The sequence below is a fragment of the Brucella daejeonensis genome, from assembly GCF_014199265.1.
GTDB classification, from domain to species: domain Bacteria; phylum Pseudomonadota; class Alphaproteobacteria; order Rhizobiales; family Rhizobiaceae; genus Brucella; species Brucella daejeonensis.
Genome location: NZ_JACIJG010000011.1, coordinates 56,803 through 112,012 on the forward strand (window position 1 = coordinate 56,803; position 55,210 = coordinate 112,012).

Consider the following 55,210-nt stretch of genomic DNA (forward strand, 5'->3'; position numbering starts at 1 on the left):
GCCAGTTCCGGCAAGCGTTCATAGTCCATTGCAATGAGCGCTTCTTTCTTTGCCCGCGACCATCCCTTGATCTGTCGTTCGCGCGCTATGGCATCGACGATCCGGTCATAGGTTTCCGTAAAAACAAGTTCGACCGGTCGTCGCATCTTCGTATAACTTTCATAAATACCCTCATTGTGTTCCCACAACCGGGCTTCAATGTCCTGTTTGGTAAGGCCGGTATAATATGAACCGTCTGCACAACGCAGAATATAAACTGTGATTTCCATGACTGCCCCCGCTTGCCAGTAGAAATTTGAAAATGCGATAGACTTGACGGCCTCACAAGTCGGTGTTTATCGCCGGATCGTTAGTATCGAGAAGGATCGTCCTTGTGTCTGCACATCCCCGTATCTCCATCACCTACTGCACGCAATGCAACTGGATGCTGAGGGCGGCGTGGATGGCGCAGGAACTGTTGCAGACTTTCGGGCAGGATCTGGCCGAAGTGGCGCTTCGACCCGGAACGGGCGGGGTGTTTGAAATCTGCGTCCATATGCCGGATGGTCGCGAAGAGCTTATCTGGGAACGCAAGCGCGATGGTGGTTTTCCAGAAGCGAAGGTGCTGAAACAGCGCGTGCGTGATCTTGTCTGGCCGGAACGTGATCTGGGGCATTCGGACAATAAGTCGAAACCCGAATAGCGGGTCTGCAAATTCGCTGACCCGCATGGAAAGCGGTTAGTCCTCGTCCACAACGCGTAGGCGTAGTTGTCCCGGTTCGCTTGATCTGGCCTGTGGGCGCGAAGGTTCCTCGTCGGGCTTTGCGCCAAATTCCAGCGCTTCGATCTTTGCTCCGCGCTTGGTGACCTTGCTGGAAGACACGAGAATATCGTCAATATCCTTGTTGGCCTGCGCGAAGTGGGTTTGCAATTTGCGCACGCGCTCGTCGAGACGGCCGACATCTTCCATCAGGCGGATGACTTCGCCCTGAATGACATGCGCCTGTTCGCGCATGCGGGCATCTTTCAAAATCGCCTGAATGACCTGAATGGACAGCATCAGCAGCGACGGCGAGACGATGACGATCCGCGCCCGGTGCGCGCGCTGGATGAGCGCTTCGAAATGCTCGTGAATATCGGCAAAGATCGATTCCGATGGAACGAACAGGAAAGCCGTGTCCTGCGTTTCGCCGGGGATGAGATATTTGTCGGACACGTCCTTGATATGAACTTCCATGTCGCGGCGGAATTGCGCAACTGCGAGTTTTCGCGCTTCCGGTTGTTCCGTTTCGCGCATGGCGTTCCATGCTTCGAGCGGAAATTTAGCGTCGATGACCAGCGACGGCGCATTGTTGGGCATACGCACCAGACAGTCGGGGCGAGTGCTGTTGGTGAGTGTCGCCTGAAACTCGTAAGCCCCCTGCGGCAGACCGTCGGCAATGATTGCCTCCATCCGCGACTGGCCGAATGCGCCGCGCGTCTGCTTGTTGGCAAGGATCGCCTGCAACTGCACTACCTGTCCGGCCAGCGATTGAATATTGTTCTGCGCCGTGTCGATGACCGCCAGACGCTCCTGCAATTTGGCAAGGTTCTCATGCGTCGAGCGGGTTTGTTCAGTCATGGTCTGGCCGATGCGGTGCGTCATGCCGTCGAGCCGTTCGCGGATCGACTGGTTGAGTTCCGCCTGCCGTGAGCCGAACACTTCGGCCATGGTCTGCATCCGGCCCTGCATTTCTCCTTGCGCTTTCAGGATTTCCGCCATGCGATATTCCGCGTCGCGGGCGCGGTCTTCGGCCTGTGCTTCGGCAACCGCGCGAAGACGCGCGGAACGCGTTGCGGCGATGAGAAAAACAATGAGGCAAAGCACGACGACGACAATGCCTGCCAGCAGGATATTGCCGAGCGTGATGGAGGTTGCGCCGAGCTGCAAAACGGGTTCGTTCAGGAGGTTCTGGTTTTCCATAAAACAAGCTTAGCTGATTCGTATCGTCTTGATGAGATCAAAACAGGAACATTTTGCAAAGTGCAATTGACGATTTCGCCGCGAGCGATTACGTGAAGCGCATGTCTATAAAACCGCTTGTCATCCTTCCCGATCCGCTTTTGCGCGAGCTTTCCAAGCCTGTGGAACGCTTCGACGGCCAATTGCGCAAATTTGCCGACGATATGCTCGACACCATGTATGATGCGCCGGGCATTGGCCTTGCCGCCATTCAGGTCGGTGAGCCGATCCGACTGCTGGTTATCGATCTTGCCAAGGAAGGCGAGGAAAAAGCGCCGCATGTCTTCGTCAATCCGACAATTGTCGCTTCGTCGGACGAGCGCAGCGTCTATGAGGAAGGCTGTCTGTCCATCCCCGATTACTATGCGGAAGTGGAACGGCCCGCGAGCGTGAAAGTCGAGTATTTCGATGCCGAGGGCAAGCCGCAGGCGATAGAAGCCGACGGGCTGATGGCGACCTGCCTCCAGCATGAGATCGACCATCTCAACGGTGTGCTTTTCATCGATCATATTTCCAAGCTCAAGCGCGATATGGTCATCAAGAAATTCAGGAAGCTCGCCAGCCAGCGCGCATCGAAGAAGGTGCTTTGATGCGTATCGTCTTCATGGGCACGCCGGATTTTTCGGTACCGATCCTCACCGCCATCATCGGCCATGGTTATGAGGTTGTGGCTGTTTATTCGCAGCCACCGCGTCCGGCTGGACGCCGGGGGCTGGAACTGACCAAATCGCCGGTGCAAGAAAAGGCCGAACAGTTCGGCATTCCGGTCTTCACGCCGAAAAGCCTTAAAAGCGCGGAAGAGCAGGAAAAATTCGCGAACCTCGAAGCCGATGTCGCTATCGTCGTCGCCTATGGACTTTTGCTGCCCAAACCCATTCTCGATGCGCCGCGTCTGGGTTGCTATAACGGCCATGCCTCGCTTTTGCCGCGCTGGCGCGGGGCCGCTCCGATCCAGCGAGCCATCATGGCGGGCGATGCCGAAACCGGCATGATGATCATGAAGATGGACGAGGGGCTGGACACCGGCCCCGTCGCCATGGTCGAAAAAATTGCGATCACGCCGGACATGACGGCGGGCGAATTGCATGACCGTCTGAGCATGGCTGGCGCCGATCTGATGATCCGGGCGCTGGGTGCTCTGGAGCGCGAAAGTCTGGCACTCCAGCCACAGGCTGAAGAAGGCGTCACCTATGCCGCCAAGATCGACAAGGCCGAAGCACGTATCGACTGGTCGAAGCCGGCGAAAGAGGTGCACAATGCCATTCGCGGCCTGTCGCCCTTTCCGGGCGCGTGGTGCGAGATGGAAATCAATGGTGCTGTCGAGCGCGTGAAATTGCAGCGCTCGACGCTTGGGCAAGGCGCAGGCGCACCCGGTACGGTTCTGGACGACCAACTGACCATTGCCTGTGGCGACGGTGCGGTGCGGCTGGTGACCTTGCAGCGCTCCGGCGGCAAGGCATTGCCCGCACGGGATTTCCTGCGCGGCGCAACCGTCACGAAGGTTTTGTAAGCCGGTGCCGCGCTACAGGCTTCTGGTCGAATATGACGGCACGCCCTATGCGGGCTGGCAGCGTCAGGAAAACGGCCACACGGTTCAGGCGGCTATCGAACAGGCGTTCAAAAAGTTCTGCGGCGAAGATCTGACGTTAAGCGCGGCGGGGCGCACCGATGCGGGCGTTCATGCCACCGCGCAGGTCGCCCATGTCGATCTGACGAAAGACTGGGGCGCGGGCAAGGTGCGCGATGCGGTCAATGCGCATCTGGTCATGGCCGATGAGCGCGTCAGCATTTTGAATGTCGAGAAAACCACCGATGCATTCGATGCTCGTTTTTCAGCGCGTGGCCGGCATTATCTCTATCGGATTCACAATCGTCGGGCACCATTGGCGGTCGATTATCGGCGCGCATGGTGGGTGCAGAAGCGTCTCGATCATGAGGCGATGCACGAGGCGGCGCAGCGCCTTCTGGGCGAACACGATTTCACGACCTTTCGCGCCACGCAATGTCAGGCGAAAAGCCCGGTCAAGACGCTCGACCGGCTGGATGTGACGCGCAATGGCGAGATTATCGAGATGCGCGTTTCGGCCCGTTCGTTCCTGCACAATCAGGTGCGTTCCTTCGCGGGCAGCCTGATGGAAGTGGGCGTCGGACGCTGGACGGCGGATGATTTGCAGGCGGCCCTTGAAGCCCGCGACCGCAAGGCTTGCGGTCAGGTCGCACCACCCTATGGGCTTTACCTCATCGGCGTCGATTACGCTTTTCCATTTTAATAGGCGTGCGGGTCGAAGCCGATGCCGAAAACCTGCTGAAGCAGGACGGTGAGGAACACCGAGCCGAAGAAGACGCAGGCGAAGAACGGTGCCGCAAAACTATGCGGGCGTTGCAGTGCAACGAATGTCAGCCGGTAGCTCAACAGGATCGACAGGCTGAACATGATCAGCGCAAACAGCGTCGCCACATCGAACCGTCCGGGAAAGAAGAGCTGCAACAGCGTTATAGGCGCGAATATCCACGCGAGCAGGGCGCTGCCCCAGTTGGTGGCGATCACAAAGGCCGCATAGCGTGTGACGATGCCGATGCGTTTGGCCAGCAAGCCGATAATGACGAGCGGGATTACCCAGGCGGCGAAATCGACAAAAGCGGCGCGGGTGACGATGGCAAGGCGCAGGCCCGCTTCCTCACGCCCCGCCGTCAGGTCCGCCGCATAGGCAACCCAGCTTGCGAAGAGCGGCGGCAGTGCCACCGCTATCGCAAAGAAGGACGACCAGAAACCCTCGGCGGATATGTCGAGATAATCCAGCCCGTCCTTGCGGCCGAGCATCATTTTCCAGACGCCCCAGAAATATCTGAAAATATCGTCCAGGCTTGGCATGAAGAACCTTATTTACCCAAAGAAATCAGCGATAAAGCGTTCATAAATCTGTGTCAGTCCTTCCAGATCGGCAAGGGCCACGCGTTCATCGACCATATGCATGGTCTGGCCGACGAGGCCGAATTCGACCACGGGGCAATAATCCTTGATGAAACGCGCATCGGATGTGCCGCCGGACGTGGAGAGTTCGGGGCGCTTGCCGGTAACCGCTTCGACGGAGGCGCTCAGCGTGCCGATCAGCTTTTCGTCGCGTGTGAGGAAGACATGGCTCGGATGTTCGCGCCAGACGAGTTCGTAGTCGATCGGCGTTTCGCGGCCCGGACGCAGGCGCGTGTCGCGGGCGGCCCTTTCGAGACGGGCCACGATTTCGGCCTGCAGGCTCTCCGCCGTCCATGTGTCGTTGAAGCGGATGTTGAACGAGGCGGTCGCCTTGTTCGGGATGACATTGGTCGCTTTGTTGCCGACATCGACGGTGGTGACTTCCAGATTGCTGGCCTGAAAGTCCGCCGTGCCTTCATCGAATGCGGGAAAGAGCAGGCTGTCGACGAGGGTGGTGATGCCGCGCACCGGATTTTCGGCCAGATGCGGGTAGGCGGCATGGCCCTGCACGCCGCGCACGGTGATCGTGCCGGAAAGCGAGCCGCGACGGCCGATCTTGATCATGTCGCCAAGCGCGTTCGGATTGGTCGGCTCGCCGACGATGGATGCATCCCAGCTTTCGCCGCGCTTTTTCGCCCAGTCGAGCAGCTTCACCGTGCCGTTGATGGCGGGGCCTTCCTCGTCGCCGGTGACGAGGAAGGAGATGCTGCCTTTCAGGCTGCCATGCCTTTCGATATGGCGCGCAACGGCGGCCACGAAACATGCTACGCCGCCCTTCATATCGACCGCGCCGCGCCCGTACATCACGCCGTCTTCGATCGCCGCCGAGAAGGGCGGGTGCTTCCAGTCGCCTTCATTGCCGGGGGGCACGACATCGGTATGACCGGCAAACATCAGATGCGGGCCATTGCCGGACTTGCGCGCGTAGAGATTTTCGATGTCCGGCGTGCCCTCATCGGTGAAGACCGGGCGCTCCACGGTAAAGCCCATCGGCTCCAGCATGGCTTCGAGCGCCGTCAGTGCGCCGCCTTCGGCGGGCGTGACGGACGGGCAGCGGATCAGGGCGGCAAGATTGTCGGCGGGATTGATAGCTGAATTCATAAGACCGGGACTTCTGAAAAGGGAATCGTCTGACGTCGAGATTAGATCGGGACCTCGCCGGATGAAACAATAATTCGGCGGTTGCGCGCAGGGCGCATTTTTCGCCTTTCACGCGCTTTTCTCAACCCGTTTCAATTTGGGAACGAAATTTTCTTGACCGAAGGGACCCTGTCATCGTTAGTTGAAAGACAGTTGATAACGAGACCCGCAAAGGGCCGGTCAACGGGAACTCTTTTAAAAATGGGAAAGTGCGTATGCGTTTTGTCTCTTCTGCCCTGGCAGGTTTAATGGTGTTCTTCGGAGCGGCGACAATACCGGCCAAGGCCGCGCAGTGGAGTGAAGCAGGCGGGCTGACGAGTATTCCATACGGGCACAAGAACTATTGCGGCCGCAATCCGCGCGATTGCGGGGCGCATCGCGTATTGCCGCCGATGAAGCTCACGCCAAAGCGCATGAAGCTGCTGCAATCGGTCAGCAGTTCCGTCAATCGCCGCGTCAGGCCGGTTTCCGATCGGGATAATTACGACAAGCGCGATTATTGGGCCATCCCCGCCAATGGCAGGGGTGACTGCGAGGATTATGTGCTGATGAAGCGCGCGCGGCTGATGGCGCGGGGCATCGGCCCGTCACAGCTTCTCATCACGATGGTTCAGGGCAGCGAGCCGCACGTCGTCCTGACGGTGCGCACCGACCATGGCGACTATATTCTCGACAATCTGCGCGACGAAGTGCTGCCGGTCGGGAAGACGCCCTATCGCTATATCAAGATGCAATCGCCAGCCAATTCCGGCCAATGGGTCTCCATCGCCGGACGCTCGGTCGCTGTCGCGAATAACTGAACAAAGCGCCGTCGGTTTCCGCACACCGGTCGGGCAGGCTGCGAACCGTGATCAAGCCGCATTCGATGCGGCTTTTTCTTTTGGAACAGTCTCTCGATACGACCGCCCCATTTCGCAACGCTGCTGTTTCTGGGCTGCTGTTTCCGGGAAAACGGCGTCATTGTTCACTCACATTGGACAATATATTCGTACAGAGTGTTCGCGCATCTTGAACAAAAACCGCTTTGTAACAGTTGCGTGAAGCCTGGTATATCAGATAACTAATTGTAATTATTCATATTATTCCGTTCATTTTTTGAAGTCGCAAGAAATTGGCCGCACGAATGTGTGATTGGGCAAACATTTTCGTGACTGGAAATCCTGCACATTGTCGCCCATCTGAGGTGCATCGGAACGACGAGCAAAACGCCGCTCCACATTCCAAGGAGATAGGAAAATGAAAAAGATTGTTCTTGCTGCCGCTGCCTTCGCCCTTAGCGCCGGTGCTGCCTTTGCCGAGAATCCGCATGTCGGTGAGCCTGCCGATCTTTATGCAAACGACCGCACCCCGGTTGCTTCCCAGAAGATCGACTACACCGCTCCTGCCTCGATCAGCAAGGAAACGGTCTATCAGGATGGTTCGGCTCATCGCTTCGGTGATGCATCGCCTTCTTCCTACCAGAAGTAAAAGTCCGGCCGGACTTCCGACCTTTCCGGTCCCGATGGGCCGGGCATGAATGAAATATCCACATTGCACGTATTCCCGAAGGTGTCGGGGCATTTCCTCCCAGATGTGCCTGACACCGCAGGGAGAGCCACGAAGGCTCAGCTAGTGGTCTGATTCCGACATTTGCATCCCTCTGATACAGGCGCCGAGCAAATGTCGGAATCAGACCACTAGTAAGTTTATGTATCTAGTGGATTTTTCGAATTTGACGTTTGAAACGGCATCTCATTCAGTCGGGAATCAAACGTCAAATTCAATCCACTAGAGCGCATCCCGAAAAGTGTGAAACGGTTTTCGGAAAAGATGCGCGATAAAACAAAAAGTTAGAGCGCCGATCTGATTCAACAGAAAAGAAACGCGCTCTAAAAGTCTCCTGCGGTTTGAAGGTCTGAAGACCTCGCCGGCACGATGCCGAAGCCGATGCCGAAGTCAGGGGACGCATGGAAAGGAACAAGAAGATGAAGACGCTCGCTCTCGCCGCTCTTGCCGTCGCTCTCAGCGCCGGTGCTGCCTTTGCCGAAAATCCGTTCGTCGGCGAACCTGAAGCCCTGGCTGCCCAGGACAGGGCCTTCACTTTGCCGGGTGAGACTCCGGTCGTTTCGACCCGCGACAATGTCGACTACACGGCCCCGGCCTCCATTCGCCAGTCCGCGCCGGTCTATCAGGACGGCTCGGCAAATCGCTTCGGCGACGCTTCCCCGTCCAGCTACCAGAACTAATTCGTTCCGATAGCTGGAATCCCCAGGACATCCCATGCGTTTCTCCCCCTCACGTGTGGGATGTCCGGGAGGAACTATCCGAGAGGCCGGCAAGGCCGGATATCGAGAATCTCCCCGGAGGATGGCGTCAGAGCTTCCCCGGATCGCCCGGACAGAGGCGAAGCGCCATCCGAAGGGGCGGCACATTATACCAGAACTCAAGGAAAAGGGCGGAGCCGGTGGCTTCGCCCTTTTCCGTTTCCAGAATTGCGATGAAGATCAGTCGCGCAGCAGATCGTTGATGGATGTCTTCGACCGGGTCTTTTCATCGACGCGCTTGACGATGACGGCGCAATAAAGGCTCGGGCCCCAGTTTTCGCCGGGAACGTTCTTGCCGGGCATGGTGCCCGCGACGACGACCGAATAGGGCGGTACTTCGCCATAGAAGACTTCGCCAGTGGCGCGATCCACGATCTTGGTCGATTTGCCGATGAAGACGCCCATGCCGAGCACGGAGCCTTCGCGCACGATGCAGCCTTCCACGACTTCCGAGCGCGCGCCGATGAAGCAATTGTCCTCGATGATGGTCGGGCCTGCCTGCATGGGTTCCAGCACGCCCCCGATGCCGACGCCGCCGGAAAGGTGGACGTTCTTGCCGATCTGCGCGCAGGAGCCGACGGTCGCCCAGGTATCGACCATCGCGCCTTCATCGACATAGGCGCCCAGATTGACGAAGGACGGCATGAGGATGGCGTTCGGCGCGATATAGGCCGAGTGGCGTACGACGCAGTTCGGCACGGCGCGGAAGCCCGCCTTTTCGAATTCATTGGCCGTCCAGCCGTCGAACTTCGAGGGGACCTTGTCCCACCATGAGGACTGGCCGGGGCCGCCCTTGATGACTTCCATCGGGTTGAGGCGGAAAGAGAGCAGAACCGCTTTCTTCAGCCATTGGTTGACATGCCAGTTGCCGTCCGCCTGTTTTTCTGCGACACGGGCTTCGCCGCGATCGAGCAGAATGAGCGACTGTTCGACGGCTTCGCGCACTTCGCCGCGCGTTGCCGTGCTGATGCCGTCGCGCTCGTCGAAAGCCTTGTCTATTGTCTTCTCGAGGGAGGCGAGGTCTGGCTTGGTCATAGGGTGCGATCTCCATGGATGGGCGGGCGGATGGCGGGCGCGGCCCGCTGTCGGGAAATTGATTAAGCGAAGGCGCCATATGGGTCAATCTCGTTCGTGATCCGATTTCGGTGCCACGTTTGAGACAGATTAAGCATTTAGCGCCAGAATGGATGTCGAATTCGTTGCATGGCAGGAATGAAGGAGCAGGTGAGAAGAATGAACCCGATGGAGAAGTCCGGCTGGACGCCGTTCCCGAATTCAGAGGAAGCTATCAAGCAGGCGCGGACCGTACCGCAGACGCCCCAGACCGAGGCTCCGGCCTATCGCCTTGCATTTACCGATGACGATTTCATGACCCGGCGCGACCTGCGCCCGGTGCGTCTGCAACTTGAGCTTCTGAAGCCGGAAATGATTCTGGCCGACCGGGGCATCAAGTCCACCGTCGTCATGTTCGGCGGCGCGCGTATTCCCGAACCGGGCGGCGAGGCATGGGCGGCCAAGAACGAGGTCCAGAAGAAGAACCTTCAGGCCAATTCGCATTATTACGAGGAAGCGCGCAAATTCGCGCGGCTATGCTCGGAATATTCCGCCACGTCCTATTATCGCGAATTCATCGTGGTGACGGGCGGTGGACCCGGTGTCATGGAAGCAGGCAATCGCGGTGCCGCCGATGTCGGCGCGCCGACCATCGGCCTCAATATCGTGCTGCCGCACGAACAGGCGCCCAATGCCTATGTCACGCCGGATCTTTGCTTCAATTTCCATTATTTCGCGATCCGCAAGATGCATTTTCTGATGCGGGCCAAGGCGGTCTGCGTGTTCCCCGGCGGTTTCGGCACGATGGACGAGCTTTTCGAGGCGATGACGCTGATCCAGACCAATCGCATGGAGCGTATGCCGCTGATCCTGTTCGGCAGGGAGTTCTGGACCAAGGCGATCAATATCGAATTTCTGGCCGAGCAGGGCACGATTTCGCCGGCCGATATCGAACTGCTGAACTTCGTGGAAACCGCCGACGAAGCCTGGGGGCTCATCAAGGGTTTCTACAAGCTCTGACTGTTTTGGGCGGACCGGCGACGCGGCAGCTTGTCGATCCGCCTTTCAAGGCCGGTAAAGTGTCTACCGGGCCGCACGGATCTGTTCCAGAAACCCGGTCAGGTTGTCCGTCACATAATCCACCTGATCGGTGAATTCGGGGTCGCTTTCCCATATTTCCGAGAAGGTCGGCTCGAAATTGTTCGGCACGACCAGCACCGTCTTCATGCCGAGGGTCTTGGGCACGACCAGATTGCGCGCCAGGTCCTCGAACATGACCGCCTTTTGCGCATCGACGCCGAAGGCGCCGAGGAAACGGTCATAGGTGGCCCGTTCCGGCTTGGGCGTCAGGCCCGCCGCCACGATGTCGAAAATATCGTCGAAATCGTCGAGAATGCCGAGTTGGCGCGCTGCGCGTTCGGCATGGCCGCGATCGCCGTTCGTGAAGATGAAGCGGCGCCCCGGCAGCGCCTTGATCGCCTGTCCGAGCGCCGGATCGGGCTTCAGCCACGAATAATCGATGTCATGGACCTTTTGCAGAAAATCGTCCGGGTCGATCTGGTGGCATTCCATCAGGCCTTTAAGCGTCGTGCCATATTCCAGATAGAACTGTTTCTGAATCCGGCGTGCTTCCTCGCGCGGTAGTTTCAGGAGATTCTCGACATAGCTCGTCATGCGCACGTCGATCTGCGAGAACAGATCGGCGGCGTGCGGATAGAGCGTGTTATCGAGGTCGAACACCCAGTCGGTGACGTGAGCGAACGCGGCTCTATCCGGAATATCGGTCATGGTCGATCCCTTGCGGCACGACAAGCGTACTTCGTTTCGTTACGGCACGATAAGCGTACTTTGTCTTGTTACGGCACGATAAGCGTGCCGGCCCCATGTTCGGTGAAAAGCTCCAGCAGGACCGAATGCGGCGTCTTGCCGTTGAGAATCACGACGCCTTCCACGCCCCGGCGGATTGCGTCGATGCAGGTTTCGACCTTGGGGATCATGCCGCCGGAAATCGTGCCATCCCTGATGAGCGCCTGCGCGTCGGCGACGGAGAGTTCCTTGATGAGGTTCTTGTCCTTGTCGAGCACGCCCGGAACGTCGGTGAGGAACAGGAGGCGCGTTGCGGCCAGCGCGCCCGCAATGGCGCCCGCAAAAGTATCGGCATTGATGTTGTAGGTGTGGCCGTCGCGGCCCGGTGCGACCGGCGCGATGACCGGGATCATCTCGGAGCGGGCGAGCAGGTCGAGCAGGGTGCGATCCACTTCCGCCGGTTCGCCGACGAAGCCGAGGTCCAGCACTTTCTCGATATTGGAGTCAGGATCGATGACGGTCTTGTGCGCCTTCTGCGCGAAGACCATGTTACCGTCCTTGCCGCAAAGCCCGATGGCCCATTCGCCTTCGGCGTTGATGAGGGCGACGATTTCCTTGTTGATGGAACCGGCCAGAACCATTTCCACCACTTCGACTGTCTTTTCGTCGGTGACGCGCAAGCCGCCCTCGAAGCGCGATTCGATGCCGAGCTTGGTCAGCATGGCCTGAATCTGCGGGCCGCCGCCATGCACGACGATAGGATTGATACCGGACTGTTTCAGAAGCGCGATGTCGCGTGCGAATGCCTTGCCCAATTCGGGGTTGCCCATGGCGTGGCCGCCATATTTCACGACGACATGCTTGTTTTCGTAGCGCTGCATATAGGGCAGGGCCGCGGACAGGAGTTGCGCTTGCATTTCAGGATTTTCAAGTGTCGTCATCGCGGGCTCCATGGCTGGCGACAGGGCAAAAAGAGCTGGGCTTTTTTAGGCAAGATGGCGAGCGGTGTAAAACGGTTTTCTATTTACGGGGGCGTGATTTGCCGAATTCCAGGGCTGGCAGCGGAGTGCGAGGCAATTGCGTCGGTTGAAACCGGAGCCATTGTTTGGACTTTTTTCGACGCAATCCTCAGTTTTTAATCGGATACAGATTGATGAGAAGATTGCGTTCAATATTGAATTTTATGTCGTGGGTTTCAGCCATTTTGCCCATTATCGGCATGATGGGGCTCTATGTTGGAGATCGCTATTTCACGACGATGGGCGCGGATGGCGCTATTCACGAACCGTGGATGATATTGGGGCCGTCTGTCTGGGTGCTTTTGGGGGGCATTACGGGAACGGTCATCACCAAGATTGCGATATCGGTAATCGACCGCATGGACCGTCGTGGCGCTCGCGAAGGCGTATAACCTTCGCGATTCCATCGATAAACGCGATGCTTGCTCCGGTCAGTATTCCTTGAGAAGCAGCGCGATGGCCGCGCGCAGATCGTCGAGGCCGACGCCCTTTTCCGAAGAAGTGGCGATGATGCCGGGAAAACAGGCGGCGCGCTTGTAGGTGAGCTTGTGCGTCTCTTCCAAGAGGCGCGGCACGCCCGCGGGCTTGATCTTGTCGATCTTGGTCAGCACGATCTGATAGGACACGGCGGCCTTGTCGAGAAGGTCGAGCACTTCGGCGTCGTTCTTCTTGATGCCGTGGCGCGCATCGATCAGCACATAGACGCGCTTCAGCGTGGTGCGACCGCGCAAGTAATCGAAGACGAGGCGGGTCCATGCATCGACCTGCGCTTTCGGGGCCTCGGCAAAGCCATAGCCCGGCATGTCGACGAGCGCCAGCGGCGGCAGGTCGCCTTTTTCGCCCGAATAGCCGTCCGGCACGAAATAGTTCAGTTCCTGCGTGCGGCCCGGCGTGTTGGAGGTGCGCGCAAGACCCTTCTTGTTGACCAGGGAATTGATCAGCGACGATTTGCCGACATTGGAGCGCCCGGCAAAGGCGATTTCCACCGGGCCTTCCGGTGGCAGGAATTTCATCGACGGTACGCCGCGAATGAATATCCACGATTTCTTGAAGAGCAGGCGTCCTTCCTCGGCCAGCGCCGCCTGGGCTTCCCGGACCGCATCCGCCGCCGACTGAGCGGCCCTGATCGCCGCCTGCTTCTTATCCTGCTCGCTCAATGTTCTTATCCTGGCCGCATCATTCTTAGAATGACACGCATCAATGGTATAGGCCACATTGTCAATGCCAGCGATAAGGGTTTTTATTTTTGAGGGCAGTTCGCCATCAGGTATCTATGAGCTTGGATCATCGGTTTGCTCTTAACCATTCCAACGCCGTTATTGTGTCACTGCTAATGTCTAACTTCTGGCGAAATCTGCCTGTTGTAACAGTGCGATATAATGCATCTAGATTTTTGATTTCCTTGTTATAGTACCTATCTTTATACTCATGAAGTCTAAATGTTGTGTGATAGCCTTTTCTGTCGTGATATATAGATATATGAGCCCTGCTGTCTCCAATTAATATTCTGTTATATCTAAGATAATTAACAGAATAATGCCATTTGTTCTCGGAGCGAAAGCTTTTGCTTTCAAGAATTCCGCTGATTTCTTCAAATAATGGGTTTGCCATATGTGATCCTCTATCAATATAGAGATTATATACACCACAAAAACAAAAAAAAAGCCCCACATTTGTGGGGCTTTTTCCTTCCTTATTTCTTCGCCTCTTTCGGCTTTCGCCTGAAGAGGCCCCTGAGATTGTCCCAAAGCTCGATCTTCACGCCCTGGCGCTTCATGATGATGCCCTGCTGGGTGATGGAGAGCAGGTTGTTCCATGCCCAGTAGATCACCAGACCGGCAGGGAAGGAAGCCAGCATGAAGGTGAAGATCACCGGCATCCAGGTGAAGATCGCGGCCTGCGTCGGATCGGGCGGCGTCGGGTTCATGCGCATTTGCAGGAACATGGTGATGCCCATCAGGAGCGGCCAGACGCCGATCATCAGGAAGGCCGGCACGCCGAAGGGCAGGAGGCCGAACAGGTTGAAGATCGAGGTCGGATCGGGTGCCGCAAGGTCCTGAATCCAGCCGAAGAACGGCGCGTGGCGCATTTCGATGGTGACGTAGAGCACCTTGTAGAGCGCGAAGAACACCGGAATCTGCACCAGCACCGGCCAGCAGCCTGCCAGCGGGTTGATCTTCTCGTCCTTGTAAAGCTGCATCATGGCCTGCTGCTGCTTCATCTTGTCATCCGCATATTTCTCGCGGATTTCCGTCAGCTTCGGCTGCACCAGCTTCATGCGCGCCATCGACTTGTACGACTTGTTGGCAAGCGGGAAGAACAGGCCCTTGAGCAGAACGGTGACGACCAGAATGGCGACGCCGAAATTGCCGGAGAACTTGTAGATCCAGTCGATGAGGTAGAACATCGGCTTGGTGATGAAGTAGAACCAGCCCCAGTCGATCAGCAGTTCGAACTGCTTGATGCCGAGCTTTTCCTCGTAGTTCTTGATGTTGGTAACGACTTTCGCACCGGCGAAGATGTGGTTCTTCAGCGTCTGCGACTGGCCGGGTGCAATGGTCATCGGCGCGCCGAGAAAATCGGACTGGTAGCGCGGACGGTCATTGGTGAAGTGCGAGAAGCGCGCGGTGAACTTTTCGTCCTGTGGCGGAACCAGCGTTGCCGCCCAGTATTTGTCGGTGATGCCGACCCAGCCGCCAGCGACGTCCTTGAACGAAATGTCCTTGTCGTCCTCGATCTTGGAATATTTGATTTCCTGCAGGCCGTCCTGACCCATGACGCCGATCAGGCCTTCATGCAGGACATAGGTGGCGCTTGCGTGTTCGGGCTGGTTGAAGCGGGTCACGCGGCCATAGGAGGCAAGCGAGATCGCAGCGCCGGTATTGTTGGCGATGGTGTCGTCAACCGAGAACATATAGGCGTCGTCAACCGAGATGACGCGCTTGAAGGTGATGTTCTTCTCGTTGGTATAGGTCAGCGTGACGGGCGTCGCCGGCGTCAGCTTGTTGTTGCCTTCCACGGTCCAGACCGTGTTCGGACCCGGCACGGGACCGGTCGTGTCGTTGCCGGTGAAGCCCAGTTCGACGAAATAGCCCTGCTTCAGCGCCGACGGCGCGAGCAGTTCGATTTCCGGCGAGCTGTCGTCCACCGTCTCGTGATATTTCTTCAGATAAAGGTCGTCGAGACGCGCGCCGGTCAGGTTGATCGAGCCGCGCAGGGAAGGCGTGTCGATATCGATGCGCTGCGTCTGGGCGACGGCTGCCTCGCGGGTGAGTGTGCCGCCAGCGGCCGCGACATCGCCATGGCCGGGGATCGCGCCGGGCGTGGCGGGCGTTTGCGGCGTGTCGCCACCAGTCTGTCCAGTAGCCTGCCCCGTCTGGGCCTGCTGCTGCGCTGCCTGCTGCTCCTCAATGCGTGCCTGCTCCCGCTGGGCTTCCGTTTTCGGACCCAGATAAAACACTTGCCACAGCGTCAGCACGAGGATGGACAGGGCAATGGTGATGAAGAAATTGCGATTATTTTCCATTGACGGGTCCTGATTCCGGTCTTTCCGTTCGGCGTTTCCCATCGCCCCGCCGCTCACCCTGTTGCCCGGCCTTGACCTTGAGGCGGCGGGAGAGTTCTTCGGTCAGTCGCGAAAAGGGCGCGGTGAGAGCTTGCTCGCGCGCTACGATCACATAGTCGGTCGAAGGCGCCATGTCACGCCCCGCGTGACAACGAACCGCTTCTCTCAGTCTGCGGCGGATGCGGTTGCGTTTGACCGCATTGCCGTTTTTCTTGGTGACGGTGAAACCTGCACGGGGCTTTTCGCCGATTTTCGCCGTCGCCGATTCCTCTTCCGTCCGCTCGCGGACTTCAAGAAGAAACAGCGGCCCACGGCGCTTTTCACCGTTCCTCACAGCCAAAAACTCCGCTCTCTTGCGAAGGCGGAGTATTTGTTTCGGCTTTTTCATATCTTCATTCACCGCGCCAGCCAGAATCTCAATGGACCCACGTTGCGCGGGAAAAGATTAAGCGGAGAGCCGCTTACGGCCGCGCGAACGGCGAGCGGCGAGAACCTTGCGGCCGCCGGTGGTTGCCATGCGTGCACGGAAACCGTGGCGACGCTTACGGACGATCTTGGATGGCTGATAAGTGCGCTTCATTTATTTAATACCGCGGTGTGCGGCCCTTCTTGATTCTGTTTTTCTCTTGAACACGATCTGGTCCGAAAACCGGTTTTCGCTTTTCGGGATCATGCTCTATTGAACAGGAGCTGGTTCTTATCCCTCGCAGTGGACAGCACAACGCCATCCGCAGACCCGCAAGGGTGAACGTGACGCGCCTTATAGGGGGAGGGGGGCGAAGAGTCAATCCGCGCTACGCACGGCGAGGCATGAGCGCGGCGCGGCCTTCCACCGGAAATTTATCGTTTCCGTTTGGACGCATTGAGAGCAATGGCGGCCCTCACCAGCGCCTTGAAAGCCTCCGCGTCGATCTCTTCGCCTTCGCGCATGTCGATGGCGCGTCTGGTATTGCCTTCAAGGCTCGCATTGAACAGGCCGGCAGGGTCTTCCAGCGAAGCCCCTTTGGCAAAGGTCGCCTTGACCACGCTTTTGTATGTTTCGCCGGTGCATATGATGCCGTCATGCGACCAGACCGGAACGCCGCGCCATTTCCATTCCTCGATCACATGCGGATCGGCGTCCCTGATCAGCGCCCTGATGCGGGCAAGCGTCTGGCCGCGCCAGTCGCGCAGTTCCGCGATGCGTCCGTCGATCAGCGCGGAAGCCGTGTCTTCGCCTGCCGTTTCGGGTGAAGTTGAATTCGTCATTTTCGGTTTGTTCCTCCGGTTCACATTTTTTCGCCGGGCAGACGGCTTGCCTGTTTCATCCAGTCGGTGAACAGGGCCTCGTCGAACGGGCCTTCCTCGAATATATGCAGGTAGCGGGTGCGCGGACTGCGGGATTCCACCGGCGGCAGGGGATGCAGCGACTGTCCGTTGAAGAAGGCGAGCTTTATGTATTTCGCATAGCAGTGAATGCCGAGAAACCAGGTCGTGTCGTCCATGCCGTAGAGGGGCGAATTCCATTTCACCGCCTTGCGCACGTCTGGCACGGCTTTCGTCACCAGCGAATCGAGTCGTTCTCCGATCGCGCTTTTCCAGCCGGGCATGGCCGCGATATAGGCTTGAACCGGCTCTTCGCCGAAGCCCTTGGCAATCTGCGGATTGCCGCCGGAAAGCAATTTCGGTTGTCGGTCTGCCTTGCCGGAAGCCGGAGGTGTCATTGCCGTTTTCCCGTTCCGTGAACTCCCGGGAAAACTAGCATTGCCCGGTCTTCGAGGTCAATTTTTGCGAGCGGGCATTGCCAAAGCGGGCGGGGGCTTTAATAAGGATGCGCAACATTTCCACATGCGGACCGTTTCCGCAAAAAAGCAGCATTGAGAGGAGTTTACCATGAGCATCCGTCGCATCGGACCCGGTCCGCGCATGAGCCAGGCCGTCGTTCACGGCAACACCGTTTATCTCTCCGGGCAGGTGGGCAATCCGGGCGCCAGCGTCACCGAACAGACCAAGGCCGTGCTGGCCGAGGTGGAGCGCCTCCTCAAGGAAGTGGGTTCGGACAAGACCAGGATCCTTCAGGCGATCATCTGGCTCGCCGACATGAAGGATTTTGCCGAAATGAACGCCGTCTGGGACGCATGGGTCGATCCGGCGCACACGCCCGCCCGCGCGACCGGCGAAGCGGCGCTGGCAACGCCGGACTACAAGGTCGAGGTCATCGTCACCGCCGCGATCTGATCTTTCCGGTCCTTTCGAGCCCCGTCGAAGCAGTCGCCCCGGCGGGGTTTTTTAGAGCGCGTCCCGAAAAGTGTGAAACGGTTTTCGGACAAGACGCGCGTAAAAGCAAAGGCTGGAGCGTCGATCTGATTCAATCAGATCGACGCTCTATTCGCGGATACGTTCCGAATAGCCGTCGCGCCCGCCCGAAAGCGCCCTTGCATCTATGGATGCCTTTTCGCGCACCTTTTCCAGCGTGTCGCCGTTTTCCAGCCAGCCATGATCGTAGAGATAGCCCGGCAGGTAGCCTGACAGCAAAATGCGGTAGTCGAAGGGGAAGGTCGGGTCCAGCAGCCGCGCCATGCTGAAAATGATCGTGGTGCAGTTGGCCGTCAGCGTGTTGTAGAACTTGGGCCGTTCCGCCAGTTCGTTGCCGAGCTTCACATAGGACAGGAAAAGCTCGCGCGCGCCCGCGGGCGGAAGCTTCACGCGGTAGCGGTAGACGTTTTCCTTGCGGATATTGGTGCGCAGATAAACGATGTCGCGTTCCCTGGCGGCGATCATCGCCAGCTCATACTTGCGGAAGAAACCGGCAATCGACGAATAGACTTCATGGTGCTCGCGGCGGATTTTGCCGGAAAAGACCACATGGCGGCCATCCTCGAAGCCGAAGGACAGAAGCGTGTGGGCGATGGCCGGACCAGACCAGTAGGAAAGATAGACATCGACCGTGCTGATCTTGCTCAGATCGTAGCTTTCCTCTTTCCAGTCGGGCGTGAAATCCTCCGTCGTCCGCCAGACGAAATCGCGCACATTGGAAAGGGTCACGATGTCGCCGTCGATCTTGCCCGTTACCGTACGGGCGACGTCGGGCGCCCATATGCGGTTGAGGGACGGGCGCACGGTCGCCCATGCGAGCAGCATCAGGGCTGCCAGAATGCAGAAGAAAAGCCGCTTGCGCCAGCAGATATACTGTCTTTCTCCGAAGATGACGCCAAGCGTGATCAGCAACCAGACGGCGATGATCGACCCGCGGACAGCATCGCCGAAGGGCAACTGGAACCACATGGCGAGGCTCGCCCATATCGCAAAGACGAGAGCGAATAAAACGAAGAGGAATTTGGCTGCGATGCGGAGGAGAGCGGGTTTCACAAGAGAAGTCATATGCATTCCGTATTCGCCGGTTGCCGCTGCATGAATTATCCTACGTGCGGAAATCGCGGCGATACTGGCATGATTTGCATCGCCATGTCATCGCCTAACGGCCAGAATGCCGGAATTAACTCTCCAAACTGGTAAAAGAGGAAGGATGACGCCCGGCGCGCCGTTATTTCCTGACGGCCATCGCCGCCGCGCCGCGCGGGCGGGCGGCGGTCTTGCGGCTGCGCGTTTGGGCGCGCACCAGACGCCACAGGAGCAGGAGCGTGACGATCGCCCCATAGATGACAGGCTCGGCGGGCCAGCTTTTCACCGACATGATGAAATGGATAGCGCCGCCCGCAATCGCCACATAAACGAGCCTGTGCAGGCTGTTCCAGCGGCGTCCGAGCTTGCGGATCGACCAGTTGTTGGAGGTAAGCGCCAGCGGCAGGAGCATGAGGAGGCTGGCCATGCCGATGGTGATGAAGGGGCGTCGCAGGATATCGGCGACGATGGTCGCCATGTCGAGCCTCTGATCGAGCACCATATAGGTGGAGAAATGCATCAGCGCATAATAGAAGGCGAGAAGACCGAGCGCGCGCCGGTAGCGCAGAAGCGCGATGCCGGTCAGATCGCGGATCGGCGTGACCATGAGCGTCAGGATCAGAAAGCGCAGCGCCCACAGGCCGAGCGTATGTTCGAAGGTCTTGACCGGATCGGCCCCGAGGCTGCCCGTAAGGGCCAGATAGAAGGTCCAGACCGCGGGAACGAAACCGGCCGCATAGAGCAGCCAGATTTTCCATCCGCCCGGACGGGCGGTCTTCTTCCGGGTTGTCCTGTTGCCTGTCTGGATCGTCTGCGCGGTCATGTCAGTAATTCACCTTCAGGTCCATGCCTGCATAGAGCGAGGCGACTTCCTCGCCATAGCCGTTGAAGGGCAGGGTGGGGCGTCGCCCGGACCCCAGAAAACTGCCTTCGCCGATGCGCCGCTCGGTTGCCTGGCTCCAGCGCGGGTGATCGACCTCCGGGTTCACATTGGCATAGAAGCCATATTCGTTGGCGGCCTGCTGCTGCCACGAGGTCGGCGGCTGCTTTTCGACGAAGCTGATCTTCGTGATCGCCTTGATACCCTTGAAGCCGTATTTCCACGGAACGACGAGCCGGACTGGCGCGCCGTTGGCATTTTGCAGGGTTTCGCCGTAAAGGCCGACCGAAAGGATGGTCAGCGGATGCATGGCTTCATCGAGGCGCAGGCCCTCGACATAGGGCCAGTTGAGCACCTGAAACAGGCCGGTCTGGCCCGGCATTTCTTCCGGGCGCACGACGCCGGTGAACGCGATATATCTGGCCGATCCGAGCGGTTCCACCTGCGACAGCAGGCTTGCGAGCGGAAAGCCGATCCACGGAATGACCATCGACCAGGCCTCCACGCAGCGCATCCGGTAGATGCGTTCTTCGAGCGGCATCCTGGCAATCAGTTCCTGAATATCGAATTCCTTGGGCTGTTTCACCAGCCCGTCGACCGTCAGCTTCCAGGGCAGCGGCTTGTAATTGCCGGAATTGGCGGAGGGATCGCTCTTGTCGGTACCGAATTCGTAGAAATTGTTATAGGTCGTCACCGCGTCCTGCGGCGTCAGCTTTTCATCGACCTTATAGGCGGAAGCGGTTGCCTTGAGAGGGTCCGCAAAAGCCTGCGATGCAAAACCGGTCGCGGTCAGGGCCGCCGCGCCCGCCATGAAGTTTCGGCGGTTCAGATAGATATTTCGAGGCGTTACCGCATCATAAGTCAGTCGGGCGGATGAAAAACGGCCGGGTTTGAAACTGCTCATGGTCACTCCCACTTCCAAAACAATTGACCCTCAAGTTGCAGATACAGTCTCACGTAAAGGCGTCAAAAGCATGGATAATCCTGGATCGATCTCCTGTTCACGCATTGTTGAAGCAATCGGGCGATAGTCACCAAATTGTAACATGGTGTAATTTTTCGTGTCGAGTGCCACATTCCTGCTAAAACTCTTCTGTTAGAAGACGCTTCTATTCAAACCGGCGGGGGGTGGGGACGCACCCGGGAAGAGCCGCTTTCAAACCTTTGTTAACGTCTCATTGGCTATGTTGAGATCATGGTAAAGAAGATGTTTATTGCCGCCATGGCGACAATTCTTATCACGGCTGCGGCCGGCCCGGTTCTGGCCGAGGGGCAGCCTGCGGCGATGAAAGGCCGGGGCAAGGCCCTGAGCGGTATCGCCGCTTCGATGAAGGAGGAGCAGGGCGCTCCGAAACTTGGTGAAGGCGTGACAATGCGCGAGAAGAAGATCGACGCGGAACCGACCCCAGAACAGAATTTTTCGCGCAGCAGGCAGTTCATCCATCGCTTTTACAGGCCGGACAACGCTTCCGGCGAACTGGTGGTCCTGCTGCACGGTTCGGGCGGCAACGAAACCAGCCTCGTGCCGATGGCGGCCAGAATCTGGCCGCGTGCCACGCTGCTCGGCGTTCGCGGCCGCGTGATGCAGGATGGCGGCACGCGCTGGTACAAACGCATCACGCCGGTCAAGTTCGACCAGAAGGACGTGAAGCTTGAGGCCAACGCCTTCGTGACCTTCCTGACGCGGCTTGCCGATGAAAAGGATCTCGATCTCACCCACGCGACTTTCGTGGGCTATTCGAACGGCGCCAATCTTCTGGCGGCGACCATGATGCTGCACCCCGATCTGGTGAAGCGCGCGGTGCTGATGCGCTCGATGCCGGTTCTGGACAATGTCCCCGCCGCCAATCTGGGCAAGGCGCGCGTTCTCACGATCACGGGCGAGGACGACAAGCTCTATTCGCCTTTTGCGCCGGCGCTTTCAGCGCTCCTGCGCTCGGGCGGCGCCCGCGTCGATGCCCGCACCATCGATGCGGATCACATGCTGGGTGAAAAGGACATCGCCGCCATCAGCCAGTGGGTGGCGTCGCTTGGGCCGGATGCGGCTCCGGCGGTTGCAAGGCGAGGGGAATAGGGGAATAGGGGAATAGGGGAATAGGGGAATAGGGGAATAGGGGAATAGGGTGCGGGCAAGTGGTGGACAAGGCAAGTAAAATATTTGCCTTGATCGAGAATAAGTCATTCTACTCCCTTACTCCCTTACTCCCTTACTCCCTTACTCCCTTACTCCCTTATAGAAACCACTCCACAATCCCCGGCTTCCGAACCGAAAGCGAGACGGTGGCCTTCGGCGTCCCATCCCATGCTGGTGATTGCCCCCTTGCCGGGGCGGCGCAGCAGGACTTCCTTGCTGTCGGCGAAGCGCACGATCAGGATCATGCCGTCATTGTAGCCGATGGCGGCAATGTCCTCGACCGGGTGGCAGGCGACCGCCGTCACCATGCTGTCGCCGCGCAGGCCAAGCTCCAGCGGAGCCTTGCCCATCGGACCGTCCTTGCCCGCGAAAGGCCAGACGATTGCCGCCGGTGCGCCGGATGTGGCGAGCCATTTGGCCCTGGCGCTCCACGACCAGTCCTTCACCTTGGCCGGATAGCCGGTCATGCGCATGTGCTTGTTGTCTTCCAGACGCCAGCCGTGCAGGGCATTTTCCTGCATGGTGGTGACAAGGAAGCGCCCGTCGGGCGAGAATGTCACGCCGATATGCGCGCCCTTCCATTCCAGCTCGAGGGGCTTGGCCGCCGTGCCGGTCCAGATCAGGGTCGCGCCGTTATAGCGCGCAATGGCAAGGCGCTGGCCCTTTGGCGCGAAGGCGATGCCTTCGACGCTGCGCTCTTGCGTGAATTCTTGGGTTCTGCCGTCCGAAGTGCGCACCCAGACGGAACGGCCCGAGGCAAAGCCGACAGTGCCGCCGGGGCCGCTTGCCACAGCGGTCATCCATTTGCGCGGAACCTTCGCAAGCTCGTTCACCGCGCCGGCGGCATCGATGCGGCAGACGCGACCGTCTTCGCCGCCGGTGACGAGCGACTTGCCGTCCACGCTGACCGTGGCGCTCAGCAGCCCGTCATGGGCTGTCGAGGTCTGGTGGCCGTCATCGCCGAGCCGGTGGACGCTGCCATCGGCCATGGCGAAAAACGGGGTGCCGCCGATAAAGCGCGCATAAAGGCAATGACCGTCAAGGTCGAGCGGAGCAACAGTTGGCATCGTTTCCCGGTCTTATTTCGCTTGGCAATTTTCGAAATCGGCTTTCAGCGCAGCCGGATCGAGCTCGCGTCCGATGAAGACGAGGCGGCTTTCGCGCTTTTCGTCTTCCTTCCAGGCGCGCTGGTGATCGCCTTCGATGATCATGTGCACGCCCTGCACCACATAGCGGTCCGGGTCGTCCTTGAAGGCGATGATGCCCTTGAGGCGCAGGATGTTCGGTCCCTGCGTCTGGGTGATGTTCTGGATCCAGGGGAAGAATTTCGCCGGATCGATCTCGCCCGCGCGCAGCGAAACGGACTTCACCGTCACATCGTGGATCGGCGAGGCGTGGTCATGATCATGGTCGCAGTCGGGGCCGCAGACATGGTCATGATCGTGATGATGATGGTCGTGATCGTGCGCATGGTGGTGATGCCCGTGATCATGCCCATGCCCGTGATCATGATCATGGTGATCGCAATCCGGTCCGCAGACATGGTCCGGGTGATCGTGATCGAGGAAATGCGGATCGTTGTCCAGCACGCGCTTCAGGTCGAAGGCGCCGCGGTCGAGCACGCGGTCGAGCGGAAGAGAAGCGCGTTCGGTGCGGTGAATGACGGCATGGGGATTGATGGCGCGCACGGTCGCCTCGATTGCCGCCAGTTCCTGCGGCGTCACGAGGTCGGTCTTGTTGACCAGCACCACATCGGCAAAGGCGATCTGGTCTTCGGCCTCGCGGCTGTCCTTCAGGCGCAGCGGCAGGTGCTTGGCGTCCACAAGCGCGACGACCGCGTCGAGGCCGGTCTTGGCGCGCACGTCGTCATCCATGAAGAAGGTCTGCGCGACCGGAACCGGATCGGCAAGGCCGGTGGTTTCCACGACGATGGCGTCGAAACGGCCCGGACGGCGCATCAGCCCTTCCACCACGCGGATCAGGTCGCCGCGCACGGTGCAGCAGATGCAGCCATTGTTCATTTCGTAGATTTCTTCGTCCGACTCGACGATCAGGTCGTTGTCGATGCCGATCTCGCCGAATTCATTGACGATCACCGCATAACGCTTGCCGTGGTTTTCGGTCAGGATGCGGTTGAGAAGAGTGGTCTTTCCCGAGCCCAGATAGCCGGTCAGAACGGTAACGGGAATGCGGCCGGCTTCAGTGGTCGCTGCTGCTTCAGCCATGGTTCGTACCTCTTGAAATTGGAGCATGGTCCCGAATTATGCGCGCGGCATAATCGCGAGGCTTCAGATTGGACAACTCATATAAGGGAAGGCCGGAGCGAATGCCATATGCAATGCTATAATATTACATCACGTTCGCGCCATGACGCCGGAACTGAAGCGGGCAGGCTCGAAGCGGTCCACGTCGCGCAGCAATTCGATGAAGCCGGAAACGGCGTGCGCCAACAGCTTTTCGCCGGCCTCCGCCGTCGCGGCGGCGGCGTTTCCGGCAACGCCGTCCGGGTTGAGGTCGTGCATTTTCCAGCCGAAGGCGTGCGGCCCATAGGCGCGCAGGAAGCTGAATTCGTCGGCGAAGCGCGATTGCGCATTGGGGAAATTGCGCGCCTTCGCCATGTCTACCAGATCGGGGCGCAGCGCCAGCATCACCGAGGTTTCGATGAAGCCGCCATGGATGTCGAGCGCTTTTTCCTCCGGCGAGATCAGCCCGTCCGGCAGGCCGAAGCGGGTCCAGCTCGTGGCGACGGCGAGCATGTCGAGGCGGGTGCGCAGTTCCGTGGCGACGATGGTCATGAGCGGCGCGTTGCCGCCATGGGCGTTCAGCATGACCAGCTTGCGGATGCCGCCGGCGTGCAGGTTTTCACCGATGCCGATCCACTGGTTCACGGCCTCGGCGAAGGCGAGGCTCTGGGTTCCTTCCGTATCCATATGCTCGATGGAATAGCCGACCGGCTGGGCGGGCAGGAAGTTGACGTTCAACTCGGCAGGCAGCGCATCGCTGACGCGCGCGACAATGCCTTCGGCGATGATCGTATCCGTTTCGAACGGCAGGTGAGGCCCATGCTGCTCGTGAGCGCCAAGGGGCAGAACGACAATCATGTTGCTGTTCTGGTCGCGCAGATCGGTCATGTTTTCCTCACTTCGTTCATTTCATTGGATCCCGGGAGCGTAACGTCCATTAGCCATGACAGCAACAGGCGCTTGTTGTTTCATAAGTCGGACAATATTTTACGATATGTGATTGGGTGGGACTATCGATCAGGCGACAGCGAAACGTCGCAATAAAGTCGTAACAAGGGCGAGGTGGCTATGAGCAAGGACAATAAGGCAGTTGTACTTTACCGGCTGCAATCGGTGGCGCGATTGTCGCGAACGGTGCTGGCCACCCGGCTTCTCGAACAGGGGCTTTACGCCGGACAGGATGCGGTGATGCTGCAACTGGCGGCGGAAGACGGCCTGACGCCCGGCGTTCTGGCGCAGCGCCTCGGCGTGCGCCCGCCAACCATCACCAAGACCATCGCGCGCCTGCAAGGCCAGGGTTTCGTGGCAAAACGCGCCTCGGAAACCGACCAGCGCCAGTCGCATGTCTATCTGACGCAGGCGGGACTTGAAACGATCAGGGCGATCGAGAAATCCATCCGCAAGACGGAAAAGGACATGCTGAAAAGCCTGGACAAGAAGGATCGCAAGACACTTCTGAAAATGCTGGGCCGGATGGAGAGCGATCTCGCGGTGCGCGGCGTCGCGCGCATTCCAGATGAGCCGGAACCGGAAGTGCCCGAAGAGGAAGAGGCGGAATGAGGCTGCCGTTTATTGCGCTCTAACTCTTTGTTTTGACGCGCATCTTGCTCGGAAACCATGAAACACTTTTCGGAGCGCGTCCTATCGAAAATGCTTCCAATTCAATGACTGCAATGGCATAACCGTTCGCAGGACGAACGGTCGCGCCTCGCCTGTCCAGGCCATGGCGGCGTTTCCAGCAGCGGCACGGACCATTTTGGGGAGGCGACTTGGCCCAGAAAATAAAGCTATCGACCATCGCTGATGCGCTTGGTGTTTCGACAGCCACCGTTTCGCTCGCTTTGCGCGACAGCCCCCTCGTTGCCGACCAGACCCGCGAGAAGATCAAGGAACATGCCCGCGCCATCGGTTACATCTACAACCGTCGCGCGGCGAGCCTGCGCACGTCGCGCTCGGGCATTGTCGGCGTTGTCGTGCATGACATCATGAATCCGTTCTTCGCGGAAATCCTCAGATCCATCGAGACGGAACTCGACCGTTCGCGCCAGACCTTCATCCTGTCCAACCATTACGACCAGCTGGAAAAGCAGCGCACCTTCATGGATACGCTTCTACAGCTTGGCGCCGACGGCGTGATCATGTCGCCCGCCATCGGCACGCCGCCGGAAGACATCAAACTTGCCGAGGATAACGGCCTGCCGGTCGTGCTGATCGCCCGCAGCGTGGAAGGCGTCCACGCGCCGGTTTTCCGCGGCGACGACGCCTATGGCATCGGGCTTGCCACCAATCACCTGATTTCGCTGGGACATACCCGCATCGCCATGATCGGCGGCACCGACCAGACATCGACGGGCCGCGACCGCTATCGCGGCTATGTGCAGGCAATGGAAAAGGCCGGCCTTGAGGTTCGTCCCGACTGGCGTATTGCCGGGCCGCGCACCAAGCAGGGCGGTTTCGAGGTCGCACCGCAATTCCTCGCCCTGAAGGACAAGCCGACGGCGGCAGTCTGCTGGAACGACCTGACGGCCATCGGCCTGATGAACGGCATCGCGCGCGCCGGGCTGGTGCCGGGCGAGGATATTTCCGTCACCGGCTATGACGACCTTGAGGAAGCGGCCATTGCCACGCCCGCGCTGACGACCGTCTGGAATGGACAGCGCGAGGTGGGGCGCCGTGCCGCCCGCGCGCTGCTCGACCAGTTGAACGGCGTCGAGGTTTCTTCGACACAGGAACTCATCAAGCCGGAACTGCATATCCGGCAATCGACGTCCAAGCCGAAACAGGGCTGATTTCCCCCATACCGGTCGCCTTTTCGGGCGGACCGGTCTTCTTCACGCATGAGGAATGCCATGACAAAACGTGACGCAACGATATTGGTGCTCGGCAATTTCGACGATTATGCCGTGCAGCGGCTTTCGGGTGAGTTCAACGTCCGGCGTATTGCGCGCGGCGACACGGCGCTTCTGGATGCGGCCTGGACGAAGGATGTGAAGGGCATCGCCAGCATGTCGACCGTCGATGCGGCGCTGATCGACGCCCTGCCCGGTCTTGAAATCGTCGGCAATTTCGGCGTCGGTTACGATGCGGTTGATGCGAAACACGCGGGCGCGAAGAATGTCATGGTCACCAACACGCCGGACGTCCTGACCGAGGAAGTGGCGGATACGACCATCGGCCTCCTGATCGACACGGTGCGCGAATTGTCGAGATCGCAGGAATTCCTGCGCGCCGGAAACTGGGTCAGGGAAGGCCGCTATCCGCTGTCGAAGCTTTCGCTGCGCGGACGCAAGGTCGGCATTTTCGGCCTCGGCCGCATCGGCAAGGCGGTTGCACACCGTATCGAGGCGTTCGGCCTGCCGATTGCCTATCATAATCGCCGCAAGGCACCGGATGTCGCCTACGAATATTATCCGAGCCTGCTCGAACTGGCCGAGGCCGTCGACACGCTCATCCTGGTGGCGCCGGGCGGGGCGGAAACGGCCAAGGCCATCAATGCGGAGGTGCTGAAGGCGCTCGGGCCGGAAGGTGTTCTGGTCAATATCGGGCGCGGCTCGGTGGTGGACGAAGATGCGCTGGCCGAAGCGTTGCAGAACGGCACGATTGCCGCAGCGGGCCTCGATGTCTTTGTAAACGAACCGCATGTGCCGCAGGCGCTGCTCGATGCGCCGAACACGGTTCTGCTGCCGCATATTGGCTCTGCTTCGGTCCGTACCCGACGCGACATGGCCGATCTGGTGATCGACAATCTCATTGCGTGGTTCGATACCGGCGCCGCGCTGACGCCGGTGCCGGAGACGGGGCATGTGAAGAAGTGAGGGGAATAGGGGAATAGGGGAATAGGGGAATAGGGGAATAGGGGAATAGGGGAATAGGGTGCGGGTAAGTGGTGGACAAGGCAAGTAAAATATTTGCCTTGATCGAGAATAAGTAATTCTACTCCCTTACTCCCTTACTCCCTTACTCCCTTACTCCCTTACTCCCTTACTCCCTTATACTTTCGCACTGCATCGCCGAACGCCTCGAAGATCTTGCGCGAGGGGGCATCGGAATGCGCCCAGTATTCCGGGTGCCACTGGACGCCGACGACGAAGCCTTTTGCGTTCTTGACCGACACCGCTTCGATGGTGCCGTCCTCGGCCACGGCCTCGACTTCCAGCGTCGGCGCGAGCCTGTCGATGGCCTGACGGTGAACCGAGTTCACCCGCACGCTCTCCTCTTTCAGGATTTCCGCCAGGCACGAATTCGGGTTGAGCTTGATCGGGTGCTGGATCGCGAAGCGCTCGGCCTGGCTATCGGACTCAGGCGCACGGTGGTCCATGCGACCTTCCAGCTCCTGAATTTCCGTGGCGAGCGTTCCGCCCAGCGCGACATTCAGTTCCTGTATGCCGCGGCAGATGGCAAGCACCGGCACACCCTTTTCAATCGCGGCACGGATGAGCGGCAGCGACGTGGCGTCGCGGGCATCGTCATAAGGTTCGAAGGCCGCGCTCGGCTCGACGCCGTAAAGCGACGGATGGACGTTCGATTTCGAGCCGGTGACGAGAACGCCGTCCACGGCATCGAGAATGGCGTCGAAGTCCATCCGGTCGCCGAAGCTCGGCACCAGAAGCGGCGTCACGCCGGCAATGTCGATGGCGGCTTCCAGATATTGCTGGGGCGCGGCGTGCCAGTTGTAGTTTTCAAACGGCTTCACATCGGTCGGCACGGCGACGAGAGGGCGAGATGTTTCAGGCATGATGTTTTTCCAGCAGTCGGATTATGCGCTTGAGGCTGTCAAAGCCCGGCGTCGGCGTTGCGGCGTCTCGGTATTATCTGCGTTGTTCCTACTTCGCTGCAATGGGACGCGCAATCGCGAACAGATGTCGTCTTTTGGGTACGCTTCGCCTTCCGCCTGTGTATTGTGTTGATTTCAACCGATTTTTACGGGATGGCCTGTTCAATTGCTACCTCCGATGTTCTAGGGTCAGGACCTGTTAATTTGATGGAAATGGCACCTGAAATGACAAGAGCTGCAAGGAAAGACGCGAAAAACGGGGTGGTTTCCCCGGTTGAGCGGCTTGACGCCGCAGATCGCCAGTCCTTTCGGTGTCCGAAGGATGTGGTCCATCCGCCCGGCTACAGCGTTGAAAAGTCTCGAAAATGAACCACATTTCCTTCGCCTTTTCTCCTCGTATCCAAACGGATGGTCTCACACCATTTTCACCAAATTAATAGGTCCTGACCCTAGTGACTAATAAAATGGGATTGGCAGTTGAGGGGATGAATGACTGACGATCAGCTTTTTTCCGTCAGCGGCAAGGTCATTGCCGTGACGGGCGGATCCTCGGGGCTGGGCCTGCGGATGGTGCATGTGCTGGCCGCGCATGGCGCGCATGTGATTTCGATTTCGCGTAGCCATGCGGGCGAAATCCAGTGCCCGTCAGGCGATGGCGGGGTTCTGGAAATCATGGCGGACGTTACGCGTCCCGACGAGATCGTGCGCGCCTTCGATGAAGGCGAAAGGCGTTTCGGGCGAATCGAGGCGCTGTTCAACAATGCCGGTGTCGCGCATATGGCGCGCGCGCTCGACACGACGCGCGACATGCTGGAGCATATTTTCGAGGTCAATGTCGCGGGCGCTTTTTTCGTGGCGCAGGAAGCCGCGCGCCGGATGATCGAAAACGGCAAGGGCGGAGCCATCGTCAACACCACCAGCATTCTGGGCGAACGGCCGCAGAAGGGGGCGGCGGCTTATTCCATGTCCAAGGCCTGCGTGACGCAGATGACGCGGGCGCTGGCGCTGGAATGGGCCGCGCACAATATCCGCGTCAATGCCATTTCGCCCGGATGGTTTCCAACCCGAATCAACGAGGAACAGCTGCAAGGCCCTGCCGGGAGCTACCTCAAAGGTCGAAACCCGATGCGGCGACTGGGGGAGCCGCAGGATCTTGACGGCGTCGTTCTGATGCTCGCATCCGATGCGAGCCGCTACATGACCGGGTCGATCATCACCGTGGATGGGGGGCATCAACTCTGAGAGCCTGATCCAAAAGTCGCCATGTGTGGCCGCGAATGGCAATTTCCTGCCTTCCGGCGCTCATGTGCGATGGATGGCGGGCGGCGGGCCGACACCGGTTCAAGACGGGTAATTTCCGTGCTGAAGGTCTATCTGGCGGATGTTTCCCCTAGGCGGGCGCAGATAAGCCAGATGAATATCAACTCTCTTAACTTTTATTAATTGGTGCGGGCGAGAAAGAATATCTGTTCTTGACTGACAATGCAGGGGCTTGGGAAATATTAAATGGGGGGTAAATTACGTGCCGATGGTTGTAGTTGCCAGCAGATGTTCGTGTATTTTACGTTTTCCTTAAAAACGATATGACTACATCTTATGGTGGTGGTGGTGACAGCTTGTGGTTTAATGTACCGAAAGATATTTTTAAATCATTAGTGCAATATTGCCCCTCATGTAAGGGAAACACGCATCGACATGTGGCAAAGCCGTAAACCTGAGATACCTGCAGATGTGCGGCTATCTTTTCTCAAAGCGCTGTATGGTAATCGTACGACGCTATGGTTCGGTTTGCTCGCGCACGTTGTAGCCTGCGTCGTCATCTATGCGAAAACCGAAGACTGGCATTACCTGCTCTTTGCGGGTGTCTTCACGTTCATTGCCGTTGCCCGCATTTTCGACATGCACAAGTTCGATCAGGCGCGGCAGCACCATCTGGCCCATGCCGATCTCGACCGGTGGGAGACGCGTTATCTGGTCGGCGCTTCCGCCGTTTGCCTGACGCTCGGCATGTTGTGCTTTTTCTCAATCTATATGCTGCGGGATTCCTTTGCGGAACTTGCCAGCCTGACGGTCCTTCTGGCTTCCGTGGTTTCCATCGTCGGGCGCAATTATGCTTCGGCCAAGGCCGTCATTCTCATGTCGGCCTGCACGCTCATTCCCGTTCTGGCCGGGCTTATTCTCGCCGGGACGCCTTTTCATGTCATCATCGGCCTGCTTCTGATCCCCTATTTCCTGTCCAATATCCAGATGGCGAACGGCCTGCGCGAGTTTCTCTTCGCCGCGGTCATGGGCAGGCGGCGGCTTTCGGTCGTGGCCGGGCGTTTCGATGCCGCGCTCAACAACATGCCGCAGGGCCTTCTGATGTTCGACAGCCATCAGCGTATCGCGGTCATCAACAACAAGGCCAAGGCGATGTTGCAGATCGCCGAACATACGAAGCTTCATGGCCGCGAACTCGATGTTCTTCTGCGCTATTGCGCCAAGAAGGGCCTGTTTGCGCAGCGCGATCTCGACAGCGTGCGCCTGCGTATGCAGGACCTGCTTCTCGGCAAGCGTACGCGCGACATTTTTCAGCTCGCCAACCAGCGCTATATCGAATGTATCAGCAACCAGACCGTCAGCGAAGGGGCGGTGCTGATGTTCGAGGATGTGACGCAGCGCGTCGAGGCGGAGGCGCGCATCCAGCACATGGCGCGCTATGACGGCCTGACCGGGCTGCCGAACCGCAATTATTTCGAAACTGTCGTGCGTTCCCTGAAGACTCAGCAGGACAAGTCCACCAAGGCCGCGCTGGTCGTCATCGACATCAACCACTTCAAGCATGTCAACGACACGCTGGGCCACCATAAGGGCGACGTACTGTTGCGGCTGTTCGCCGAACGGCTCAATTCCCTCGATCCGCAGCGTTTCGTGGCCTCGCGCTTCGGAGGCGACGAATTCGTGGTCTTCGTGTTCAATCTGCGCGGCGAGGGCGATGTCGCGGGCATCATGGACCATATCATGACGGTCGCCACCGGTGCTTACAATCTCGATGGCGATCAGGTTCATATCGATATCAGCGCCGGTGTGGCCATCGAAGACATCGAAAAATGCGATGTCGGCAGTATGCATATCAATGCCGACCTGGCGCTTTACGAGGCCAAGAGCCAGGAAGACAGGGCCTGGGCCGTCTTCGTCGATGCGATGGACACGAAATATCGCGGACGCCAGAAACTCAAGGCCGATCTGCGGCTTGCCGTCGGTCACGGCGAGATCAAGGTCGTCTACCAGCCTATCGTCAGCGCGCAATCCCTGCGCATCGTCGCCTGCGAGGCGCTGGCCCGGTGGGAACATCCAACGCTCGGATTCGTGCCGCCAACCGAGTTTATCCCGCTGGCCGAGGAAATGGGCATCATAACCGACATTACCCGCTTCATGCTGGAGCAGGCCTGCACCGATTGCCTGTCATGGGGCGACCGCATCGGCGTGTCGGTCAATCTTTCGGCCATCGACCTGAAAAGCAGCAATATCGTCCGCGACATTGCCAGCGCCCTGCAGAAGTCGGGCCTTCCGGCGCATCGCCTTGAAGTGGAAGTGACCGAAAGCGCCATCATTTCCGACCGCAACAAGACGTCGCAGGTGTTGCAGCGGCTCAAGAATGCCGGCATCAATATTGCGCTCGACGACTTTGGAACCGGTTATTCCAGCCTGAGCTATCTGAACACATTGCCGTTTACCAAGGTGAAGGTCGACCGCTCCTTCGTTCATGGCATTACCGAAGATCGCCGCTCTCTGATGCTGTTGCGGGGCGTGACCCAGCTCTCGCACGAACTCGGTCTCGGCGTCACCGTCGAAGGCGTCGAGACGGAGGAGCAGCTGGCGCTGATCCGCGTTGCCGCCGGAGCCGATCTCGTTCAGGGCTATCTTCTCGGAATGCCGATGCCGGTCGAAGCCATCGGTGCCCTGACGTCGAAATCGCTGTCGCGGCCCGACGGCGGACGCACCGTCGCCTGAACCAGAAGCCTCTTTTTTTCGGTGCAGGAATGCACCTTTTGCAATTAAGGCAAAGTGCGTATCGGGCGCCGAAAACGCGTTTTTGCGCGCCAGGTGGCAGGCTTTCGTTCAGATCAGCCGCTTCAATTGTGACGAAGCAGTGGCAAAAGTCTGGCAATAACAAGACATACGCCGAACTTATATCTTTACACGCTGTTAAACCGGCTTATTCTGCGCGCTGATTTGTGGGGTGCGGATATCGATGGCATGACGAATACGGCTGTTACAGGCGAGAAACCGCCATTGTCCAATTTTGCGCGGCAGCTGTTGCAATTTCTCGACCGGGTGGAATATCGCCGCATCATTTATGCCGAGGACCTGGAAGAGATCGGCCGCCTGCGCTACCGGTCCTACCGCACGCGCAATGTGATGCATGAGGCGGAAGTGCCGTCCATTGTCGATGATATCGACCGGGACAGCCATGCCTTCGTCTATGGCGTGCATGTGGACGGGCAACTGGTCAGCACGCTGCGTATCCACCACATTACGCCCGATCACCGGCGCGGAACGAGTTATGCGCTGTTTCCCGATATTCTCGATCCGCTGCTCAATAGCGGGATGCATTTCGTCGATCCGACGCGTTTTGCCGCCGATCCCGATCTTTTGAGCGAATATCCGGCGATCCCCTATATCACGTTGCGCATTGCCGCTATGGCATCCGAATTTTTCGCGGCAGATCAATGCCTCGCCGCGGTCAAGCCGGAGCATATGGCTTTCTACAAGCGCATTTTCGGAACGTCGATGATGGCCGATGCGCGCGAGCACGAAGGCTATGGCATCAAGGTGGGGTTGGGCGCCGCGCCGATCCGCAATATCCGCGATGCGGTGGCGGTGCGCTTTCCGTTCTTCAAGTCGCAGCCGCATGAACGCCGCGCCATGTTCGCCGATATAAGCGGCAGCGCGGTGCCGCTGACGATCCTGCCGACGGCGAAATATACCGGCCTCGGCGTCTAGAGCGGTTCCTGTTTTGACTGAATCGTTGGAACCACTCCAACTATTTGTTTTTACGCATTATCCTACGCATCGTAGCAGGATTAGAAATCAGTCCAGTGGACTGATTTCCCTGCGAAGACGCTTCGCACTTTTGCTGGAAATGCTCTAGTGGATTGAATTTGACGTTTGATTCCCGACTGAATGAGATGCTGTTTCAAACGTCAAATTCGAAAAATCCACTAGATACGTAAGGTTACTAGTGGTCTTTTCGATTCCGACATTTGCTCGGCGCCTGTATCAGAGGGATGCAAATGTCGGAATCAGACCACTAGTGGATTGAATTTGACGTTTGATTCCCGACTGAATGAGATGCTGTTTCAAACGTCAAATTCGAAAAATCCACTAGATACATAAGGTTACTAGTGGTCTTTTCGATTCTGACATTTGCTCGGCGCCTGTATCAGAGGGATGCAAATGTCGGAATCAGACCACTAGGTTTAAACAATTAAATATAGCCAGAGCGACAGATTCGCTTTACGAAGGTTTCGGAACCGCTTCTGCGGGGAGAGGGGCGCTGCGACGAAAAGCCGTGCGGTAAAAGCCGGGCCTGGTGCGTCAGCGCATTGAAGATGACAGGTCTTTTCGCTTAACATGACGGTGTCGAAGCGAAAAATCTGAATGGGTGGAACTAAAATGGCAGAACATCATACGACGGCTCCGGCTGAACTTGGCGCACCGATGGATTATTCCGAGCACGAGAAAACTTATGCCGGTTTCACGGGCCTGGTTAAATGGGGCACGATCGTACTTGTTGCCCTTATGATTGCCATGGCGTTCGGCTTCTTTGCTGGTGGTTTCTTCTCCGCGACCGTTCTTTTTATCCTCGTCTGCGTCGCTGCCTGGTTCATTCTCTGAACGCATCCTGCGCTGGCGGATGGAAACGTCCGGCAGCCTGTCGATGCTGCATCCGGATAGCTGAACCGGGATTAACCCGCGTGATTTGATCGAATGCCTTGGCATGGGCCACCGTGCCGAGGTTTCATGCGTGTCTGTATCTCTGTTTATTTGAATGAGCCTCCGGAGCGCGCTGCGCCGCAACTGTTGTTCAAACCGCATTCATGCGACGCCAAACGGAAACATTTGGCTGCAAGATGCCCTGAGGCTCACATCTGTGCATGACCGGGACCGACCCGGAAGAACGCCACGAAAGGGAAACCAGCTTGGCCCAGACGTTATTTATCCCGAAAGAGAGCGACCCCAATGAAAGCCGTGTCGCGGCTTCGCCCGAGACGGTGAAAAAATTCACCGCGCTCGGTTTCGATGTCGTCGTGGAAAAAGGCGCAGGCGAGAAATCGCGCGTCACGGACGCCGAATTCTCGGGGGCGGGCGCGCGTATAGGTGCCGCGGCGGATGCCGGAACGGCGGATGTCGTGCTCAAGGTGCGCCGCCCGACCGATGCGGAACTGAAAGGTTACAAGGCGGGTGCGGCGCTTTTCGCCATGCTCGACCCTTACGGCCATGAGGATGCAGTCGCGGCGCTCGCCAAGGCGGGGATTTCGGCTTTCACGATGGAATTCATGCCGCGCATCACCCGCGCGCAGGTGATGGACGTTTTGTCCAGCCAGGCCAATCTCGCCGGTTATCAGGCGGTTATCGACGCGGCGGAAGTCTATGACCGCGCCATGCCGATGATGATGACGGCGGCGGGCACCGTGCCTGCGGCCAAGGTGTTCGTGATGGGCGCGGGCGTTGCCGGCCTTCAGGCCATCGCCACCGCGCGCCGTCTCGGCGCTATCGTGACGGCCACCGATGTGCGCCCGGCCGCCAAGGAGCAGGTTGCCTCGCTCGGAGCGAAATTCATCGCCGTCGAGGACGAGGAATTCAAGGCCGCCGAAACCTCCGGCGGATACGCCAAGGAAATGTCGAAGGAATATCAGGCGAAACAGGCCGCGCTCGTTGCCGACCACATCGCCAAGCAGGATATCGTCATCACCACGGCGCTCATTCCGGGCCGTCCGGCTCCGCGTCTCGTATCGAAGGAAATGGTCGCGGCCATGCGTCCCGGCTCGGTGCTGGTCGATCTCGCGGTGGAACGCGGCGGCAATGTCGAAGGCGCGATTGCCGGGCAGATTGCCGAGGTCAATGGCGTCAAGATTGTCGGTTACCTCAATGTTCCCGGTCGCATCGCCGCAAGCGCCTCACAGCTTTATGCGCGCAACCTGATCGCCTTCCTTGAGACGCTGATCGACAAGGAAACCGGACTTTTCAGAATCGATCCGGAAGACGAACTGGTGAAGGCGACGCTTCTGACCCATCAGGGTGGGATCGTGCATCCGGCCTTCGCCAAGGCGGAAACGGCCCCGAAACCAGCCCCGAAACCGAAAGCCGCGCCGAAGCCCAAACCAGCGGCGGCATCGAAGACGGCAGCGAAGCCTGCGAAAAAAGCACCAGCAAAAGCCCCGAAGACTCCGTCTTCCCCCAAATCTCCGGCTGATGGAGGAGAGGCATAATGGCCGAAACAAATATCGACAAGGCTCTGGAGAGCCTCAATCAAGCTGCGGACGCGGTCCGGCAGGCAGCGGAAAATGCAGGCGGTTTCAGTGACGCGGCAGCGGCTGCGGCTCACGCCGCATCGGGCGGCGCGATCGATCCTTTCGTGTTCCGCTTCGCGATTTTCATTCTGTCGATCTTCGTCGGCTATTATGTCGTCTGGTCGGTCACGCCCGCGCTGCACACGCCGCTGATGGCCGTCACCAACGCCATTTCCTCGGTCATCGTGGTGGGCGCGCTTCTGGCCGTCGGCCTTTCGCTTTCGGGCTGGGCAACCGGCTTTGGCTTCATCGCGCTCATTCTTGCAAGCGTGAACATTTTCGGCGGGTTTCTGGTCACCCAGCGCATGCTCGCCATGTACAAGAAAAAAGAAAAGTGAGGGCTGAACCATCATGAGCGTCAATCTCGCAGCCTTCCTTTATCTCGTCTCCGGCGTCCTGTTCATTCTGGCGTTGCGCGGCCTGTCGCATCCGACGACCAGCCGTCAGGGCAATATGTACGGCATGACCGGCATGGCGATTTCCATCGTCACCACGCTTTTGCTGGCGCGTCCAAGTGTCGGCGGCCTGGCACTTATTGTCGTCGGCATCGCCATTGGCGGCGGTATCGGCGCCGTCATTGCGCGGCGCATCGCCATGACGGCGATGCCGCAGCTCGTTGCCGCGTTTCACTCCCTGATCGGTCTTGCCGCCGTTCTGGTGGCCGCCGCCGCGCTTTATTCGCCGCATTCCTTCGGCATCGGCGAAGTGGGCCAAATCCACGGTCAGGCGCTCGTTGAAATGTCGCTTGGCGTGGCCATCGGCGCGATCACCTTCACCGGTTCGATCATCGCCTTCCTGAAACTCGACGGGCGCATGTCGGGCAAGCCGATCATGCTGCCGGGCCGACACGTCATCAATGCGGCTCTGGCCGCAGGCATCGTGCTTCTGGTGGTCGTGCTCACGAACACCGAAAGCCATTTCGTCTTCTGGCTGATCGTGCTTCTGTCGCTTGCCTTCGGTGTGCTGATCATCGTGCCGATCGGCGGCGCGGACATGCCGGTCGTCGTCTCGATGCTCAATTCCTATTCGGGCTGGGCTGCGGCGGGTATCGGCTTCACGCTCGGCAATCTGGCGCTGATCATCACCGGCGCGCTGGTCGGTTCGTCGGGCGCGATCCTCTCATACATCATGTGCAAGGGCATGAACCGTTCCTTCATCTCGGTCATCCTTGGCGGTTTCGGCGGCGATACGTCCGGCGGTCCGGCTGGCGAGGTCGAGCAGCGCCCGGTCAAGCAGGGTTCAGCGGATGACGCGGCCTTCATCATGAAGAACGCCTCGAAGGTCATCATCGTGCCGGGCTATGGCATGGCGGTGGCGCAGGCCCAGCACGCGCTGCGTGAAATGGCAGACAAGCTCAAGGAGGAAGGCGTCGAGGTCAAATATGCCATCCATCCGGTCGCGGGCCGTATGCCGGGGCATATGAACGTGCTTCTGGCCGAGGCCAACGTGCCTTACGACGAAGTGTTCGAGCTGGAAGACATCAATTCGGAATTCGCGCAGGCCGACGTTGCCTTCGTGATCGGCGCGAACGACGTGACCAATCCGGCGGCGAAAACCGATTCGAAGTCACCGATCTTCGGTATGCCGATCCTCGATGTCGACAAGGCGGGCACGGTGCTGTTCATCAAGCGCGGCATGGGCTCCGGCTATGCGGGCGTGGAAAATGAACTGTTCTTCCGCGACAACACCATGATGCTCTTCGCCGACGCGAAGAAGATGGTGGAGAGTATCGTGAAGGCGCTGGATCATTAAGGGAAGGGAATAGGGGAGTAGGAGAATAGGGGAGTATGTTTTGGTTGCGGAAGCTGAGGCCGACCGTATTATCTCCCTTACTCCCTTACTCCCTTACTCCCCTAACAACATCGCATCCTGCAACGCCCGCAGTTCGGCGATCTTGGAGCCGGGCTGTGGCGCGGCATTGGCATAGGTGATGAGTTCGCCTTTTTTGATCGGCGCGATTACCGAGCCGTTCTGAAGCAAGCCGCAGGGGATAGCCCTGGCCGCACGCGCTTCCGGCGTGGTCATGATCCATGAACGGTAGCAATATTGCCCGATGGCGTCGAGCCGATCGCCGGGCTGCAAATCCTTCTTGGCGACGGCGCAGACTTCCGCCACCGGCTTTGGCAGCGGCACCATGTCGGTCTTGCCGTGCAGCACGACGCGGGCGACCGTCAGTGGCACTTCCAGCGAGGTCAGGTGATAAGGTCGGTGGAAGGTGAAGTAAGGGCCTTTGCCCATTTTCAGGTCTTCCAGACGCTCGACAAGACGCGGATGCTCCATCTTGGCGATGACGAAGACGCCGGGCGATACGCCGCGCCCGATGGAATAATCGACTACGCCGATCTTGTTGAGAACGCCGCCATCTTCCTTGGGAATCAAGGTGCGGTTCAATTCGTCGATGGCAGCTTTTGGCCCGTGCATACCGGCAATATCCGGCACAAGGCCGGTCGCATTGGCAATCGCCGCCATTTCCACCATGGTCTTGGAGCCGTCCACAAATTCCACCAGCAGGCGGACATTCATGTTCCGCCGGTCGGCTTCTTCCTGATAGTCGTCGGGAATGGCGTCGAAATTGAGCGGATTGTTCTTGCCCTTGCCAGCGGCGACGACCTTGTGCCCCATGGCGGAAACGAATTCGATCAGCTCCATGCAGGAGGACGGCTCGTCGCCAGCACCCAGCGAATAGATCACACCCTGTTTGTCGGCCTGCGCCTTCAGATAGGGGCCGATGGTGACATCGGCCTCGACATTCATCATGACGAGATGCTTGCCGTTCTCGATAGCCTTGATGCCGGTTTGCGCGCCGACTTCCGGAATGCCGGTCGCGTCGATGACGACATCGATCAGCGGATTGGACAGGATCAGGTCATTGTCGCCGGTGACGGCGATCTTGCCGGATTCCATGGCGCGGGTCATGGCGGATTCGTTGTTGGCCTCGCGGGCATTCTCCTCGTCGCCATAGGCGGTGCGCACGGCCTTGAACGTGTTGGGGAGGTTGCGCGCCGACAATGCGCCGACTTCGATGCCGGGCATACGGGCCACCTGGGTGACGATGTCGGTGCCCATTTCGCCCGCGCCGATGAGGCCGATGCGGATCGGCTTGCCTGTCCTGGCGCGTTCAGCGAGATCGCGGGCCAGCCCGACCAGTGCCACATTTGTCGTCATGAAACTCTCCGCAAACATCGGAACCGCACAAGCGAGGCTGTTTTGTCACGCTCGTGTTGATATAGGTGCGTATTAGATGAACAGTCTCTATATCAACACCGATAGGCGCGCACCCCAAAACTGCGCATATATATGCATTCTGGAGCCAAAATGAGCAGTGCATCTCCCTTCGATCTCGTGATCTTCGATTGCGACGGCGTTCTCGTCGATAGCGAGGTTCTGTCGTGCCAGGCTTTCGAGCAGGTCTATGCCGATCATGGCATGGCGCTGCCTGCGGGCACGGTCGCCGGGGGCATCGGCATGAAGCAGGCCGACATCATGAAGATGATCGAGGACATGACCGGCCATCGGCTGCCGGACGAGGCGCTTGCGGCGTTCTGGCCCGCGACCCGCGCGCTTTTCGCCGAGGCGTTGCAGCCGACCGCGGGCATTGCCGATTTTCTGCGCGATCTGCCGCTGAAGCGTTGCGTGGCCTCGTCCTCGCAGCCGGAGCGCATCGCGTTCAGTCTGGAAAAGACCGGCATCAATCATCATTTCGGCGATGCGGTTTATTCATCCAGCATGGTGAAGCGCGGCAAGCCCGCGCCGGATCTGTTCCTGTTTGCTGCGACCAAGATGGGCGTCGACCCGGCGCGCTGTGTCGTGATCGAGGACTCGCCTTTCGGGGTGGAAGGCGCGGTTGCGGCGGGCATGACGGCATTCGGCTATGTCGGCGGCGCGCATAGCTATGAGGGCCATGCCGACCGGCTGTCTGGAAAAGGGGCGGCCCGAGTCTTCTCGCGCTGGGATGAGATTGCGCGTGAAATACTGGTTGCCGCCTAGCGTTTATTCGTTAAACAAAGGGCAACTCACATCAGCAGGAATAGTCAGCGAATGAAAGACGCAATCACGCTCGACCAGTTGCGCGCGGCAATCGGCACCGAAATCGGATGTTCCGAATGGCGCGAAGTCACGCAGGAAATGATCAATCAGTTCGCCGACGCGACCGATGATCATCAGTTCATCCATGTGGACCCGGAACGCGCCTCGAAGGAAACGCCTTTCGGCGGCACCATCGCGCACGGCTTCCTGACGCTGTCGCTGCTTTCCACGCTTGCCTTCGAGGCGCTGCCGATGCTGCAAGGCGCGACGATGGGCATCAATTACGGGTTCGACAAGGTGCGCTTCATGTCGCCGGTCAAGACCGGCGCGCGCGTGCGCGCCCGCTTCAAGCTGGCGGATGCGGATATCCGCCCGTCAGGCCGGGTCGTGAATCACTACGATGTGACGCTGGAAATCGAAAACTCGCTGAAGCCGGCGCTGACCGCAACCTGGCTGACGATTGCAGTGGTGGAGCCGCCTGAAGATTAAGTCGCGTCTCGATATTCGATTGGAAGCCGTCCCTCTTCATCGAGAGGGGCGGCTTTTCCCTTGTAATCCGTCATGAGGTCGCGGAAGAAAAACGGCCCGTGCAGGAACATGCCGAAGTCGTAGAAATTCTTCTTCTCGGCCCCGCGCATATAAAGAAGGTGCATCAGGAAGAAGTTGCCCTTCGAGCGCTTGTAGCGGTTGTCGCTGTGCACATGCTTGAAGCGGATGCGGTTGATGAGCGGCGGATTGGCGGTCTCGATCTTCAGCGTTCGGGCCGGGTTCGAGCCGTAGAAATGGATGATGTCGGTCAGGACCTGAAACTCCGACCACAGGACCGGACTTTCCCCGATCACCACGCGCACATCTTCCCGCAGAGCTTTCGCCTTGGGATGCAGCGCGATCATCATCAGGCATGAGCCGATGGCGAGCAGCGATACGGGCTGTCTTGCCAGAAGATCGGGACGCTCGCGCTGGAGGTCGGCAAGGGCCTCGACGGCTGGAACCGTGCCCAGGCTGTGCGCGACGACGATGACTTCATCCGCTCCGCTGGCCTCGATCTTGCGTTTCATGGCCTCAGCGAAAGCCTCGCGGCGCCGGACGAGCTTATCGTTGCGACCGTGAATGCGGTCATAGGCTGCCGACCAGTCGTCCAGCAGATAGGACATGAAGAATCTGTCGCCCGGCTTGCGGACGAGAAGCGTGGCGGCAAAGGCTGCAAGCGGGACCGACCAGACCAGATGAAACGGGCTGAAGCCAGCAATGAGCGGCCCCGCCGCTAAAAGTATGGCGACGGCCAGAATGGCGAGCGAAAGCAGGAACGGCCACAGGAAGAACAGGACGAAGCGCCAGCTCGTCATGAGATAGCGCCAGAGCGTGCCGGTGAAGAGGATGTTCATGAAGGCATGGAAACCGGTCAGCATTCGCCGGGGCGTGGAGCGCTCCGCATAATCGTCGAAGATGTCGGCGGTGCCGAACTGGCAGAATTCCGTTTCCGTCCGCCAGCCATTGCCTTCGGTGACGGCGGTCATCGTGCCGCAGTCGTCCGGCTCGTCCCGCATGGGCGGCAGTCTGGTCTTCGCTTTCCACAGGCGGTCGAAATCCTTCAGCGCCTGGGCGTGGCGCACGCGGACGGCTTTGGGGTGCAGGCCCTCATAGCCTGTGAACTGGATGACGAGTCGTTTGCGGATGGGCATCGAAGAATCGGGGGACAGGGGGAAGGGCGGCGTTGCAGTGCCGACAAATGCGAGGGCCGGCTGAAAAAGGCCGGTCATGCGCGAAACGTTGGCCAAATAGCCTATTTGCGGGGCCGCGACTATAGGAAATCGTGAAGAAGGCGCTATTTCACCGGGAGCGGTGGGCAAAGTTGCATCTTGATGTGGACAGGCCGGGCTCTTTCTGGTAATAGCCACGACCAATTTGCAGCGTTTGAGTTGCGAAGCTTGGGAGCCTTTGGGCGTTGATCGGCCGGTCAGACCGGCTGAAATCGTTAAAAGACCCCCGAAAGGCCTCAGGCTTATCCGAAATTCTAACCGATACGGGAATACACGTGCAGGTACTCGTCCGCGATAATAATGTTGATCAGGCTCTCCGCGCTCTCAAGAAAAAGATGCAGCGCGAAGGTATCTTCCGCGAAATGAAGATGCGCGGCCATTATGAAAAGCCGTCCGAAAAGCGCGCTCGCGAAAAGGCAGAAGCCGTTCGTCGCGCCCGCAAGCTGGCCCGCAAGCGCGCTCAGCGCGAAGGCCTCATCGGCGGTCGTGGCGCTCGCTGATCGGCTTTGATACAGGCGCCGCCCCGGTGGCGCCTTTCTGCTTTCCGGTGCTGGTCAAGGCTTGCGCCGGATTTTGCACGTTTTGATTTCAGAAATTCATGATTGTCGCCCGGTCTGGACCATCGATTTATCGCGTTCGTACGGGGCTGGCGATTTCCGTGAAGGCACGGGTTTATTTTTCGTTCGAACGGGCCGATTGTCCTTTATTGCCTGACGCGAATTCATGCATTTGAATTTTAATATGGCGTTACGAAAAGTTTCTGGACTCATTCGCTGTCATTCTGTGTAAAAATGAACAATCAGGGCGCCCGGCTTTGGAGTGCATCCGAAAATCGCACTTTTCGGAGAGGACAAGCGCGAAAAACAAAAACCTGAAGCGTGTTGCCTGGAGAGAAGAAACAGAAGGGCCGCAGGCCCTGTTTGCGAACTGAAAGGAATGCTGCAATTGCCGATGCGCTTAAAGGTGATGCGATCGTCTGAAATGAATGTTTCGGGAATTGGGGCATTGGGCGGAACAGGGCGAAACGGCCTCGTCATGGCCGCCGCGCTTCTGGCCCTGACCGTCGCGGGCTGCCAGAGCACCACCACGGCGTTGAGCACGGTGGACAAGGCGCAGGGGTCGAGCGAGAACATCAGTTCCCTGACCAGCGTGATTCAGAGCAATCCGCGTGACCCGGAAGGTTACAATGTGCGCGGCTCCGCCTATGGCAAGGCCGGGCGTTACAGGGACGCGCTGCGCGACTTCGATCAGGCGATCGCGCTCAATCCGAGTTTCTATCAGGCCTATTCCAACCGCGCGCTGGTCTATCGCTACATGGGCGACACCAACAAGGCCGTGCAGGACTATGGCAAGGCGATCCAGCTCAATCCGCAATATGATGCAGCCTATGTCGGCCGCGGCAATGTCTATCGTCAGGCCGGTCGTCTCGATCAGGCGCTCAGCGATTTCAATCAGGCCATCGCCCTCCAGACGACGGACGGCCGCGCCTATCACAATCGCGGCCTGATCTATCAGGCCAAGGGCCAGCACAAGCAGGCCATCGAGGATTTCTCCAAGGCGGTTTCGCTCAACTCCACGGCGCCCGAACCGTATAACGGTCGCGGCATTTCCTACGTGGCGCTCGGCGATTACGACAATGCCTTCGACGATTTCAACACGGCGATCACGCTCGACAAGAATGTCGCGGAAAGCTGGGCCAATCAGGCGCTGGTCTACGAACACAATGGCGACAAGGCGAAAGCGGCCAATTCCTATGCCCGCGCCGTTCAGCTCGATCCGAAATACCAGCCGGCAAGGGACGGCCTGGCACGTACGCGCGGATAAGCTGCGATATATCCAAGTATTCAGAAGTGACGGCGGCGCTTGCCAAAAATGCAAGCGCCGCTTTTCTTTATGATGAGCTGGAATATATTGGATATCATGTCGCTCTTCGATCACATCGGTTTCAAAGCCCGAAATATCAATCGCAGCCTTTCATTCTATGAAAGCTGTATGCCCGAACTCGGTCTGGAAGTGATTGCCCGTTCGGGTAGCGGCTTCTTCGTCAGCGGGGGAGAGCGTGCGCCCGTTCCGTTCTTGTGGATACATGGTAGCGACGACGCGGCGGGCGACGGCGGGGACAGGCCGGGCGACCGGCTACACCTGATGTTTACTGCCGGAAGCCGCGATGCGGTGGAAGCCTTCCACCGCGCGGCCCTGGTGGCCGGCGGCAGGGATAGCGGCGGTCCCGCCTATCAGGGACCGGAAGAGATGGGCTATTACGCGGCGCTTGTTTTCGATCCCGATGGAAACACGCTGGAAGCGGGTTTTCGCGAGCGGAAAAGATAAGGTTTCAAGCCCTCAGATTGCGCTTGTCGAGACGGCTGACCAGCCGGTCGCCAATCCACTGGATGCCGCAGACCATGATGATGAGGATGATGACCACCGCGATCATGATCTGTGTTTCGAAGCGCTGGTAGCCATAGCGGATGGCAAGGTCGCCCAGACCGCCTGCGCCGATGGCGCCAGCCATGGCCGAAGCGCCGATAAGCGTGATGATGGTGACGGTGAAACCGGCAATGATGCCGGGCAGGGCTTCGGGAACCAGCACTTCGCGCACGATGGTCCAGCGGTTGGCGCCCATGGAGCGGGCGGCTTCGATGAGACCGTGATCGACCTCGCGCAGCGACACTTCCGCGATGCGCGCATAATAGGGAATCGCGGCGATCGACAGCGGCACGATGGAAGCCCAGGTGCCGATGGACGTGCCGACGATGAAGCGCGTGACGGGGATCAGCGCAACCAGAAGAATGATGAACGGCACAGAGCGGAAGCCGTTGATGATGGCGCCGAGAACGGTGTTGATGGCGAGGTTCTGGGCGAGGCCGCCGCGTTCCGTCAGGATCATGACGAGCGCCAGCGGCAGGCCGACGACGAGCGAGATCAGGCTCGAAAAGCCGGTCATGATGATGGTCTCCCAGAAGGAGCGCCAGAGAAGATCAAGCATTGCCTGAGACATAGCCGAGTACCTCCGTGGCGTCTGCATGGGTGTTGAGATAGCCGATTGCGGCTTCAAGGCCGTCCCTGTCCTGCGCGGGCAGGCCGATGAAGAGCGTACCGACCGGCTCGCCCTGGATCGTATCCATGCCGCCGTGGATCAGTTGCGGCGCAATGCCGGTTGCCGTCGCCACATCGTTGAAGAACGCGCCTTTTGCCGCTGCGCCCGAAAGCTTCACTTTGAGAATCGCCTGATCGCCCGTCTTTTCAAGACGTTCGCGCCAGATGGCGGGGAGTTCCGGCGTCAGCACCTGCAACATGCTCCGGGTGACGGGCGATTGCGGGTTGGCGAAGACTTTCCAGACCGGGCCTTCCTCGGCGATTGCACCGCGGTCGAGTACGATGACGCGGTCGGCGATGCGACGGATCACTTCCATCTCATGGGTGATGAGCAGGATGGTGAGACCGAGCTTGGTGTTGATGTCCTTCAGGAGCGCCAGAATGGACTGGGTGGTTTCCGGGTCGAGCGCCGATGTGGCCTCGTCGGACAACAGGACGGCGGGTTCCGCGGCAAGCGCGCGCGCAATGCCGACGCGCTGTTTCTGGCCGCCGGAAAGCTGTGCCGGATAATGTCCCGCCTTGTCGGAAAGGCCGACCAGTTCCAGAAGTTCCGCGACGCGCCGGGCGCGTTCGGCCTTCGGCTTGCCAGCGATCTTCAGGGGCAGGACGATGTTTTCGGCGACGGTCTTGGCGGAAAGCAGGTTGAAATGCTGGAACACCATGCCGATGCGGCGGCGCACCGGGCGGAGCGCGTCTTCACCAAGGCCGGTGATTTCATGATCTTCGATGCGGACCGAACCGGAATCGGGCTTTTCAAGGCCGTTGACGCAGCGGATCAGCGTGGATTTTCCCGCGCCGCTGCGGCCGATGATGCCGAGGATTTCACCACGCGCAACGGAAAGCGAAACGCCGTTTATGGCCGCCGTGTCGCCGAACATTCGGCGCACGTCTTTCATTTCGACGATGGGCGCGGATGCGGCGGATGGCGGGTCAATGGTCACGGTCGTTCTTCTATGCCTTGGTGGTGTGCGTTGTGGCGATGCTTTTGGGCAATTTTTTTTGCCACGTCAATAAAAGCCGCGCCGGAAAGGGGTTCCGGCGCGGCTTTTCAGGTGTGAAATATCTCAATTCCAGGCCGGAATGGCGGTGCCTTTGTAAGCGGTATCGAGCGCGGCCTTCACGGCGTCGCTCTGGAACGAGGTGACAAGATCCTTGACCCATTGCTCATTGAGGTCGTCGGTGCGCACCGCAATGAAGTTGTTGTAAGGATTGTTTTCCTTCGATTCCCAGGCAATCGCTTCCTCCTTCGTGAGACCGGCCTTGGCGGCCCAGTCATTGTTCACGACGGCGGCGTCGAGATCGTCAATCGAGCGGCCGACCACACCGGCGTCGAGCTCCTTGATCTCGATTTTCTTCGGATTTTCCGTCACATCGATGGGGGTGGCGAGAATGCCGGCTTCCGGGCGCAGCTTGATCAGGCCCTTTTCCTCGAGCACCTTGATGGCGCGGCCCTCGTTGGACGGATCGTTCGGCACACCGACGACAGCGCCTTCCTTCAGTTCGTCAAGGCTCTTGTGTTTGCGCGAATAGATGCCGATGGGCCAGACGGCGGTGTAGCCGGCGACGGAAATCTTGTAGCCGTGCTGCTTGATCTGCTCATCGAGATAGGGCTTGTGCTGGAAGGCGTTGGCGTCGATTTCCTTGCGGTCCAGAGCCTCGTTCGGCTGGTTGTAGTCGTTGAAGGTGACGAGCTCGATGTTGAGGCCGTGCTTCTTGCCCTGTTCGGCAACGGCTTTCCAGACGTCTTCGTCTTCGCCGCCCATGATGCCGACCTTGATGGCCTTGTCTTCGGCGTGGCCCGGAGCAGACGCGAAGCCGACGGTGAGGGCGGCTGCGGTGAAGAGAAGGGCTTTCAGCCCGGCGCGACGGGTGAGCGTATGGCGGGAAAGGACTGACGACATTTTGTTTTTCCTTGTCAAAAGATTCTGGAGAGCCGGTCCCGGAAAGCGATCCCTTGAGACGATCTTTCTCCCCCTGCCCACCTTATTGCCGATAATTCCCTTTTGCCGGGCAATAGACAAGGAAAATTATTTCCGAAAACCCGCATGGCGCAGCACCGAAATTGCGTTCACGGACGAGTGAGCGGATTGCCATTTCCGCTCACCCCGTTCTCGGGAATCTGGTTCTACCGATTATCCGCGATAATCATCCCGGCGGCTTTCTCGGCGATCATGAGGGTGGGCGAATTGGTGTTGCCGGAGGTGATGGTCGGCATGACGGAGGCGTCCGCGACACGCAGGCCCGCAATGCCGTTGACGCGCAGACGAGGATCGACGATAGCTTCCGCGTCCGGTCCCATGCGGCAGGTGCCGACGGGATGGAAGATCGTGGTTCCGATGTCGCCAGCCGCCTTTTCGAGCTCTTCCTGCGTTTCATAGCTTGGGCCGGGCTTAAATTCCTCCGGACGATATTTTTGCAAGGGGGCCTGCGCCACGATATGGCGGGTGAGGCGGATCGCGTCGGCGGCGACACGGCGGTCGCTTTCGGTGGCAAGATAGTTCGGCCTGATCGCCGGTTGGGTCCGGTGATCCGGCGACTTGACATGGATCGAGCCACGGCTGTCGGGGCGCAGATTGCAGACACTTGCGGTGAAGGCGGGGAAGGGGTGCACGGCCTCGCCGAACTTTTCCAGGCTCAGCGGCTGCACGTGATATTGCAGATTGGCCGTCTCGTAGGATGGATCGGACCGCGTGAAGGCCCCGAGCTGGCTTGGCGCCATCGACATCGGGCCGGACCGGCGCAGCAGATATTCAAGCCCGATCATGGCCTTGCCGACGAGCTTGCTTGCCTTTTCGTTGAGGGTTGGAATGCCGGTGACCTTGTAGGCGCAGCGCAGTTGCAGATGGTCCTGCAGGTTCTCGCCGAGCTGCCTGCGTTCCAGCTTGACCGGAATGCCTGCCTGTTGCAGCACGTCGCCGCGCCCGACGCCTGACAGTTCGAGGATCTGCGGCGATCCGACCGCGCCGGCGGCGAGGATGACCTCGCGCTTTGCCTTCACTGTGCGGGTCGTGCCGTTCTGGTCGAAGGTAACGCCCGTGGCGCGCAGTTCCTCGATCTCGATGCGGCGGACATGCGCACCGGTTTCGACGCGCAGGTTCCCGCGGTCCCGCGCCGGGCGCAGGAAAGCCTTGGCGCTGTTCCAGCGGATGCCGTGCTTCTGGTTGACCTTGAAATAGGACACGCCCTCATTGTCGCCGCGATTGAAATCATCGATGGCCGGAATACCGGCGGCAACCGCCGCATCGCGGAACGCATCGAGGACGTCCCAGTGCAGGCGGGCATTTTCGACGCGCCATTCGCCGCCCGCGCCATGCAGCTCGCTGGCGCCCTCGAAATAGTCTTCCGATTTTTTGAACAGCGGCAGCACGTCGTCCCAGCCCCAGCCCTCGCAGCCCATCTGCCGCCACAGATCGTAATCGCGCGCCTGGCCGCGCATATAGATCATGCCGTTGATGGAGGAGCACCCGCCCAGCACCTTGCCGCGCGGATAGCCGAGCGAGCGGCCATTCAGTCCGGGTTCGGCCTCGGTGGTGAAACACCAGTCGGTGCGCGGATTGCCGATGCAATAGAGATAGCCGACGGGAATGTGAATCCAGGCGTAATTATCCTTGCCGCCCGCTTCGAGCAGGAGAACGGAACGGTTCGAATCCGCTGATAGCCGGTTCGCGAGGGCGCAGCCTGCCGTACCCGCGCCAACCACGATGTAATCGTAGGTGTCGGTCATGATCTCATATCCAGTAAAAGACGGAGCCGCCGGATGCGCGGGCGGCTCCGGGATGCCGGTTATCCGAAAAGCTTCTTGCCGATCCGCGATGCGTAGAACTCCCCGACGATACCTTTTCGGAAGAGGAGGACACATGCCATGAAGATGACGCCGGTGACGATGGTGACCGGGAAATCGGAAGTTGCGAGATAGTTCTGTAGCGCGACGACGAAGGCTGCGCCGACGATGGGGCCGATGAGTGTGCCGATACCGCCGAGCAGCGTCATCAGGATCACTTCGCCCGACATCTGCCAGCCGACATCGGTCAGGGTCGCGAACTGGAAGACCAGAGCCTTAAGGCCGCCCGCAAGGCCCGCAAGCGCTGCCGACATGACGAAGGCCGCAAGCTTGTAGTGATTGACGGAAAGCCCGAGCGATATGGCGCGGTTCTCGTTTTCGCGCACCGATTTCAGGATCATGCCGAACGGCGAATTGATGATGCGCCAGATCGCGAAAATGCCGAGCACGAACACCGCCAGCACGAAGTAATACATGCTTATCGGCTGGTTGAGGTCGATGAAGCCGAACAGATGGCCGCGCGGCACGCCCTGCAACCCGTCTTCGCCGTGGGTGAAGGAGGCCTGAAGGCAGAAGAAAAAGAACATCTGCGCCAGCGCCAGCGTGATCATGGTCGAATAGATGCCCTGGCGGCGAATGGCGAGATAGCCGATGATGAGGCCGAGCACGGACGCGGCCAGCACGCCGAGCACGAGGCCCATCTCCGGCGGCACGCCCCAGACCTTCACCGCATGGGCGGTGATATAGGCCGCGCCGCCGAAGAAGGCGGCATGACCGAAGGACAGGATGCCGGTATAGCCCAGCAGCAGGTTGAAGGCGGAGGCAAACAGCGCAAAGCACAGCATCTTCATCAGGAAGATGGGGTAGACCGCAAAGGGAGCGGCCAGCAGCCCGACGAGTGCGATGCCGAGGACGACGGCGGAAAGGCCGTTCATCGTGGGCGCGGTTGCGCCGTGCGATTCCGCGGTGGTTTTCAAAGCGGTATCAGCCATATTATCAGGCCTCCTTCCCGAACAGTCCGGCGGGGCGTATCAGAAGGACGATAGCCATGATGACGAAGATGACGATGCTGGAAGCCTCTGGATAGAAGACCTTGGTCAGTCCTTCCGCCAGACCCAGCACGTAGCCGGTGATGATGGCGCCGAGGATCGACCCCATGCCGCCGACCACCACCACGGCGAAGACCACGATGATGATATTGGACCCCATGAGCGGGCTCACCTGGTAGATGGGCGCGGCCATGATGCCCGCAACACCGGCAAGGGCGGCGCCCAGAGCATAGGTGAAGGTGAGAAGCAGCGGCACGTTGATGCCGAAGGCCTTGACGAGCGTCGGATTTTCGGTTGCGGCGCGCAGATAGGCGCCGAGCTTGGTCTTTTCGATCAGGAGCCATGTGCCGATGCAGACCACGAGCGAGGCGACGACCACCCAGGCGCGATAATTCGGCAGGAACATGAAGCCGAGATTGTGCCCGCCAGCAAGTGAAGGCGGCACCGCATAGGGCTGGCCCGCCGCGCCGTAATAATAGCGGAACGTGCCTTCGATCACGAGCGCAAGCCCGAAGGTGAAAAGCAGCCCGTAGAGCGGATCGAGATTATAAAGCCGCGACAGCGCCACGCGCTCAATGATGGCGCCGCCAAGCCCGACGATGAGCGGGGCGAGGATGAGGGACGGCCAATAGCCGATGCCGAGCCAGCTCAACAGGAGATAGCCGACGAAAGCGCCCAGCATATACTGCGCGCCATGGGCAAAGTTGATGATGCGCAACAGGCCGAAGATGATGGCCAGGCCAAGGCTCAGGACGGCATAGAACGAGCCGTTGATGAGGCCGACCAGCAATTGGCCGAGGAGTGCCTGAATCGGGATGCCGAAGATCATTGTCACGTTTCAGACCCCCAATGCTTCGTTCAAGGCTGCCATGCGATTTGGCAGTTCGGCGGTCGGGAAGTTCTCCGTCACCACGCCATGATCCATGAGATAAAAGCGGTCGGCCACCTTGGCGGCGAAGCGGAAATTCTGTTCGACCAGAAGCACGGTCATGCCGCGCTTCTTCAGTTCCACCAGCACATCGCCGATGCGCTGCACGATGACGGGTGCAAGCCCTTCCGTCGGCTCGTCCAGAAGCAGCACCTTGACGCCGGTGCGCAGGATGCGCGCAATGGCCAGCATCTGCTGTTCGCCGCCCGATAGTTTGGTGCCGGGGCTGTCACGCCGCTCATGAAGGTTGGGGAAGAGTTCATAAATCTCGTCCAGAGACATGAGGCTCTGGCCACCTTTTCCGACGACCGGCGGCAGCAACAGGTTTTCGTGCACGCTCAAGGTGGCGAAGATGCCGCGCTCTTCCGGCACGAAGCCCAGCCCCGCATGGGCGATGCGATGCAGCGGCACGCGCATGATGTCACGGCCATCGAGGGTTATGGCGCCGGTGCGCTGGCGAATGATGCCCATGATCGCGCGCAGCGTCGTGGTCTTGCCGACGCCGTTGCGGCCCAGAAGCGTGATGGTTTCGCCGGGCCAGATATCGAGATCGACGCCATGCAGGGCATGGCTCTCGCCATACCAGGCATTGAGCCCGCGCACCGATAATAGCGGTTGGCCTCTGTTACTCATGTTCAGTTCCCATATAGGCGGTGCGCACGCGCTCGTCCTTCGAGACAGTGGCGTAATCGCCCGAGGCGAGAATCTCGCCGCGTTGCAGCACCGTGACGTGGTGGGCGATGTCGGCCACCACCTTGAGATTGTGTTCGACCATCAGCACCGCGCGGTCTTTCGCCACATCGGCGATGAGGGCTGCGATGGTGTGGACGTCTTCATGACCCATGCCGGCCATCGGCTCGTCGAGCAGCAGCACTTTCGGATCGAGCGCCAGCGTGGTGGCGATTTCAAGCGCGCGCTTGCGGCCATAGGACAGGTCTGCGGCCAGCGCATGGCGGGCGTCGGCAAGGCCGACCCGCTCCAGAAGCGCGATGGCTTCCGCGTCCAGCCGGTCGAGCGCTGATAGCGAGCGCCAGAACTGCGTTGCAAGGCCGTTGGGACGCTGTAGCGCCACCTTCACATTTTCCAGAACGGTCAGATGCGGGAAGGTCGCGGAAATCTGGAACGAGCGCACCAGGCCCATCCTTGCGACCCGCGCCGGATCGACCTTGGTGATGTTCTCGCCAAGCAGCGTGATTTCCCCGCTCGACGGCTGGAGAAATTTGGTCAGAAGATTGAACACGGTCGTCTTGCCGGCCCCGTTGGGGCCGATCAGGGCATGGACGCGCGCATGTTCCACATCAAGATCGACATTCTTTACCGCGTGGAAGCCGCCGAACGACTTCCCCAGGCCCCGTGCCGACAAAACGGTTCTGGCGGGCTGCCGCGGTTCTTGCGACCCTGCTTCATGCAGGGCCGCCATTGTACCAGTTGCTGCGTTCATCCAATCAGCCTCTTATTGCGTGACCAGAGGGCAGCCGCTTTCTTCCGGCTTCGTGTAAGCCTGATCGCCGGGAATGGTTGCCAGCACCTTGTAATAATCCCAGGGCGTCTTGCTTTCATCCGGCTTTTTGACTTCCATCAGATAGAGGTCGGTGACCATGCGACCGTTCGGCGTTACCTTGCCATTGCGGGCAAAGACGTCTTCCACCGGCATTTCATGCATTTTCTTGGCCACGGCTTCCGTCTCGTCGGTGCCCGCTTCCTTGATCGCCTTCAGATATTGCGTGACGGCGGAATAGGTGCCCGCCTGCACCATGTTGGGCATACGGCCCGTGCGGTCGAAGAAACGCTTGGCGAAGGCGCGGGATTCGTCGTCGCGATCCCAGTAGAAGCTTTCGGTCAGCGTCAGGCCCTGTGCTGCTTCCAGCCCCAGCCCGTGCACTTCGGCCAGCGTGAACAGGAGAGCTGCAAGACGCTGCCCGCCGGCGACGATGCCGAATTCCGCCGCCTGCTTGATGGCGTTGGACGTGTCGAGGCCCGCATTGGCAAGGCCGACGACCTTGGCGCCGGATGCCTGCGCCTGTAGCAGGAAGGACGAATAGTCCGTCGTGGCAAGCGGATGGCGAACCGCCCCCAGCACCTTGCCGCCCTTGGATTTCACGAAATTGCCGGTCTGTTCTTCCAGCGAGTAGCCGAAGGCATAATCGGCGGTCAGGAAAAACCACGAGTCGCCGCCCTGTTCGACCATGGCGCCGCCGGTGCCGACAGCCAGCGCATGGGTGTCATAGGCCCAATGGAAGCCGTAGGGCGTGCACTGCTTGCCGGTCAGTTCGGTGGTAGCGGCACCCGTGTTGATCGTGATCTTCTTCTTGTCCTTCGACAGCGCCTGCACCGCAAGGCCGACCGACGAGGTGGTCAGTTCCATGATGGAATCAACCTGTTCGGTGTCGTACCACTGGCGGGCGATGTTGGATGCGACGTCAGGCTTGTTCTGGTGGTCGGCGGTGATGATTTCGATGGGCGCGTCGAGCACCTTGCCGCCGAAATCCTCGGCAGCCATCTTGGCCGCTTCAAACGACCATTTGCCGCCGAAATCGGCATAGACGCCCGACTGGTCGTTCAGAATGCCGATCTTGACCTTGCCGTCGGAAATTTCCGCTGCCGACGAAATGGCCGTGGCGGCGAAAAGCGCTGCCGTTGCAAGTGCGAGACATTTCATGAAGTGCTCCTCCCAATAACACTCTTGGGCGCATCTCGATCCTGTTGGAACAGATCGCGCCCTATGCATTTGTTTTTGCTGCATTTGTGCGACACCGGATGTTCCCATCCGGCTGCAAAATGCTCTAAACCGTAACGGAAAAACCGTACGATATCCTCCTGCAAGCAGTCTTTTCAGACAGGGAAACGACGTATCCTCTTTGCCGCCCGCCCCTTGCTTTCGCCCGATTTGTTTTTTTCATCCGGACTTTGGAATGAAACGGTAGCATTGACAAATGCGTACAAAAACAACAATTTTTGAACATGGTCTGTGCAAAAATGTACATAACTCACAGACGGCATATCTCCATATGTTCAGAAGGGTGGAATGCGGCAATTCACATGGGACGATCTGCAGTATTTTCTGGCGGTTGCGCGCACCGGGCAGCTTTCCACGGCGGCGCGTCAGTTGCGCACCAGCCACGTCACGGTGCTGCGGCGTATCGACCGGCTGGAGCAGTCGCTTTCGACCAAGCTGTTCGAACGCAATCCGCGCGGCTATCTGCTGACGCCCATCGGCGAGAGGCTGGTGGAATCGGCGGAAGCGATGGAGCGCGAGGCGATGAAATTCCAGACCGAGGCGACCGGCAATCTGGCGGCGCTGTCGGGCGTGGTGCGGCTTTCGACGCTGGAGGGCTTCGGCAATTTCTTCCTGGCCGACCGCCTGCCGGTCCTGGCGCAATCCTATCCGAGCCTGTTCGTAGAAGTGGTGACGATCCAGCAGATCATGTCGCTGTCGCGCCGCGAGGCGGAACTGTCGATCACGCTGCATATGCCGCGCACGGGCCCCTATCACAGCGAGAAGCTGACACCCTACCGGCTGTTCATCTATGGACATCGTGACTATCTGGAGCGGCACCCGCCGATCAGGACGCGCGAGGACATGGCCCGGCATCCCTTCATCGGCTATATCGACGACATGGTCTTTACGCCCGGCCTCGACTACATGCGCGAGATTCTGCCGGGGCACCGCTGCACCTATCAGAGTTCGAGCATCCATGCGCAACTGACGGCGACGCTGACCGGCTATGGCCTGTGCGTCCTGCCTTATTATATCGCTGCCAAGC

58 protein-coding genes (2 of these 58 running past the window's edge) are annotated in these 55,210 nt (G+C 59.2%); 27 read left to right on the forward strand and 31 right to left on the reverse strand.

From position 1 onward, the window contains the following. Positions 1-269, reverse strand: partial view of a GIY-YIG nuclease family protein gene (locus FHS76_RS14725; RefSeq protein ID WP_183654125.1) — the 5' portion only. It extends 13 nt beyond the left edge of the window; 269 of the gene's 282 nt are visible here — the first part of the coding sequence; its start codon is at positions 267-269; its stop codon lies beyond the left edge, outside the window. Between the two features lie 104 nt (positions 270-373). On the opposite strand from FHS76_RS14725, the gene FHS76_RS14730 reads away from it, so the two are divergent. Next, positions 374-682, forward strand: coding sequence for a SelT/SelW/SelH family protein (locus FHS76_RS14730; protein ID WP_183654129.1), 309 nt, complete (start codon positions 374-376; stop codon positions 680-682). A gap of 36 nt (positions 683-718) precedes the next feature. Here the strand turns inward: FHS76_RS14730 and FHS76_RS14735 are convergent, their stop codons facing one another. Beyond that, complete coding sequence (locus tag FHS76_RS14735; RefSeq protein ID WP_183654132.1) at positions 719-1,942, reverse strand: DNA recombination protein RmuC; 1,224 nt, start codon at positions 1,940-1,942, stop codon at positions 719-721. A gap of 101 nt (positions 1,943-2,043) precedes the next feature. Between FHS76_RS14735 and def the strand changes: the two genes are divergently transcribed. Genes def through truA form a run of 3 tightly spaced genes read left to right on the forward strand, consistent with a single transcriptional unit; the run spans position 2,044 to position 4,251 of the window. Further along, on the forward strand, positions 2,044-2,571 hold the full coding sequence (def, locus tag FHS76_RS14740) for a peptide deformylase (protein WP_183654135.1): 528 nt from the start codon (positions 2,044-2,046) through the stop codon (positions 2,569-2,571). Continuing rightward, on the forward strand, positions 2,571-3,491 hold the full coding sequence (fmt, locus tag FHS76_RS14745) for a methionyl-tRNA formyltransferase (protein WP_183654138.1): 921 nt from the start codon (positions 2,571-2,573) through the stop codon (positions 3,489-3,491). Before def ends, fmt begins: the two co-directional genes overlap by 1 nt. 4 nt (positions 3,492-3,495) lie before the next feature. Next, positions 3,496-4,251 carry a tRNA pseudouridine(38-40) synthase TruA gene (gene truA, locus FHS76_RS14750; RefSeq protein ID WP_183654141.1) on the forward strand — a complete coding sequence of 252 codons (756 nt, stop codon included), beginning with the start codon at positions 3,496-3,498 and terminating at the stop codon, positions 4,249-4,251. On the opposite strand, the gene FHS76_RS14755 is transcribed toward truA, so the two are convergent. Continuing rightward, entirely contained in the window at positions 4,248-4,853 is a 606-nt protein-coding gene (locus FHS76_RS14755) for a hypothetical protein (RefSeq protein WP_183654143.1), read from the reverse strand. The two genes, truA and FHS76_RS14755, sit on opposite strands and share 4 nt — an antisense overlap. 12 nt (positions 4,854-4,865) lie before the next feature. Continuing rightward, positions 4,866-6,053, reverse strand: coding sequence for a succinyl-diaminopimelate desuccinylase (dapE, locus tag FHS76_RS14760; protein ID WP_183654146.1), 1,188 nt, complete (start codon positions 6,051-6,053; stop codon positions 4,866-4,868). 287 nt (positions 6,054-6,340) lie between these two features. On the opposite strand from dapE, the gene FHS76_RS14765 reads away from it, so the two are divergent. The 3 genes from FHS76_RS14765 (at position 6,341) to FHS76_RS14775 (ending at position 8,317) form a co-directional block, all read left to right on the forward strand. Next, positions 6,341-6,892, forward strand: coding sequence for a transglutaminase-like cysteine peptidase (locus FHS76_RS14765; protein ID WP_183654425.1), 552 nt, complete (start codon positions 6,341-6,343; stop codon positions 6,890-6,892). Between the two features lie 436 nt (positions 6,893-7,328). Further along, positions 7,329-7,559 (forward strand): hypothetical protein, encoded by a 231-nt coding sequence (locus tag FHS76_RS14770; protein ID WP_183654150.1) that lies wholly within the window; start codon positions 7,329-7,331, stop codon positions 7,557-7,559. Positions 7,560-8,056: 497 nt separating this feature from the next. Further along, a complete protein-coding gene (locus tag FHS76_RS14775; RefSeq protein ID WP_183654153.1) occupies positions 8,057-8,317 on the forward strand; it encodes a hypothetical protein in 261 nt (86 codons plus the stop codon). Between the two features lie 258 nt (positions 8,318-8,575). On the opposite strand, the gene dapD is transcribed toward FHS76_RS14775, so the two are convergent. Continuing rightward, positions 8,576-9,430 carry a 2,3,4,5-tetrahydropyridine-2,6-dicarboxylate N-succinyltransferase gene (dapD, locus tag FHS76_RS14780; protein ID WP_183654156.1) on the reverse strand — a complete coding sequence of 285 codons (855 nt, stop codon included), beginning with the start codon at positions 9,428-9,430 and terminating at the stop codon, positions 8,576-8,578. A 198-nt stretch (positions 9,431-9,628) separates the two neighbouring features. Between dapD and FHS76_RS14785 the strand changes: the two genes are divergently transcribed. Next, entirely contained in the window at positions 9,629-10,468 is an 840-nt protein-coding gene (locus FHS76_RS14785) for an LOG family protein (RefSeq protein ID WP_183654159.1), read from the forward strand. Positions 10,469-10,531: 63 nt separating this feature from the next. Here the strand turns inward: FHS76_RS14785 and FHS76_RS14790 are convergent, their stop codons facing one another. Together FHS76_RS14790 and argB are read right to left on the reverse strand one after the other, a co-directional pair. Continuing rightward, positions 10,532-11,236 carry a pyrimidine 5'-nucleotidase gene (locus FHS76_RS14790; RefSeq protein WP_183654162.1) on the reverse strand — a complete coding sequence of 235 codons (705 nt, stop codon included), beginning with the start codon at positions 11,234-11,236 and terminating at the stop codon, positions 10,532-10,534. 68 nt (positions 11,237-11,304) lie between these two features. After that, positions 11,305-12,195: an acetylglutamate kinase gene (gene argB / locus FHS76_RS14795; protein WP_183654165.1), complete on the reverse strand. Its 891-nt coding sequence runs from the start codon at positions 12,193-12,195 to the stop codon at positions 11,305-11,307. 212 nt (positions 12,196-12,407) lie between these two features. Here argB and FHS76_RS14800 point away from each other — a divergent pair, with 212 nt between their 5' ends. Beyond that, positions 12,408-12,665: a hypothetical protein gene (locus FHS76_RS14800; RefSeq protein ID WP_183654168.1), complete on the forward strand. Its 258-nt coding sequence runs from the start codon at positions 12,408-12,410 to the stop codon at positions 12,663-12,665. Positions 12,666-12,704: 39 nt separating this feature from the next. Here FHS76_RS14800 and yihA read toward each other — a convergent pair whose 3' ends face one another. The 6 genes from yihA to FHS76_RS14830 form a co-directional block, all read right to left on the reverse strand. After that, on the reverse strand, positions 12,705-13,349 hold the full coding sequence (gene yihA, locus FHS76_RS14805; RefSeq protein ID WP_235992685.1) for a ribosome biogenesis GTP-binding protein YihA/YsxC: 645 nt from the start codon (positions 13,347-13,349) through the stop codon (positions 12,705-12,707). A 617-nt stretch (positions 13,350-13,966) separates the two neighbouring features. Continuing rightward, a complete protein-coding gene (yidC, locus tag FHS76_RS14810) occupies positions 13,967-15,799 on the reverse strand; it encodes a membrane protein insertase YidC (RefSeq protein WP_183654173.1) in 1,833 nt (610 codons plus the stop codon). Then, entirely contained in the window at positions 15,789-16,226 is a 438-nt protein-coding gene (gene rnpA, locus FHS76_RS14815) for a ribonuclease P protein component (RefSeq protein ID WP_183654176.1), read from the reverse strand. Before rnpA ends, yidC begins: the two co-directional genes overlap by 11 nt. Before the next feature lie 57 nt (positions 16,227-16,283). After that, entirely contained in the window at positions 16,284-16,418 is a 135-nt protein-coding gene (rpmH, locus tag FHS76_RS14820) for a 50S ribosomal protein L34 (RefSeq protein ID WP_006467565.1), read from the reverse strand. A 260-nt stretch (positions 16,419-16,678) separates the two neighbouring features. Further along, positions 16,679-17,086: a DUF1801 domain-containing protein gene (locus tag FHS76_RS14825; RefSeq protein ID WP_183654179.1), complete on the reverse strand. Its 408-nt coding sequence runs from the start codon at positions 17,084-17,086 to the stop codon at positions 16,679-16,681. A gap of 20 nt (positions 17,087-17,106) precedes the next feature. Further along, a complete protein-coding gene (locus FHS76_RS14830) occupies positions 17,107-17,541 on the reverse strand; it encodes a DUF1801 domain-containing protein (protein WP_183654183.1) in 435 nt (144 codons plus the stop codon). Positions 17,542-17,710: 169 nt separating this feature from the next. Between FHS76_RS14830 and FHS76_RS14835 the strand changes: the two genes are divergently transcribed. Next, the gene (locus FHS76_RS14835) at positions 17,711-18,055 is read left to right on the forward strand and encodes a RidA family protein (protein ID WP_183654186.1); all 345 of its coding nucleotides are present in this window, start codon (positions 17,711-17,713) and stop codon (positions 18,053-18,055) included. 147 nt (positions 18,056-18,202) lie between these two features. Here the strand turns inward: FHS76_RS14835 and FHS76_RS14840 are convergent, their stop codons facing one another. The 3 genes from FHS76_RS14840 to msrP form a co-directional block, all read right to left on the reverse strand. Further along, positions 18,203-19,204, reverse strand: coding sequence for an Lnb N-terminal periplasmic domain-containing protein (locus FHS76_RS14840; RefSeq protein ID WP_374828643.1), 1,002 nt, complete (start codon positions 19,202-19,204; stop codon positions 18,203-18,205). 157 nt (positions 19,205-19,361) lie between these two features. Then, on the reverse strand, positions 19,362-20,042 hold the full coding sequence (gene msrQ, locus FHS76_RS14845; protein ID WP_183654192.1) for a protein-methionine-sulfoxide reductase heme-binding subunit MsrQ: 681 nt from the start codon (positions 20,040-20,042) through the stop codon (positions 19,362-19,364). A 1-nt stretch (position 20,043) separates the two neighbouring features. Further along, entirely contained in the window at positions 20,044-21,003 is a 960-nt protein-coding gene (gene msrP / locus FHS76_RS14850) for a protein-methionine-sulfoxide reductase catalytic subunit MsrP (protein WP_183654195.1), read from the reverse strand. 291 nt (positions 21,004-21,294) lie between these two features. Between msrP and FHS76_RS14855 the strand changes: the two genes are divergently transcribed. Continuing rightward, the gene (locus FHS76_RS14855; protein ID WP_183654198.1) at positions 21,295-22,173 is read left to right on the forward strand and encodes an alpha/beta hydrolase; all 879 of its coding nucleotides are present in this window, start codon (positions 21,295-21,297) and stop codon (positions 22,171-22,173) included. Positions 22,174-22,322: 149 nt separating this feature from the next. Here FHS76_RS14855 and FHS76_RS14860 read toward each other — a convergent pair whose 3' ends face one another. From FHS76_RS14860 to FHS76_RS14870, 3 genes are all read right to left on the reverse strand, one after another. Beyond that, positions 22,323-23,300, reverse strand: a complete 978-nt coding sequence (locus tag FHS76_RS14860) for a WD40 repeat domain-containing protein (protein WP_183654201.1) — start codon at positions 23,298-23,300, stop codon at positions 22,323-22,325. A 12-nt stretch (positions 23,301-23,312) separates the two neighbouring features. Beyond that, positions 23,313-24,458, reverse strand: a complete 1,146-nt coding sequence (locus FHS76_RS14865) for a CobW family GTP-binding protein (protein WP_183654204.1) — start codon at positions 24,456-24,458, stop codon at positions 23,313-23,315. 129 nt (positions 24,459-24,587) lie between these two features. Beyond that, positions 24,588-25,364: a creatininase family protein gene (locus FHS76_RS14870; RefSeq protein ID WP_183654206.1), complete on the reverse strand. Its 777-nt coding sequence runs from the start codon at positions 25,362-25,364 to the stop codon at positions 24,588-24,590. Positions 25,365-25,544: 180 nt separating this feature from the next. Here FHS76_RS14870 and FHS76_RS14875 point away from each other — a divergent pair, with 180 nt between their 5' ends. The 3 genes from FHS76_RS14875 to FHS76_RS14885 all read left to right on the forward strand — a co-directional run bounded on the left by FHS76_RS14875 (position 25,545) and on the right by FHS76_RS14885 (position 28,291). After that, positions 25,545-26,036: a MarR family winged helix-turn-helix transcriptional regulator gene (locus tag FHS76_RS14875; RefSeq protein ID WP_183654208.1), complete on the forward strand. Its 492-nt coding sequence runs from the start codon at positions 25,545-25,547 to the stop codon at positions 26,034-26,036. A gap of 209 nt (positions 26,037-26,245) precedes the next feature. Further along, positions 26,246-27,265 carry a LacI family DNA-binding transcriptional regulator gene (locus tag FHS76_RS14880; RefSeq protein ID WP_183654210.1) on the forward strand — a complete coding sequence of 340 codons (1,020 nt, stop codon included), beginning with the start codon at positions 26,246-26,248 and terminating at the stop codon, positions 27,263-27,265. Between the two features lie 60 nt (positions 27,266-27,325). Continuing rightward, positions 27,326-28,291 (forward strand): 2-hydroxyacid dehydrogenase, encoded by a 966-nt coding sequence (locus FHS76_RS14885; RefSeq protein WP_183654212.1) that lies wholly within the window; start codon positions 27,326-27,328, stop codon positions 28,289-28,291. 158 nt (positions 28,292-28,449) lie between these two features. On the opposite strand, the gene FHS76_RS14890 is transcribed toward FHS76_RS14885, so the two are convergent. After that, positions 28,450-29,211 (reverse strand): gamma-glutamyl-gamma-aminobutyrate hydrolase family protein, encoded by a 762-nt coding sequence (locus tag FHS76_RS14890; protein ID WP_183654214.1) that lies wholly within the window; start codon positions 29,209-29,211, stop codon positions 28,450-28,452. 528 nt (positions 29,212-29,739) lie between these two features. On the opposite strand from FHS76_RS14890, the gene FHS76_RS14895 reads away from it, so the two are divergent. The 7 genes from FHS76_RS14895 to FHS76_RS14925 all read left to right on the forward strand — a co-directional run bounded on the left by FHS76_RS14895 (position 29,740) and on the right by FHS76_RS14925 (position 38,558). Further along, positions 29,740-30,492 carry an SDR family NAD(P)-dependent oxidoreductase gene (locus tag FHS76_RS14895; RefSeq protein ID WP_183654217.1) on the forward strand — a complete coding sequence of 251 codons (753 nt, stop codon included), beginning with the start codon at positions 29,740-29,742 and terminating at the stop codon, positions 30,490-30,492. A gap of 453 nt (positions 30,493-30,945) precedes the next feature. Next, positions 30,946-33,243, forward strand: a complete 2,298-nt coding sequence (locus FHS76_RS14900; protein ID WP_183654220.1) for a putative bifunctional diguanylate cyclase/phosphodiesterase — start codon at positions 30,946-30,948, stop codon at positions 33,241-33,243. A gap of 246 nt (positions 33,244-33,489) precedes the next feature. Next, a complete protein-coding gene (locus FHS76_RS14905) occupies positions 33,490-34,236 on the forward strand; it encodes an N-acyl amino acid synthase FeeM domain-containing protein (protein ID WP_183654223.1) in 747 nt (248 codons plus the stop codon). 672 nt (positions 34,237-34,908) lie between these two features. Beyond that, a complete protein-coding gene (locus tag FHS76_RS14910) occupies positions 34,909-35,130 on the forward strand; it encodes an aa3-type cytochrome c oxidase subunit IV (protein WP_183654240.1) in 222 nt (73 codons plus the stop codon). Positions 35,131-35,435: 305 nt separating this feature from the next. After that, entirely contained in the window at positions 35,436-36,725 is a 1,290-nt protein-coding gene (locus tag FHS76_RS14915) for a Re/Si-specific NAD(P)(+) transhydrogenase subunit alpha (protein WP_183654243.1), read from the forward strand. Then, positions 36,725-37,144 (forward strand): proton-translocating transhydrogenase family protein, encoded by a 420-nt coding sequence (locus FHS76_RS14920; protein ID WP_183654246.1) that lies wholly within the window; start codon positions 36,725-36,727, stop codon positions 37,142-37,144. Before FHS76_RS14915 ends, FHS76_RS14920 begins: the two co-directional genes overlap by 1 nt. A gap of 13 nt (positions 37,145-37,157) precedes the next feature. Next, positions 37,158-38,558: an NAD(P)(+) transhydrogenase (Re/Si-specific) subunit beta gene (locus tag FHS76_RS14925; RefSeq protein WP_183654250.1), complete on the forward strand. Its 1,401-nt coding sequence runs from the start codon at positions 37,158-37,160 to the stop codon at positions 38,556-38,558. Positions 38,559-38,651: 93 nt separating this feature from the next. Here the strand turns inward: FHS76_RS14925 and FHS76_RS14930 are convergent, their stop codons facing one another. Beyond that, positions 38,652-39,971 carry a 1-deoxy-D-ribulose 5-phosphate reductoisomerase gene (locus tag FHS76_RS14930; RefSeq protein WP_183654253.1) on the reverse strand — a complete coding sequence of 440 codons (1,320 nt, stop codon included), beginning with the start codon at positions 39,969-39,971 and terminating at the stop codon, positions 38,652-38,654. 150 nt (positions 39,972-40,121) lie between these two features. Here FHS76_RS14930 and FHS76_RS14935 point away from each other — a divergent pair, with 150 nt between their 5' ends. Continuing rightward, the gene (locus tag FHS76_RS14935) at positions 40,122-40,793 is read left to right on the forward strand and encodes an HAD family hydrolase (RefSeq protein WP_183654256.1); all 672 of its coding nucleotides are present in this window, start codon (positions 40,122-40,124) and stop codon (positions 40,791-40,793) included. 51 nt (positions 40,794-40,844) lie between these two features. Beyond that, the gene (locus FHS76_RS14940) at positions 40,845-41,321 is read left to right on the forward strand and encodes a MaoC family dehydratase (RefSeq protein ID WP_183654258.1); all 477 of its coding nucleotides are present in this window, start codon (positions 40,845-40,847) and stop codon (positions 41,319-41,321) included. Here the strand turns inward: FHS76_RS14940 and FHS76_RS14945 are convergent. Then, positions 41,318-42,514 (reverse strand): alpha/beta hydrolase, encoded by a 1,197-nt coding sequence (locus tag FHS76_RS14945; RefSeq protein ID WP_183654428.1) that lies wholly within the window; start codon positions 42,512-42,514, stop codon positions 41,318-41,320. The two genes, FHS76_RS14940 and FHS76_RS14945, sit on opposite strands and share 4 nt — an antisense overlap. A 353-nt stretch (positions 42,515-42,867) precedes the next feature. Between FHS76_RS14945 and rpsU the strand changes: the two genes are divergently transcribed. From rpsU to FHS76_RS14960, 3 genes are all read left to right on the forward strand, one after another. Continuing rightward, positions 42,868-43,092 (forward strand): 30S ribosomal protein S21, encoded by a 225-nt coding sequence (rpsU, locus tag FHS76_RS14950; RefSeq protein WP_183654261.1) that lies wholly within the window; start codon positions 42,868-42,870, stop codon positions 43,090-43,092. A gap of 436 nt (positions 43,093-43,528) precedes the next feature. Then, entirely contained in the window at positions 43,529-44,416 is an 888-nt protein-coding gene (locus FHS76_RS14955) for a tetratricopeptide repeat protein (RefSeq protein ID WP_183654264.1), read from the forward strand. 96 nt (positions 44,417-44,512) lie between these two features. Further along, positions 44,513-44,920: a VOC family protein gene (locus FHS76_RS14960; protein ID WP_183654267.1), complete on the forward strand. Its 408-nt coding sequence runs from the start codon at positions 44,513-44,515 to the stop codon at positions 44,918-44,920. 4 nt (positions 44,921-44,924) lie between these two features. Here the strand turns inward: FHS76_RS14960 and FHS76_RS14965 are convergent, their stop codons facing one another. From FHS76_RS14965 to FHS76_RS15005, 9 genes are all read right to left on the reverse strand, one after another. Then, positions 44,925-45,590 (reverse strand): methionine ABC transporter permease, encoded by a 666-nt coding sequence (locus tag FHS76_RS14965; RefSeq protein WP_183654270.1) that lies wholly within the window; start codon positions 45,588-45,590, stop codon positions 44,925-44,927. Then, a complete protein-coding gene (locus tag FHS76_RS14970; protein WP_183654273.1) occupies positions 45,571-46,629 on the reverse strand; it encodes a methionine ABC transporter ATP-binding protein in 1,059 nt (352 codons plus the stop codon). The genes FHS76_RS14965 and FHS76_RS14970 overlap by 20 nt, the downstream gene beginning before the upstream one ends. 123 nt (positions 46,630-46,752) lie before the next feature. After that, the gene (locus FHS76_RS14975; protein WP_183654276.1) at positions 46,753-47,589 is read right to left on the reverse strand and encodes a MetQ/NlpA family ABC transporter substrate-binding protein; all 837 of its coding nucleotides are present in this window, start codon (positions 47,587-47,589) and stop codon (positions 46,753-46,755) included. A gap of 224 nt (positions 47,590-47,813) precedes the next feature. Further along, positions 47,814-49,412, reverse strand: coding sequence for a GMC family oxidoreductase (locus FHS76_RS14980; protein ID WP_183654279.1), 1,599 nt, complete (start codon positions 49,410-49,412; stop codon positions 47,814-47,816). Positions 49,413-49,471: 59 nt separating this feature from the next. Next, positions 49,472-50,461: a branched-chain amino acid ABC transporter permease gene (locus FHS76_RS14985; protein WP_183654282.1), complete on the reverse strand. Its 990-nt coding sequence runs from the start codon at positions 50,459-50,461 to the stop codon at positions 49,472-49,474. A 4-nt stretch (positions 50,462-50,465) separates the two neighbouring features. Continuing rightward, the gene (locus FHS76_RS14990; protein WP_183654285.1) at positions 50,466-51,353 is read right to left on the reverse strand and encodes a branched-chain amino acid ABC transporter permease; all 888 of its coding nucleotides are present in this window, start codon (positions 51,351-51,353) and stop codon (positions 50,466-50,468) included. A 3-nt stretch (positions 51,354-51,356) separates the two neighbouring features. Continuing rightward, positions 51,357-52,079, reverse strand: a complete 723-nt coding sequence (locus FHS76_RS14995; protein ID WP_183654287.1) for an ABC transporter ATP-binding protein — start codon at positions 52,077-52,079, stop codon at positions 51,357-51,359. Further along, complete coding sequence (locus tag FHS76_RS15000) at positions 52,072-52,887, reverse strand: ABC transporter ATP-binding protein (protein ID WP_183654289.1); 816 nt, start codon at positions 52,885-52,887, stop codon at positions 52,072-52,074. The genes FHS76_RS14995 and FHS76_RS15000 overlap by 8 nt, the downstream gene beginning before the upstream one ends. A gap of 12 nt (positions 52,888-52,899) precedes the next feature. After that, positions 52,900-54,105, reverse strand: coding sequence for an ABC transporter substrate-binding protein (locus FHS76_RS15005; protein ID WP_183654291.1), 1,206 nt, complete (start codon positions 54,103-54,105; stop codon positions 52,900-52,902). Between the two features lie 366 nt (positions 54,106-54,471). Between FHS76_RS15005 and FHS76_RS15010 the strand changes: the two genes are divergently transcribed. Then, positions 54,472-55,210 carry the 5' portion of a LysR family transcriptional regulator gene (locus tag FHS76_RS15010; RefSeq protein WP_183654293.1) on the forward strand. Its footprint extends 176 nt past the window's final position, so the window shows 739 of its 915 coding nt (coding positions 1-739); the start codon lies at positions 54,472-54,474; its stop codon lies beyond the right edge, outside the window.

What these genes read in the sequence shown, in the direction of transcription:
- FHS76_RS14735 (WP_183654132.1), bottom strand. Translation starts at nt 1,942, where the DNA reads ATGGAAAACCAGAACCTCCTGAACGAACCCGTTTTGCAGCTCGGCGCA.
- def (WP_183654135.1), top strand. Translation starts at nt 2,044, where the DNA reads ATGTCTATAAAACCGCTTGTCATCCTTCCCGATCCGCTTTTGCGCGAG.
- fmt (WP_183654138.1), top strand. Translation starts at nt 2,571, where the DNA reads ATGCGTATCGTCTTCATGGGCACGCCGGATTTTTCGGTACCGATCCTC.
- FHS76_RS14755 (WP_183654143.1), bottom strand. Translation starts at nt 4,853, where the DNA reads ATGCCAAGCCTGGACGATATTTTCAGATATTTCTGGGGCGTCTGGAAA.
- dapE (WP_183654146.1), bottom strand. Translation starts at nt 6,053, where the DNA reads ATGAATTCAGCTATCAATCCCGCCGACAATCTTGCCGCCCTGATCCGC.
- FHS76_RS14765 (WP_183654425.1), top strand. Translation starts at nt 6,341, where the DNA reads ATGGTGTTCTTCGGAGCGGCGACAATACCGGCCAAGGCCGCGCAGTGG.
- FHS76_RS14770 (WP_183654150.1), top strand. Translation starts at nt 7,329, where the DNA reads ATGAAAAAGATTGTTCTTGCTGCCGCTGCCTTCGCCCTTAGCGCCGGT.
- FHS76_RS14775 (WP_183654153.1), top strand. Translation starts at nt 8,057, where the DNA reads ATGAAGACGCTCGCTCTCGCCGCTCTTGCCGTCGCTCTCAGCGCCGGT.
- dapD (WP_183654156.1), bottom strand. Translation starts at nt 9,430, where the DNA reads ATGACCAAGCCAGACCTCGCCTCCCTCGAGAAGACAATAGACAAGGCT.
- FHS76_RS14785 (WP_183654159.1), top strand. Translation starts at nt 9,629, where the DNA reads ATGAACCCGATGGAGAAGTCCGGCTGGACGCCGTTCCCGAATTCAGAG.
- FHS76_RS14790 (WP_183654162.1), bottom strand. Translation starts at nt 11,236, where the DNA reads ATGACCGATATTCCGGATAGAGCCGCGTTCGCTCACGTCACCGACTGG.
- argB (WP_183654165.1), bottom strand. Translation starts at nt 12,195, where the DNA reads ATGACGACACTTGAAAATCCTGAAATGCAAGCGCAACTCCTGTCCGCG.
- FHS76_RS14800 (WP_183654168.1), top strand. Translation starts at nt 12,408, where the DNA reads ATGAGAAGATTGCGTTCAATATTGAATTTTATGTCGTGGGTTTCAGCC.
- yidC (WP_183654173.1), bottom strand. Translation starts at nt 15,799, where the DNA reads ATGGAAAATAATCGCAATTTCTTCATCACCATTGCCCTGTCCATCCTC.
- rnpA (WP_183654176.1), bottom strand. Translation starts at nt 16,226, where the DNA reads ATGAAAAAGCCGAAACAAATACTCCGCCTTCGCAAGAGAGCGGAGTTT.
- rpmH (WP_006467565.1), bottom strand. Translation starts at nt 16,418, where the DNA reads ATGAAGCGCACTTATCAGCCATCCAAGATCGTCCGTAAGCGTCGCCAC.
- FHS76_RS14825 (WP_183654179.1), bottom strand. Translation starts at nt 17,086, where the DNA reads ATGACGAATTCAACTTCACCCGAAACGGCAGGCGAAGACACGGCTTCC.
- FHS76_RS14830 (WP_183654183.1), bottom strand. Translation starts at nt 17,541, where the DNA reads ATGACACCTCCGGCTTCCGGCAAGGCAGACCGACAACCGAAATTGCTT.
- FHS76_RS14835 (WP_183654186.1), top strand. Translation starts at nt 17,711, where the DNA reads ATGAGCATCCGTCGCATCGGACCCGGTCCGCGCATGAGCCAGGCCGTC.
- FHS76_RS14840 (WP_374828643.1), bottom strand. Translation starts at nt 19,204, where the DNA reads ATGCATATGACTTCTCTTGTGAAACCCGCTCTCCTCCGCATCGCAGCC.
- msrQ (WP_183654192.1), bottom strand. Translation starts at nt 20,042, where the DNA reads ATGACCGCGCAGACGATCCAGACAGGCAACAGGACAACCCGGAAGAAG.
- msrP (WP_183654195.1), bottom strand. Translation starts at nt 21,003, where the DNA reads ATGAGCAGTTTCAAACCCGGCCGTTTTTCATCCGCCCGACTGACTTAT.
- FHS76_RS14855 (WP_183654198.1), top strand. Translation starts at nt 21,295, where the DNA reads ATGGTAAAGAAGATGTTTATTGCCGCCATGGCGACAATTCTTATCACG.
- FHS76_RS14860 (WP_183654201.1), bottom strand. Translation starts at nt 23,300, where the DNA reads ATGCCAACTGTTGCTCCGCTCGACCTTGACGGTCATTGCCTTTATGCG.
- FHS76_RS14865 (WP_183654204.1), bottom strand. Translation starts at nt 24,458, where the DNA reads ATGGCTGAAGCAGCAGCGACCACTGAAGCCGGCCGCATTCCCGTTACC.
- FHS76_RS14870 (WP_183654206.1), bottom strand. Translation starts at nt 25,364, where the DNA reads ATGACCGATCTGCGCGACCAGAACAGCAACATGATTGTCGTTCTGCCC.
- FHS76_RS14875 (WP_183654208.1), top strand. Translation starts at nt 25,545, where the DNA reads ATGAGCAAGGACAATAAGGCAGTTGTACTTTACCGGCTGCAATCGGTG.
- FHS76_RS14885 (WP_183654212.1), top strand. Translation starts at nt 27,326, where the DNA reads ATGACAAAACGTGACGCAACGATATTGGTGCTCGGCAATTTCGACGAT.
- FHS76_RS14890 (WP_183654214.1), bottom strand. Translation starts at nt 29,211, where the DNA reads ATGCCTGAAACATCTCGCCCTCTCGTCGCCGTGCCGACCGATGTGAAG.
- FHS76_RS14895 (WP_183654217.1), top strand. Translation starts at nt 29,740, where the DNA reads ATGACTGACGATCAGCTTTTTTCCGTCAGCGGCAAGGTCATTGCCGTG.
- FHS76_RS14900 (WP_183654220.1), top strand. Translation starts at nt 30,946, where the DNA reads ATGTGGCAAAGCCGTAAACCTGAGATACCTGCAGATGTGCGGCTATCT.
- FHS76_RS14905 (WP_183654223.1), top strand. Translation starts at nt 33,490, where the DNA reads ATGACGAATACGGCTGTTACAGGCGAGAAACCGCCATTGTCCAATTTT.
- FHS76_RS14910 (WP_183654240.1), top strand. Translation starts at nt 34,909, where the DNA reads ATGGCAGAACATCATACGACGGCTCCGGCTGAACTTGGCGCACCGATG.
- FHS76_RS14920 (WP_183654246.1), top strand. Translation starts at nt 36,725, where the DNA reads ATGGCCGAAACAAATATCGACAAGGCTCTGGAGAGCCTCAATCAAGCT.
- FHS76_RS14925 (WP_183654250.1), top strand. Translation starts at nt 37,158, where the DNA reads ATGAGCGTCAATCTCGCAGCCTTCCTTTATCTCGTCTCCGGCGTCCTG.
- FHS76_RS14930 (WP_183654253.1), bottom strand. Translation starts at nt 39,971, where the DNA reads ATGACGACAAATGTGGCACTGGTCGGGCTGGCCCGCGATCTCGCTGAA.
- FHS76_RS14935 (WP_183654256.1), top strand. Translation starts at nt 40,122, where the DNA reads ATGAGCAGTGCATCTCCCTTCGATCTCGTGATCTTCGATTGCGACGGC.
- FHS76_RS14940 (WP_183654258.1), top strand. Translation starts at nt 40,845, where the DNA reads ATGAAAGACGCAATCACGCTCGACCAGTTGCGCGCGGCAATCGGCACC.
- FHS76_RS14945 (WP_183654428.1), bottom strand. Translation starts at nt 42,514, where the DNA reads ATGCCCATCCGCAAACGACTCGTCATCCAGTTCACAGGCTATGAGGGC.
- FHS76_RS14955 (WP_183654264.1), top strand. Translation starts at nt 43,529, where the DNA reads ATGCTGCAATTGCCGATGCGCTTAAAGGTGATGCGATCGTCTGAAATG.
- FHS76_RS14960 (WP_183654267.1), top strand. Translation starts at nt 44,513, where the DNA reads ATGTCGCTCTTCGATCACATCGGTTTCAAAGCCCGAAATATCAATCGC.
- FHS76_RS14965 (WP_183654270.1), bottom strand. Translation starts at nt 45,590, where the DNA reads ATGTCTCAGGCAATGCTTGATCTTCTCTGGCGCTCCTTCTGGGAGACC.
- FHS76_RS14975 (WP_183654276.1), bottom strand. Translation starts at nt 47,589, where the DNA reads ATGTCGTCAGTCCTTTCCCGCCATACGCTCACCCGTCGCGCCGGGCTG.
- FHS76_RS14980 (WP_183654279.1), bottom strand. Translation starts at nt 49,412, where the DNA reads ATGACCGACACCTACGATTACATCGTGGTTGGCGCGGGTACGGCAGGC.
- FHS76_RS14985 (WP_183654282.1), bottom strand. Translation starts at nt 50,461, where the DNA reads ATGGCTGATACCGCTTTGAAAACCACCGCGGAATCGCACGGCGCAACC.
- FHS76_RS14995 (WP_183654287.1), bottom strand. Translation starts at nt 52,079, where the DNA reads ATGAGTAACAGAGGCCAACCGCTATTATCGGTGCGCGGGCTCAATGCC.
- FHS76_RS15000 (WP_183654289.1), bottom strand. Translation starts at nt 52,887, where the DNA reads ATGAACGCAGCAACTGGTACAATGGCGGCCCTGCATGAAGCAGGGTCG.
- FHS76_RS15005 (WP_183654291.1), bottom strand. Translation starts at nt 54,105, where the DNA reads ATGAAATGTCTCGCACTTGCAACGGCAGCGCTTTTCGCCGCCACGGCC.